Origin of the sequence: uncultured Xanthomarina sp. (assembly GCF_963971605.1) — a bacterium.
In the GTDB taxonomy this organism is placed as follows: Bacteria; Bacteroidota; Bacteroidia; order Flavobacteriales; family Flavobacteriaceae; genus Xanthomarina; species Xanthomarina gelatinilytica.
In genome coordinates, this window is sequence record NZ_CAXATZ010000024.1 from 1 (window position 1) to 42,920 (window position 42,920).

Annotated in this window: 42 protein-coding genes; 28 read left to right on the forward strand and 14 right to left on the reverse strand. The window is 36.1% G+C overall.

The window, feature by feature from the left end:
- Positions 1-336: 336 nt before the first annotated feature.
- A complete protein-coding gene (locus AACY93_RS09565; RefSeq protein WP_286854840.1) occupies positions 337-1,449 on the reverse strand; it encodes a BamA/TamA family outer membrane protein in 1,113 nt (370 codons plus the stop codon).
- Positions 1,449-2,084, reverse strand: coding sequence for a hypothetical protein (locus tag AACY93_RS09570; protein ID WP_286854841.1), 636 nt, complete (start codon positions 2,082-2,084; stop codon positions 1,449-1,451). The genes AACY93_RS09565 and AACY93_RS09570 overlap by 1 nt, the downstream gene beginning before the upstream one ends.
- Positions 2,085-2,334: 250 nt before the next feature.
- Here AACY93_RS09570 and era point away from each other — a divergent pair, with 250 nt between their 5' ends.
- Positions 2,335-3,210 (forward strand): GTPase Era, encoded by an 876-nt coding sequence (gene era / locus AACY93_RS09575; protein ID WP_286854842.1) that lies wholly within the window; start codon positions 2,335-2,337, stop codon positions 3,208-3,210.
- A gap of 76 nt (positions 3,211-3,286) precedes the next feature.
- Here era and AACY93_RS09580 read toward each other — a convergent pair whose 3' ends face one another.
- Together AACY93_RS09580 and AACY93_RS09585 are read right to left on the reverse strand one after the other, a co-directional pair.
- Positions 3,287-3,793, reverse strand: a complete 507-nt coding sequence (locus AACY93_RS09580) for a GTP-binding protein (RefSeq protein WP_286854843.1) — start codon at positions 3,791-3,793, stop codon at positions 3,287-3,289.
- 13 nt (positions 3,794-3,806) lie between these two features.
- Positions 3,807-4,538, reverse strand: a complete 732-nt coding sequence (locus tag AACY93_RS09585) for an SIMPL domain-containing protein (protein ID WP_286854844.1) — start codon at positions 4,536-4,538, stop codon at positions 3,807-3,809.
- Positions 4,539-4,620: 82 nt separating this feature from the next.
- Here AACY93_RS09585 and der point away from each other — a divergent pair, with 82 nt between their 5' ends.
- On the forward strand, positions 4,621-5,925 hold the full coding sequence (der, locus tag AACY93_RS09590; RefSeq protein ID WP_007648146.1) for a ribosome biogenesis GTPase Der: 1,305 nt from the start codon (positions 4,621-4,623) through the stop codon (positions 5,923-5,925).
- A gap of 105 nt (positions 5,926-6,030) precedes the next feature.
- Entirely contained in the window at positions 6,031-8,841 is a 2,811-nt protein-coding gene (locus tag AACY93_RS09595; protein WP_286854845.1) for a TonB-dependent receptor, read from the forward strand.
- Positions 8,842-8,906: 65 nt separating this feature from the next.
- Here the strand turns inward: AACY93_RS09595 and AACY93_RS09600 are convergent, their stop codons facing one another.
- The 5 genes from AACY93_RS09600 to AACY93_RS09620 are packed head-to-tail and all read right to left on the reverse strand — an operon-like array spanning position 8,907 to position 12,126.
- Complete coding sequence (locus AACY93_RS09600) at positions 8,907-9,692, reverse strand: TPM domain-containing protein (RefSeq protein WP_286854899.1); 786 nt, start codon at positions 9,690-9,692, stop codon at positions 8,907-8,909.
- Positions 9,693-9,721: 29 nt separating this feature from the next.
- Positions 9,722-10,162 carry a TPM domain-containing protein gene (locus AACY93_RS09605; protein WP_286854846.1) on the reverse strand — a complete coding sequence of 147 codons (441 nt, stop codon included), beginning with the start codon at positions 10,160-10,162 and terminating at the stop codon, positions 9,722-9,724.
- 7 nt (positions 10,163-10,169) lie between these two features.
- Complete coding sequence (locus AACY93_RS09610) at positions 10,170-10,769, reverse strand: LemA family protein (protein WP_286854847.1); 600 nt, start codon at positions 10,767-10,769, stop codon at positions 10,170-10,172.
- A gap of 56 nt (positions 10,770-10,825) precedes the next feature.
- Positions 10,826-11,155 (reverse strand): MerR family transcriptional regulator, encoded by a 330-nt coding sequence (locus tag AACY93_RS09615; protein ID WP_286854848.1) that lies wholly within the window; start codon positions 11,153-11,155, stop codon positions 10,826-10,828.
- Positions 11,155-12,126, reverse strand: coding sequence for a M23 family metallopeptidase (locus tag AACY93_RS09620; RefSeq protein WP_007648152.1), 972 nt, complete (start codon positions 12,124-12,126; stop codon positions 11,155-11,157). Before AACY93_RS09620 ends, AACY93_RS09615 begins: the two co-directional genes overlap by 1 nt.
- A gap of 231 nt (positions 12,127-12,357) precedes the next feature.
- On the opposite strand from AACY93_RS09620, the gene alaS reads away from it, so the two are divergent.
- The 6 genes from alaS (at position 12,358) to AACY93_RS09650 (ending at position 19,980) form a co-directional block, all read left to right on the forward strand.
- Entirely contained in the window at positions 12,358-14,973 is a 2,616-nt protein-coding gene (alaS, locus tag AACY93_RS09625; protein WP_287005907.1) for an alanine--tRNA ligase, read from the forward strand.
- Positions 14,974-15,088: 115 nt separating this feature from the next.
- The gene (locus AACY93_RS09630; RefSeq protein WP_287005906.1) at positions 15,089-16,087 is read left to right on the forward strand and encodes a GSCFA domain-containing protein; all 999 of its coding nucleotides are present in this window, start codon (positions 15,089-15,091) and stop codon (positions 16,085-16,087) included.
- A gap of 123 nt (positions 16,088-16,210) precedes the next feature.
- Positions 16,211-16,738, forward strand: a complete 528-nt coding sequence (locus AACY93_RS09635; protein WP_287005904.1) for a DUF6252 family protein — start codon at positions 16,211-16,213, stop codon at positions 16,736-16,738.
- Between the two features lie 288 nt (positions 16,739-17,026).
- Positions 17,027-17,314, forward strand: a complete 288-nt coding sequence (locus tag AACY93_RS09640; protein ID WP_286854854.1) for a hypothetical protein — start codon at positions 17,027-17,029, stop codon at positions 17,312-17,314.
- Between the two features lie 4 nt (positions 17,315-17,318).
- The gene (locus AACY93_RS09645; protein WP_286854855.1) at positions 17,319-19,274 is read left to right on the forward strand and encodes a sensor histidine kinase; all 1,956 of its coding nucleotides are present in this window, start codon (positions 17,319-17,321) and stop codon (positions 19,272-19,274) included.
- 55 nt (positions 19,275-19,329) lie between these two features.
- Positions 19,330-19,980 (forward strand): response regulator transcription factor, encoded by a 651-nt coding sequence (locus AACY93_RS09650; protein ID WP_286854856.1) that lies wholly within the window; start codon positions 19,330-19,332, stop codon positions 19,978-19,980.
- Here AACY93_RS09650 and AACY93_RS09655 read toward each other — a convergent pair.
- Positions 19,977-20,282, reverse strand: coding sequence for a rhodanese-like domain-containing protein (locus AACY93_RS09655; protein WP_286854857.1), 306 nt, complete (start codon positions 20,280-20,282; stop codon positions 19,977-19,979). The two genes, AACY93_RS09650 and AACY93_RS09655, sit on opposite strands and share 4 nt — an antisense overlap.
- Before the next feature lie 178 nt (positions 20,283-20,460).
- On the opposite strand from AACY93_RS09655, the gene AACY93_RS09660 reads away from it, so the two are divergent.
- The 18 genes from AACY93_RS09660 to AACY93_RS09745 all read left to right on the forward strand — a co-directional run bounded on the left by AACY93_RS09660 (position 20,461) and on the right by AACY93_RS09745 (position 39,126).
- A complete protein-coding gene (locus AACY93_RS09660; RefSeq protein WP_286854858.1) occupies positions 20,461-21,027 on the forward strand; it encodes a TetR/AcrR family transcriptional regulator in 567 nt (188 codons plus the stop codon).
- A 246-nt stretch (positions 21,028-21,273) separates the two neighbouring features.
- Entirely contained in the window at positions 21,274-22,347 is a 1,074-nt protein-coding gene (paaE, locus tag AACY93_RS09665; RefSeq protein WP_286854859.1) for a 1,2-phenylacetyl-CoA epoxidase subunit PaaE, read from the forward strand.
- A gap of 147 nt (positions 22,348-22,494) precedes the next feature.
- On the forward strand, positions 22,495-23,451 hold the full coding sequence (gene paaA / locus AACY93_RS09670; RefSeq protein ID WP_007646409.1) for a 1,2-phenylacetyl-CoA epoxidase subunit PaaA: 957 nt from the start codon (positions 22,495-22,497) through the stop codon (positions 23,449-23,451).
- Positions 23,452-23,530: 79 nt separating this feature from the next.
- A complete protein-coding gene (paaB, locus tag AACY93_RS09675; protein WP_040491081.1) occupies positions 23,531-23,821 on the forward strand; it encodes a 1,2-phenylacetyl-CoA epoxidase subunit PaaB in 291 nt (96 codons plus the stop codon).
- 138 nt (positions 23,822-23,959) lie between these two features.
- On the forward strand, positions 23,960-24,712 hold the full coding sequence (gene paaC / locus AACY93_RS09680; RefSeq protein WP_286854860.1) for a 1,2-phenylacetyl-CoA epoxidase subunit PaaC: 753 nt from the start codon (positions 23,960-23,962) through the stop codon (positions 24,710-24,712).
- Positions 24,713-24,781: 69 nt separating this feature from the next.
- Positions 24,782-25,282, forward strand: coding sequence for a 1,2-phenylacetyl-CoA epoxidase subunit PaaD (gene paaD, locus AACY93_RS09685; RefSeq protein WP_287005902.1), 501 nt, complete (start codon positions 24,782-24,784; stop codon positions 25,280-25,282).
- A gap of 80 nt (positions 25,283-25,362) precedes the next feature.
- Positions 25,363-26,148, forward strand: coding sequence for an enoyl-CoA hydratase-related protein (locus AACY93_RS09690; protein WP_286854862.1), 786 nt, complete (start codon positions 25,363-25,365; stop codon positions 26,146-26,148).
- A gap of 43 nt (positions 26,149-26,191) precedes the next feature.
- Positions 26,192-27,367, forward strand: coding sequence for a 3-hydroxyacyl-CoA dehydrogenase NAD-binding domain-containing protein (locus AACY93_RS09695; protein WP_286854863.1), 1,176 nt, complete (start codon positions 26,192-26,194; stop codon positions 27,365-27,367).
- Positions 27,364-27,771: a hotdog fold thioesterase gene (locus tag AACY93_RS09700; protein ID WP_286854864.1), complete on the forward strand. Its 408-nt coding sequence runs from the start codon at positions 27,364-27,366 to the stop codon at positions 27,769-27,771. The genes AACY93_RS09695 and AACY93_RS09700 overlap by 4 nt, the downstream gene beginning before the upstream one ends.
- A gap of 24 nt (positions 27,772-27,795) precedes the next feature.
- Entirely contained in the window at positions 27,796-28,656 is an 861-nt protein-coding gene (locus AACY93_RS09705) for a neutral zinc metallopeptidase (protein ID WP_286854865.1), read from the forward strand.
- 115 nt (positions 28,657-28,771) lie between these two features.
- On the forward strand, positions 28,772-29,986 hold the full coding sequence (locus AACY93_RS09710; RefSeq protein WP_286854866.1) for a 3-oxoadipyl-CoA thiolase: 1,215 nt from the start codon (positions 28,772-28,774) through the stop codon (positions 29,984-29,986).
- A 44-nt stretch (positions 29,987-30,030) separates the two neighbouring features.
- Positions 30,031-32,532 (forward strand): phenylacetic acid degradation bifunctional protein PaaZ, encoded by a 2,502-nt coding sequence (paaZ, locus tag AACY93_RS09715; RefSeq protein WP_286854867.1) that lies wholly within the window; start codon positions 30,031-30,033, stop codon positions 32,530-32,532.
- A 128-nt stretch (positions 32,533-32,660) separates the two neighbouring features.
- The gene (locus AACY93_RS09720; RefSeq protein ID WP_286854868.1) at positions 32,661-33,413 is read left to right on the forward strand and encodes an enoyl-CoA hydratase/isomerase family protein; all 753 of its coding nucleotides are present in this window, start codon (positions 32,661-32,663) and stop codon (positions 33,411-33,413) included.
- A gap of 1 nt (position 33,414) precedes the next feature.
- The gene (locus tag AACY93_RS09725) at positions 33,415-34,011 is read left to right on the forward strand and encodes a transferase hexapeptide repeat family protein (protein ID WP_286854869.1); all 597 of its coding nucleotides are present in this window, start codon (positions 33,415-33,417) and stop codon (positions 34,009-34,011) included.
- A gap of 49 nt (positions 34,012-34,060) precedes the next feature.
- Complete coding sequence (locus tag AACY93_RS09730) at positions 34,061-35,386, forward strand: dihydrolipoamide acetyltransferase family protein (RefSeq protein WP_286854871.1); 1,326 nt, start codon at positions 34,061-34,063, stop codon at positions 35,384-35,386.
- 141 nt (positions 35,387-35,527) lie between these two features.
- Positions 35,528-36,595 carry a branched-chain amino acid aminotransferase gene (locus AACY93_RS09735; protein ID WP_286854872.1) on the forward strand — a complete coding sequence of 356 codons (1,068 nt, stop codon included), beginning with the start codon at positions 35,528-35,530 and terminating at the stop codon, positions 36,593-36,595.
- A gap of 125 nt (positions 36,596-36,720) precedes the next feature.
- Positions 36,721-38,808 (forward strand): alpha-ketoacid dehydrogenase subunit alpha/beta, encoded by a 2,088-nt coding sequence (locus tag AACY93_RS09740; RefSeq protein ID WP_287005899.1) that lies wholly within the window; start codon positions 36,721-36,723, stop codon positions 38,806-38,808.
- Positions 38,809-38,868: 60 nt separating this feature from the next.
- Positions 38,869-39,126 carry a hypothetical protein gene (locus AACY93_RS09745; RefSeq protein WP_287005898.1) on the forward strand — a complete coding sequence of 86 codons (258 nt, stop codon included), beginning with the start codon at positions 38,869-38,871 and terminating at the stop codon, positions 39,124-39,126.
- A gap of 101 nt (positions 39,127-39,227) precedes the next feature.
- Here AACY93_RS09745 and AACY93_RS09750 read toward each other — a convergent pair whose 3' ends face one another.
- Entirely contained in the window at positions 39,228-39,419 is a 192-nt protein-coding gene (locus tag AACY93_RS09750) for a cold-shock protein (protein ID WP_287005897.1), read from the reverse strand.
- Between the two features lie 239 nt (positions 39,420-39,658).
- Between AACY93_RS09750 and AACY93_RS09755 the strand changes: the two genes are divergently transcribed.
- Positions 39,659-40,012 (forward strand): hypothetical protein, encoded by a 354-nt coding sequence (locus AACY93_RS09755; RefSeq protein ID WP_007646462.1) that lies wholly within the window; start codon positions 39,659-39,661, stop codon positions 40,010-40,012.
- A gap of 54 nt (positions 40,013-40,066) precedes the next feature.
- Here the strand turns inward: AACY93_RS09755 and AACY93_RS09760 are convergent, their stop codons facing one another.
- The 3 genes from AACY93_RS09760 to AACY93_RS09770 are packed head-to-tail and all read right to left on the reverse strand — an operon-like array spanning position 40,067 to position 42,838.
- Entirely contained in the window at positions 40,067-40,654 is a 588-nt protein-coding gene (locus AACY93_RS09760; RefSeq protein ID WP_287005896.1) for a DUF4136 domain-containing protein, read from the reverse strand.
- Between the two features lie 18 nt (positions 40,655-40,672).
- Positions 40,673-42,667: a urocanate hydratase gene (locus AACY93_RS09765; RefSeq protein WP_287005895.1), complete on the reverse strand. Its 1,995-nt coding sequence runs from the start codon at positions 42,665-42,667 to the stop codon at positions 40,673-40,675.
- An 18-nt stretch (positions 42,668-42,685) separates the two neighbouring features.
- Positions 42,686-42,838: a DUF5522 domain-containing protein gene (locus AACY93_RS09770; protein ID WP_286854879.1), complete on the reverse strand. Its 153-nt coding sequence runs from the start codon at positions 42,836-42,838 to the stop codon at positions 42,686-42,688.
- Between the last annotated feature and the right edge of the window lie 82 nt (positions 42,839-42,920).

The window sequence follows — 42,920 nt, forward strand, 5'->3', positions numbered from 1 at the left end:
TTAATATGCATCCAAAAAGAGATGGCAATCCATACCAAATTAGACTTTAAGGAAGATGGTTCATTATGGGTGATTTACTTAAAAACTAAATTTTAAATAAATTTCGGATGTTGTACAAGTTTCTTTATAAAGCTCAACGAGCTTTGGCTAGTTAATCCAGTTCCTGCAACTAAATTGAATCACTTCAAAAAAAATGATTTGGCTTTCGCTAAACCGTTATTTATATGCATATAAATTTTTCATTACCTTGAAAAGAACTGCAAAATGAATATGCGACCATTCTACAAAAATTTAATAGAAGGAGGTGAACATACCGAACTGTTGGAACATTCATACTTAAAACGCTTCATTAATCCCAAAGTAAACCCCATTGCTACCATCAATACCTATACCTGCATCCAGTCGAACCCAAGTGTCCTGGGTTTTTAAAAGTTTAAATCTAATGCCTCCTCCAGCACTTGGTTTTAAATCGTTTAGGCTTAAAAGTTGTTTTTGATTGTTTGCTACTTTACCCATAAGCCCAAATCCAGCCAAAGCCCAACGAGGTTTAAAACGATATCGGTATTCTGCTTGGAACAGGTACAGACTTTTGTCTATATACCTTCCTTGATAGTAGCCACGAGCTCTATTGCCACCACCATACCAGGCCAATCCCTGGAATGGAGGATTTCCGTAATTCCCTTCGTAATACAATTGTAAAGCAACTATGCTATGTTCTCCTATTTTTTGGTAAGTGCGTAAGTCTGCAATAAATTTGTTGTAATTTTCCGTAGCTCCAAAAAGTTCACTGGAAAATTGGGCATTCATTTTAAGCAAATGCCCAGAAAGAGGTGAACCCACATTGTCCCTGGAATCTAAATTAAAAATCACTCCAAACCCGCTAATAACAGCTCCATCGCTACCCGTAATGTCTCCTTGGCTTAAAAGACCTCCATCAACAACTTTGGTTACATCATGGTTTTCATAAATGTACTCAAAACCAAAATTAAGGGCTGGAGGCAATCGTTTTAAAAAACTGACCTTTAATATTTGTGAGGTCATATCGTAAGATTCCTCATTGCTATTGGGTGTGTCATTGCCAATTCCCCAAAAATTGTTTGGAAATATTTTCCACTTAAAATTCATGTCAAGAAAATAATCGCCTTTGCCAAAATAAATTTGTGGGATCACATCAATAATAAACTGTTTATTGGATGTCATTATAAAATCTACAAAAACATTGGAAACCCTATCGTTGTATATGTTTTTTTGTTTTAATAAAAATACTTGTGCTCCAGCGCCAAAGCCAAGGCTTGTTTCTGGAGTGTAAAAAATTATGGGTATGGCTACAAATTGAAATTTTTTATTCTTATTGATGGTGTCGGACTTGATCACATCGTCTTTTTGCTGACCAAATCCATCAGGAATAAAAAAGATACATATCAATATAAAGAAAAATAGTTTTTTCATTAAAGAGGTTTCGAGTCCAACAATATTTTAAATCCAAAAGAGAAGGAAAGGTTGCTAAGCTCAAAAGAGTTTTGGTTTGTACTCTCATTGATATTGTTTTCCTGCGTTAAATTCAACCAATAAACATTATAGTTAAGGCCAAGTTCAAAAGATACGCGATCTTGTATAACATACGAAAAACCAAAGGTTGAAAGAAACCCAAAACCACCACCTTTATTTACGTTTTCAACATACACTTCTTCATCCAATCCACCAATGGTTTCCCTGTATAAAACATAGCCAGGGGATAAACTGAAAAACACAGAGCCAATGCTGCTTGGAGAAAGAAAGTAAGTGCCTTTTGGACCTATAAAGAAAATCTCGGAAGTATTTTCCTCGTTTTCATTTTCTTCATTCCTTCGTTCCATATTGGCCGAAATACCAAGGTTTAAACGGTCTATTATAAATTTTCCCGTACCAATTTCAACTCTGTACCAATTGCTTATGGATTTATTATCTGTTTTTGTGTTTTCAAAAGATCCTGAGCCTATGGAACCTGTTAATCCCGTAAGCCATCTGCCTTTTCTAAAAGGGGTAACATCAGCAGTGTGAGTTGTGTCTGTTTGGGTGTCTTGTGAATAACAAATAGTAGGCATGAAACAGATGCATGCTGTAATGAAAAAGGCAAAAAGCAATTTGTTTATCACTTAAAAACGGTTCTTTATAATAGGGTTGAACTTATACTACGAAAGTATTAAAAAAAACCTACATAATGTTTAATACATTAAAAAGTTACCAAACATGAAAAAAGTAAAAAGGAATAAAATCGACAAGGTTTTTTTAACTAGACATGGGATTGTTACGTTTAAAAATTTTAAAACTATCTTTGCATATTAAATGTTTAAGATGCACAAAGCAGGTTTTGTAAATATTATAGGAAATCCAAATGTTGGGAAATCCACATTAATGAATGCGTTTGTTGGTGAAAAGTTGTCCATTATTACTTCTAAAGCACAAACCACACGTCATAGGATTTTAGGAATAGTGAATGGAGAGAATTTTCAAATGATATTGAGTGACACTCCTGGAATCATCAAACCAGCTTATCAATTACAGGAGTCCATGATGGATTTTGTAAAATCTGCTTTTGATGATGCCGATGTGCTAATTTACATGGTGGAAATTGGTGAAAAAGAGCTGAAAGACGAAACTTTTTTTAATAAGATTACCAATTCCAAAATCCCCGTTTTATTACTGCTGAATAAAATTGATAAATCAAACCAAGAACAGCTAGAAGAACAAGTGCAAAGTTGGGCAACCAAAGTGCCAAATGCGGAAATTTATGCCATTTCAGCACTGGAAGGTTTTCAAGTGCAAGAGGTGTTTAACCGTATTGTAGAATTGCTTCCAGAATCGCCACCTTTTTATCCTAAAGATCAGCTTACAGACAAACCAGAACGGTTTTTTGTAAATGAAACCATTCGAGAAAAAATATTGTTGCATTACAAAAAAGAAATTCCATACGCTGTGGAAATTGATACTGAAGAGTTTTTTGAAGAAGAAAACATCATTAGGATGCGTTCTGTAATTATGGTGGAGCGTGAAACCCAAAAAGGCATCATTATAGGACATAAAGGAGCAGCTTTAAAACGGGTAGGTATGGAAGCCAGAAAAGACCTGGAAAAATTCTTTGGTAAACAAGTGCATTTGGAACTATACGTTAAAGTGAATAAAAACTGGCGTAACGATCAAAAACAATTAAAACGATTTGGGTATAATTAGGCGCTTTCATAATCTGTAGAGTCAAGTCTCGGCTTGTCAGTAAGCGAGTTGTACGTTCAGGATTTTAAGACTCAAATTAAGCGTTTCTTAGGGTATCTCGCATAAATCCATGCAGCAAATGCATCTCCTCCATGCCTGCTTTTTTGCCCATTTGCCCAATCACATACAACGCTATCCATATAATTACCATAAAAAACATCAGGCTTATTTGCAGTGCATAACTTGTTTTTAAGGCCCAATTGGTATAAGCCCAAACTCCAAACCCAATAAATAGTCCAGCCACTATAAAATGAAAAAACATAAACATGGTCCAGACTGTTGGGTTGGGACCAAACAATCCACGAATGGTACATGAATTTTCATCAATTTCATCAATTTCTAGATGTAGTTGTGGCGACCAAAAATGTTGTTTGTTTTTGGGTAATTTCAAAAACACATGATTGTCTATTCTGGAAACTATAAAGTTGTCTTGTTCTTTTTTGGCTTTATCAAATAAACCTAATAAATATTCATTGTTTTGGTTTTTTTCAAATTTAAAACGTGGTCTTAAAACCACTTCGTTAAGAGTAGAGGAGTTAGACATATAATTTCAAAAATTATTTCACTTTATAATCCAGTTTCATGGTAATGGAGGCTGTTTTTTCTTTCGATTCCGTGTTAAAGGTGCCTCCCCAAGAATAATCTTCGTCAGAATTCTGTCCGGTTATTTGAAAAATGCCCATTTTGGCAGAAATTAATTCCCCCAATTTACCACCAGAATTTTCAGCAATCATGTCTGCTCTGTGTTTGGCATCAGCAGTAGCTTTGGAAATCATTTCAATCTTTAAATCGGCCAATTTGGTGTAATAATATCTAGGCGATTGTGAATAAAATTGAATGCCTTTATTTAATAGTTCGGTAATTTCCCTTGAAACAGATTCTACTTTTTCTACATCTTTGGAATCTATTTGTAACGATTGAGTTAAAATATACCCTAAAAATTCTTCACCTATATATTGTCCGTCGTTATTGTACTTGCCACGTGTGTTTTTTCTACTGTTAACAGCATTGAAAACCAATTCTTTTTCGGTTAACCCTTTGGAAAGTAAATAGTCCGAAATTATTTTTTTGTCTTTTTCAAGGTCACTATACGCTTGTTGTAGGTTAAAGCTCTCTTTGGAAAAAGAACCTTCCCACACAATCAAATCCGAAGTAAAATCGGCTTTCCCCAAGCCAGTTACAGAAATGGTGCCTTCGGTTTGATTTCTATTCATAAAGGCATTGCCTAACAAAAAAGCAGAAATGACTATCGCTAAGGAAAAAATTATGGCAGCAATGTTGTTTTTCATAATTAAATATATTTTTTTGAGTGACACAAAATACAACGAAATCATAAGCATATCATTATATTTGCACCAAAATTTATTTAAAATGAGTAACATAGTTGCCATAGTGGGAAGACCCAATGTAGGGAAATCGACTTTTTTTAACCGTTTAATTAAAAGAAGAGAGGCTATTGTTGATGCCGTAAGTGGTGTTACCAGAGATAGACATTACGGAAAAAGCGATTGGAATGGCGTAGAGTTTTCTTTGATTGATACAGGTGGTTACGTAAAAGGTAGCGATGATGTTTTTGAAGCAGAAATAGACAAACAAGTGGAGCTGGCAATAGATGAAGCCGATGCCATTATTTTTATGGTAGATGTAGAGTCTGGTGTTACTGGAATGGACGAAGATGTGGCCACTTTACTTAGAAAAGTTAAAAAACCCGTGTTTTTGGTGGTGAACAAAGTAGACAATGCCAAAAGAGCAGAAGATGCCGTAGAGTTTTATTCTTTAGGCTTGGGAGACTACTTTACCATTGCCAGTATCAATGGTAGTGGCACAGGAGATTTACTGGATGCCCTTGTAGAGGCTTTACCGGAAAAAGAACATGTTGAAGAAGACGAATTGCCAAGATTTGCTGTAGTTGGAAGACCCAATGCAGGAAAATCATCGTTTATAAACGCACTTATTGGTGAAGATAGGTATATAGTTACAGACATTGCTGGCACAACAAGAGATTCCATAGATACCAAATACAACCGTTTTGGTTTTGAATTCAATTTGGTGGATACTGCTGGAATAAGACGAAAATCCAAGGTCAAAGACGATCTGGAATTTTATTCGGTTATGCGCAGTGTTCGTGCCATTGAGCATTGTGATGTATGTTTGTTGGTCATGGACGCAACTCGTGGTTTTGATGGTCAAGTACAGAATATTTTTTGGTTGGCAGAACGCAACAGGAAAGGTATAGTAATATTGGTTAACAAATGGGATTTGGTTGAAAAAGACAACAAATCCACCAATCAATATGAAAAGATAATAAGAAAGGAGATCGAGCCATTTACCGATGTGCCTATAGTTTTTATTTCTGTATTGAACAAACAACGTATTTTTAAAGCTATTGAAACAGCTGTTGAAGTATATAACAACCGAACCAAAAAAATTAAAACCAGTGTTTTGAATGAGGTGTTGTTGCCAATTATTGAACACAATCCACCACCAGCATACAAAGGAAAGTTTGTGAAAATTAAATACATCATGCAATTGCCAACGCCACAGCCACAATTCGCATTTTTCTGTAATTTACCTCAATATGTAAGGGAACCTTACAAACGCTTTCTTGAAAACAAACTTCGCGAACATTTTGATTTTAAAGGGGTTCCGGTAAGTGTGTATATGCGTAAGAAGTAAAATTTATATTTTTCTTAAGAAAATTCATACGAAAAACTAAGTACATTCGTTTTTTATTGTTGAACTCCAGATGAGTTCTTTTTTAAGCTATCAATCAAAAAAACCATGAAGTATTTTTTATTTTTCATTGCTTTGTTATGCTTCACTGTTTCATTTTCCCAATCCAATACCTTTGAAATTTCAGGAACTGTGGTTTCGGCCGATGATAAAATGCCACTTGAGTCTGCAACCGTACATTTAGAACGCATAAAAGACAGTACAGTTGTTACATATACCATTACAGATAAAAATGGTAAATTCTTTTTAAAAGATAATTTAAGCGATACAACGGTTAACTTGTACGTGTCTTATGTTGGTTACAGGACCTATTTAAAAAAAGTTACATTAAACCAAAACTTCATTCATTTAAATACCTTGGAATTGGAAGTGAATTCAAGTGCTTTAAACGAAGTGCTTATTACATCTCAAGCACCAATTACCATTAAAAAAGACACCTTGGAATTTAATGTAAAATCCTTTAAAACAAAAAAGGATGCAACTGTTGAGGATTTACTGAAAGAGCTTCCAGGTGTTGAGGTGGATGAAGCCGGAAAAATAAAAGTCAACGGAAAAGAAGTGAGTAAAATACTGGTAAATGGCAAACCTTTTTTTGGAGACGACCCAACCATTACCACGAAAAATTTAACCAAGGAAATTATAGATAAGGTCCAAATTGTGGACAGCAAAACAAAATCTGAAGCCTTTACAGGAGAAGTTACAGATGGTGAAGAAAAAACCATAAACCTAACCATTAGTGAAGAAAAGAATAAAGGGGTTTTTGGACGAGTAGCTGCTGGAGGAGGTACAGACCAGCGTTATGAATTTGCAGGCATGCTCAATTACTTTAACAACGACCAACGTGTGAGTGTTTTAGCAGGTGGCAACAATATTAATTCGCCAGGATTCAGTTTTGGGGAGATTCGAAAAATGTTCGGGAATATCAACAGTATGTCTGTTTCCAGTAATGGCACCTTTACCATAGATGGTAGAACGTTTGGTGGTGGGGCAGGTATAACAAAATCTCAAAATGCAGGAGCCAATTATGCCGATGTCATTGGTGAAAAAACAGATATCTCAGCCGATTATTTTTACTCTGGCAGCAATTCGGAAAATCAAACAGCAACCCAACGGGAAAATATTTTACCAGATTCCCGTTATTATACCAATTCTACATCCAGTAGTTATAACGATAGCGGCAGCCATAGCGCCAATATAGGTTTCGATATAGAAATAGATTCTACTTTATTGATTAATGTGGATCCATCCTTTCGTTATTCCAAAAGCCAAAATACCTATACAGGTTATGAAGCGTCTTTAAACAACTCTAAAGTCTTAACCAACGAGTCGCATACAAATTCACAGGTTGAAAATGTTGCAACCAATTTCACCAATAAGCTAAACGTCACTAAAAAATTTGGAAGTAAAGGAGCTTATATAAAAGCTGGAGTTGATGTAAGGGTAAACTCAAGGGAATCTAACGATTACTTGACATCGCTAACAAATGTATATGGTGAAGATGTTAACAACCCAAACAACCCGGATTATGTTTTAATAGACCAAACCAGTCGCGATCAATTTACAGATGGAAATGGAGATACCAAAACCCTTAGGTCCAATGTAAGTTACAGATTGCCCATTATTGACAAAAAGTTATTTGTGAATTTTGATTATGAGTATTCGAATACCAAAACAGATGATACCAAAAGCACATTTGATAAAGATGCAGAAGGATATTATACCATTTTTAACCAAAGCTTGAGTACCGATTTTGAATATACTGATGAGACAAGTGCTCCAGGAATTGCTTTAAGCTATAAAACCGAAGCGTTTTCAGCAAGAATAGCAAGCTCCTACTTGTTTAGGACATTGGGCAACAAAGATTTGTTAAGACCCGAATTTAATATAGAAAGAACGTTAAAAAACATGCAACTTAACTCTTATATGAATTACAAGTTAAGTGATAAAGCATCTGTATACCTCAATTATTATCTACAGAACAATCCACCAGAATTACAACAGTTGCAAGCCTTTGCAGACGTATCGGATCCATTGAATACCATTGTTGGAAACCCTAACCTGGAACCTGAAACAAGTCATAGTTTTTATGCAGGATTCAATGCTTTCGATTTTCAGAAGAAAACAGGTATTTATGGTTATTTTGGTGGTGCTTTTACAGATAATAAAGTTGTTTCAAAATCCATTGTAACAGAAGATCTAGAGAGAATAACCACATACGAGAATGTAAACGGGAACTACAATGCTTATGGAGGTGTAGATTATAGTAAAAGCATAAAACTGGATAGTTTAAGGTCTGTTAAGGTTGGTTTTGGGGTTTATACCAACATCTATAAGAATATTAATTTTAACAATGACGTTCAATATGCCAGCCATGTAAATTCCTTTACTCCTGAATTGGATTTTACTTTTGAATGGAAAGATATTTTTGAAATCAGGCCAAGATACAGTGTTAGGTTCACTAATAATAAGTACAATTTGGACACTTTTGAGGATACCCAGTTTTTGTTTCATCAATTAAGGGTAAGGACTGTATGGTACCTACCTAAAAATTTTGAATGGCGAAATGATATAGAATATAATTACGATCCCAGCATATCAAGCAGTTTTCAACAAAGTGCCTGGTTTTGGAACAGTACCTTAGCCTATTCCTTTATGAAAGATAAAGCAATTCTTACTTTAAAGGCCTACGATTTATTGAACCAAAATACCAACGCTAGAAGAACAGCTACACAAAATTACATTCAAGATTCTCAAAGTACTGTTTTGCAACGCTATTTTATGCTTAGTTTTAGCTGGAAATTTAATAGTTTGGGCAAAAAAGGAGAAACACAAGACGATGGAATGTTCATTTTTGATTAAAGGGGTTCAATTTGAGTTTTAATTTCCCGCATTAAAAACTGGTACAGAACATTGCAGCTTGCAGTTTACCAACTACCTCCTGCGCCACCACCAGAGAAGCCTCCACCTCCAAAACCTCCACCAAAGCCACCTCCAGAAAACCCACCACCAGATGAGCCACCAAAGCCACCAGAAGAGCCACCATAGCTACCTCTTCCCATATTGCTCAAAATTATGGCGTCCAGGATACTGAAACCTCCAGATTTCCTGCCTCCAGAGCCTCCAGAACCTCCACGTCTGTTTTTGGAAATAGAAATTAAAATGATGATAAACACAATGAACATGAAAAAGATGACTCCAAAGGGGAAGCCTGAATTATTGGAAGATTTTCTGGAGCCTTGGTATTCGCCCATTAAAACTTCAAAAATGGCATCGGTTCCTTTATCCAAACCACTGTAATAATCACCTCTTTTAAATTCGGGAATAATCACGTTTCTTGTAAGTTCCCCAACAATACCAGCAGTTAATTTGTGTTCCACGCCATAACCCGGAGAAATCCATATTTTTCTGTCGTCTCTAGCCAATAATATAAAAACACCATTATCTTCTTTGGCTTGGCCTATTCCCCATTCGTGAGCCCATTTGGCCGACAAAAGACCAATGTTCTCTCCTTTGGTTGTTGGGATAATGGCTACTACAATCTGTGTGGAAGTGGTGTCGGAATATTTTATGAGTTTTTGTTCCAGACTGCTTTTTTCTGAAGCAGACAATAAAGACGCGTAATCGTAAACACTGGTTTGTTTTTTGGGTGTCTTGGGTATATCGAATTGTGCCCACACGTTTTGAGTAAGACACAAACCCAAAAACAACATGATAACTAAGCGTATGGGTCTCTGTTTCATTATTTTCCTTTAGATATGTTGTTGGGTAATTCGTTTGTGTCTGCATGATGCCAAGGAAAATACGTCTCCAAGGCTTTACCGGCTTTTAAAATACCATCAACCAAACCTTGTTTAAAATGGCCCGATTTAAATTGTGCCTGTATGGCGTCTTTGGTATCGTTCCAGAAGTTTTTTCCAACCACATCGTTAATGCCTTTGTCGCCATATATAACAAAGGTTTTGTCTTCCACGGCAACATAAATCAAAACGCCATTTTGTTCTTTGGTATTGTCCATCTTTAATACATGGAACACTTCCATGGCACGATCAAAAGGGTCAATTTTAGAGGACTTTTCAATATGTACCCGAATCTCACCAGAGGTGTTTTTTTCGGCCTCTCGAATGGCATGAACAATTTCATGTTCTTCTTCTGCAGTTAAAAAATCTTCTATTTTAGACATTTTGTTACTAATTAAAATCAAATTCTACATCAACTGGTTTTTCAGCGCCAGCTTCAGCATCAAAATAAGGTTTTCCTTCAAAATCAAACATACCAGCCAAAATGGAATTAGGGAATTTTTTCACATGGTTGTTATAAGGTTTGATAGCTTCGTTATAACGGGTTCTGGCAGTTTGAATGGTGTTTTCGGTACTGGTTAATTCGTCTTGAAGTTTCAAGAAATTCTGGTTGGCCTTTAATTCTGGATAACGCTCAACCGTAACCAATAATCTGGATAAGGCACTGCTTAATCCACCTTGTGCTTGATTAAATTGCTCTAATTGTTCTGGTGTAATGTTAGAAGGATCAATAGTAGTTTTGGTGGCTTCACTTCTGGCTTTTATAACCGCCTCCAGTGTGCTTTTTTCAAAATCTGCTGCTCCTTTAACTGTGTTTACCAAATTACCAATTAAATCGTTTCTACGTTGGTAAGAGGTTTGTACATTTCCCCAAGCTTCGCTTACGTTTTCATTAAGTTCAATAGCTGTATTATTAAATCCTACAGCCCAATTATAAATGCCAAAACCAATTACGGCAATAATAATTACAGGAATTATCCATTTTTTCATGATAAAGTATTTAAGTGTTAGTGTTTGCTTTATTAGTTGTAAAAGTGATCTAATTGTTACAACTGATTTTTAATTTTAATAAGTTGTGCTTTAATAGCTTCTAATTTACTGATAATTTCGAAGGTTTCCAGAGGTTTTTTCTTTTCTTCTTTTAGGTGTGTTTTGGCACCTTCCAAGGTAAATCCTCTTTCTTTTACCAAATGAAAAATGAATTTTAGGTTTTTTATGTCTTCTGGAGTGAATTTTCTATTCCCTTTGGCGTTTTTTTTGGGTTTCAACACATCGAATTCTTTCTCCCAAAAACGGATTAAAGATGTATTTACTTCAAAAGCTTTGGCTACTTCGCCAATACTGTAATATCGTTTTTCGGGTAAATCTATGTGCATTAATCTAAAGATTGGTTTTCTAACGATGCGTGCTCCAACAATTTATTGAACTCTTCAGCAGATAAACTGCCATAGTAGAAGTTGATAGGATTGATGCGCTGATCGTCTTTAAAAATTTCGTAATGTAAGTGTGGTGCTTCAGATCGACCTGTACTGCCAACAAACCCAATAATATCTCCTCGTTTTACTTTTTGGTTTTTTCTAACGTTGTATTTGTATAAATGTGCATACAGGCTAACATAGCCATAGCCATGATTAATTCTTACATGGTTGCCATAACCAGCAGCACCATTATCTGCACGCTCTACCACGCCATCACCAGAAGCATAAACAGGTGTGCCACGAGGTGCCGTAAAATCCATTCCCCAATGCATTTTTCTTACTTTGGTAAATGGATCTGTTCTAATTCCGTATCCAGAAGCCATTCTGGTTAAATCTTCATTGTTTACTGGTTGTATGGCTGGAATAGCTGTTAATAGTTTTTCCTTTTCTTCAGCTAGTTTAGTAATCTCGTCTAAGGATTTGGATTGCACTACAATCTGTTTTTGGATTTGGTCTAAGCGTTTATGGGTTTCAATAATTAATTTAGAATTGTCAAAGCCTTCTAAATCTTTATATCTATTAATACCGCCAAAACCGGCTTTTCTTTGCTCCTCGGGAATTGGGTTGGCTTCAAAATACAATCTGTAGATATTGTTGTCCCTTTCTGCAATATTGGCTAAAACAACTTCTGTTTCGTCCATTTTTTTATTCAGCAACTCCAGTTGCAATTGGGCATTTTGAAGTTCGTGCCTTAGCCCTTTCTCACGAGGCGATTCTATGTACTGACTGGCAATAAAAACAAATAAAAAAGCAAATAAAGCAGATGCCAACAGAAACAACGAAATGTATTTAACCGTTCTTCTTTTTTTACGCTCTATTTTTCTATAGGAAAGCGTATCTGGATCATAATAATATTTTACCTTACTCATTATCTAATTTATGCTATTTTTGCATGGAATTTATAGGTGTTTGTGTATCTATTGAATTCCAAAACGAACAAACCTACAAAATATTTTCATTGTAAATTTAGTAAAAACTAAACGATAAAATAAGAAAGTAGGGTCTCTCAATCCGAAATTTAAAATAGATTTGTAGAGAAATTGTAAAAAACGCGTCGTTTTTATATAAAATTTAACAAAACAAGCATTCAAATTAACTAGATGAAGTCTCAAGAAGTACGTTCAAAATTTTTAAGTTTTTTTAAAGAGAAAAAACACAGTATTGTACCATCTGCACCAATGGTTTTAAAAGATGATCCTACACTTATGTTTGTGAATTCTGGAATGGCACCTTTTAAGGAATATTTTTTAGGAAATGCCAAGCCAAAAAACAACCGTATTGCAGATACTCAAAAATGCTTACGTGTGTCTGGAAAACACAACGACTTGGAAGAAGTGGGTTACGATACGTACCACCACACACTTTTTGAAATGCTAGGAAACTGGAGCTTTGGCGATTATTTTAAAAAAGAGGCCATTGCTTGGGCTTGGGAACTTCTAACAGAAGTTTATAAAATAGATAAAGACATTCTCTATGTAACTGTTTTTGAGGGAAGCAATGACAGCGATAACCTGTCTATGGATCAAGAAGCCTTCGATTTGTGGAAACAGTTTGTCCCAGAAGACCGAATTTTGATGGGCAATAAAAAAGACAATTTCTGGGAAATGGGAGACCAAGGGCCTTGTGGACCTTGTAGCGAAATCCACGTGGATATTCGTTCTACTGAAGAAAAAGCCAAAGTGGATGGAAAAACCTTAATAAATAAAGACCATCCTCAAGTGGTGGAAATATGGAATTTGGTGTTTATGCAATACAACCGAAAAGCAAACGGTTCCCTGGAAGTGCTGCCAAACAAACATATAGACACAGGAATGGGCTTTGAGCGCTTGTGCATGGTGTTGCAAGGCGTTCAAAGTAATTACGATACAGATGTTTTTACACCAATTATCAGGGAAATTGAAACCATTTCCAATAAACCTTATGGCAAAGATGAAAAAATAGATATTGCCATTCGTGTTATTTCAGATCACGTTCGTGCAGTAGCATTCTCAATTGCAGATGGCCAATTGCCAAGCAACACAGGAGCAGGTTATGTGATCAGACGGATTTTACGTCGTGCCATTCGTTACAGTTTTACATTTTTGGAACAGAAAGAACCATTTATTTATAGATTGGTAGAGGTGTTAAGCCAGAAAATGGGAGAGGCCTTTCCAGAACTTAAAGCCCAAAAACAATTGATAGAGAATGTTATTAGGGAAGAAGAACAATCGTTTTTAAGAACCCTGGATCAAGGGTTGGTACTGCTAAACAGAATTGTAGAAGATGAAACATCGGAAGTGATATCTGGAGAAAAAGCATTCGAATTATACGACACCTTTGGTTTTCCTATAGATTTAACGGCTTTAATTCTTCGTGAAAAAGGCTTGAAATTGGATGAAGCTGGTTTTCATGCAGAAATGAAAAAACAAAAAGACCGTTCTCGTGCAGCCAGTGAAATGAGTACCGAAGACTGGACCATTTTAAAAGAAGATGCCGTTCAGGAATTTGTTGGTTATGATATGTTGGAAACCAAAGTAAAAATTACACGATACAGAAAGGTGATATCCAAAAAAGATGGCGCCATGTATCAGTTGGTTTTCAATTTAACACCTTTTTATCCGGAAGGAGGAGGGCAAGTAGGTGACAAAGGTTATTTGGAAGATGCTCATGGAGACATAGTTTATATCTTAGACACCAAAAAAGAGAATAATGTTATTATTCATTTTGCTAAAAACTTGCCCAAACATTTAGAAGAAACATTTACGGCAACGGTAGATGCCAAACAACGTTACAGGACAGAGTGCAACCATACGGCAACACACTTGTTGCATCAAGCTTTAAGGGAAATTTTAGGAGACCATGTCGAGCAAAAAGGCTCAGCAGTGCATTCAAAATACTTGCGTTTTGATTTTTCACATTTCTCTAAGCTAACTTCTGAAGAATTACGGGATGTGGAAAGTTTTGTAAATGCCAGGATTGCAGGAAAACTACCTCTACAGGAAAAACGTAATATTCCTATGGAACAAGCTTTGGAAGAAGGTGCCATAGCTCTTTTTGGTGAAAAATATGGCGATACGGTTCGTGCCATTCGTTTTGGGCAATCCATGGAGCTTTGTGGCGGAACACACGTAAAGAACACAGGCGATATTTGGTATTTTAAAATTGTTTCTGAAGGAGCTGTGGCTGCAGGAATCCGAAGGATAGAAGCCATAACAAACGATGCTGTTAAAGACTATTTTGAAGATGCCAATAAAGCATTTACAGATATAAAAAGCCTGCTGAACAATCCTAAAGAACCTATAAAAGCTTTAGAGAGCCTTCAAGCAGAAAATGCCGATTTAAAAAAGCAAATTGAAAGTTTGCTTAAAGACAAGGCAAAAAACATAAAAAGTGATCTTAAAGCAGAATTGACTGAAAAGAATGGCATTCTATTTTTAGCAAAGAAATTGGACTTGGATGCTGCTGGAATAAAAGATGTTTGTTTTGAAATGGGAAGCCAGTATTCTAATTTGTTCTTGATATTTGGTGCCGAAAACGATGGTAAAGCCTTATTATCCTGTTACATTTCCAAAGAATTGGTTTCAGAAAAAGGATTGAATGCAGGACAAATAGTTAGGGAATTGGGAAAATATATCCAAGGAGGTGGAGGAGGACAGCCTTTCTTTGCAACAGCAGGAGGGAAACATCCAGAAGGTATAGATGAAGCTTTAAAAGCCAGTGAGAACTATATAAAATAATATTCGTAGTTTTTGTCCAGAAAAACGCAGGGCAAAACCTAAGAGATTCACAGAGACTTTAAAAAAAAAGTCTCTGTGAATCTCTGTGTAATAAGTGGTTTTATAAAATACTTTAATGAATCTTCAAACAAAAATCCAAGTAAAAAAGCAACCACATAATCAAATAGATTATCAATCTAAGCTATTTTTAATTGGATCGTGTTTTGTTGAGAATATAGGGTCGAAATTTGAGTATTATAAATTTCAAACCCTTCAAAATCCGTTTGGTATTTTGTTTCACCCTTTAGCCATAGAAAACTTAATAACCCATGCCATTAATGAAAAAGTGTATACTGAAGAGGATCTCTTTTTTCAAAACGAACAATGGCATTGTTTTGAGGCGCATTCCAAATTAAGTTCCACATCCAAAAACGATTTGTTAAATGGTTTAAACCAGCAAATTCAAGCTGCAAATCATCAAATAAAAGATACAACACATATAATTCTTACTCTAGGAACTGCTTGTGTCTATAGGTTTATAGATACAGATGCCATTGTGGCCAATTGCCATAAAGTTCCACAAAAGAGGTTTTTAAAGGAATTACTTTCAGTAGACGACATTTTGCAATCCCTTCAAGCTATTGTAAGTTTAATTAAAAGTGTGAATAAAAAAGCAACCATAGTTTTTACAGTGTCTCCAGTAAGACATTTAAAAGATGGGTTTGTGGAAAACACCCAAAGTAAGGCACATTTAATTTCAGCCATACATGAATTTTTAAGTCAACAACCTGTCCTTACCGAAATGAGACTTTCGGGCAGCCCGACAATCTGCAATCAGCAAACTTTTTATTTCCCAGCTTACGAACTTATGATGGATGAACTTCGGGATTATCGTTTTTATGCAGAAGACATGGTTCATCCCAATCAAACAGCCATTAATTATATTTGGGAAATATTTAAAGACGTTTGGATTTCAAACAACGCGTTTAAAACCATGGACGAAGTTGAGACTATCCAAAAAGGGCTTCAGCACAAACCATTCAATCCAAATTCCGAAGCACATCAATTGTTTCTTCAAAAATTATCAGAGAGAATAGACAGGCTGCAATTGCGATTCCCACATATTTTGTTTTAAACTCTCCAGCCTATTTTGTCAAGTATCCATACCTTGTTTTAAAAATACGTAATTCTTCGTATTGATTGCCAAGCCGTTAATTCGCAATTTTGGAATATTATTAACCTCAAAAATATTTCAACAATGAGAACTTTAAAACATGTCACATTACTATTAATGTGTTTTTCGCTAATGACTTTTACTTCTTGCTCCAACGATGATGATGGAGGAGATGGAGGAGGTGGTGGAGGAGCTGCTTCAGGTACTATTACAGCCAAGATTAACGGAAGCTCTTTTACTTCTTTAGAAATGACTTCTTTTGCAAATACCACAACAGGTGGAGGGCAAACCACATTGGTCATGCAAGGGAACACACAATCTCAAGCTATTAATATGATTATTAATGGTTATGATGGTGTAGGTACTTATCAGCTAAGTGATGATAATGTATTTCGCTCTGCTTCTTATATAGAGCCTAATATTAGTGATCCAATGGCAACACAAACATGGAATGCGCCTTTCCAAGATTCTGGAGTGGTTGGGGAAATTAAAATTTCGGAAGAAACCGATACCAATATTAAAGGAACTTTCAATTTTACTTGTAAAAACAGTAATGATGGAACGACCAAAAACGTTACGGAAGGTTCTTTTAACTTGAATAAGCAACAGTAAATACGCTTGTACAACTTCTTAAAGTCTTGACAATTAAATCTTGTTGTTGAGATTAAACCCGATTAGGCGCAATACAGGTAGGTTGTTGCGCTTAATCTTTTTAAAACATCGTTTTATCGAAAAATTATTTAGTATCTACCATTAAATCGTATTTTCATCATGCTATTAATCAATTTTTATAAACAAACATCAGGCAACATCTACTTTTGAGGGATCGCGTTTGATGTTTTTTTATATCTATAATGTAAACAATAGCATGCTTTAAATATCTTAATAAAGCATTGGGTTATGGATTTCAATTTTCTATTTTCTTTAGTTCTGTTCATGCTTATAAGTATCTTGTTGCTTTTGAGCTTAAAAACCATTAGGGCAACCAAATGGCAGGTCAAAAACGCTCAAGAAAATTACTTAAAGTTGCATAAAAAGCTGGTTGATAGCAGGTTGATGCAAGAACAGAATGTGGAAAAAAATGCTTATTTGGAACGTTATAATAAATCTTTGATGGATGCCTTATTCGAAATTACAAAAGAGCTGCTATTAACAAAAAAGAGTATATTAGAAGCGTCATTTAATTAAGTTTATGAAGAACAAATTGCTGCTATTTTTGGCTTTATTGATACACGTTTGCGTTTTTTCACAAAGTCCTAAAGAAATTATAGATAGTTTAAAAACGGAACTAACTAAAAATCCATCCGATTCCATAAAAGTTAAATCATTCAGCGATTTGTGCTGGTTTTATAGAACCGTTTCTATGGATTCTGCATTTTTTTATGGAAATAAAGCTCTTGAATTATCAAAAAACACTAAAAATGAAAATGGCATTGCCCAAGCCTATAACGATATTGGAATTCTTCATTACACATTAGCAGAATATAACGAAGCGATGGGTAATTATCGAAATTCTTTAAACATTAGAAAAAGAATTAAAGATACCTTAGGCCAAGCCAGCTTGTATAATAAAATGGGTTTATGTTTTCAAAATACATTTAAGCTTGATTCCGCTATATACTACAATACAAGGGCATTAGAGATTTATGAACAACAGAACAAACTAAAGAACGCAAGTGCTTTAAAAGGTAATATTGCTAATATTTATAGAGGCTTAAAACAATACGATAAAGCTCTTAAAACGCATTTAGAAATATTGGAAACTGCAAAAACAATTGAAGATTACCCTATGATGACGCGTTCTTATAACAATATTGCCAACGCATATCTACATTTGCAAGACACTTTAAATAGCAAGAGATATTTTAAACAAGGCATTGAAGTTGCAAAAACCCATAATTTGTATAATGAGCTTGGAGCTTTATACAATAATTATGGCTCTTTATTGGCGAGCACAGGGCAAATGCAAGATGGTATAGATAATATATTGAAATCTTTATCAATACGAAAAAAAATAACCGATAACCAAGGTATTGCAAGCTCTTCTTTAAATTTAGGCGATTTGTACTTAAGAATGGGAGAATATAAAACAGCAAAGGGTTATTTGGATGAAGGAATAAAATTAGCTGAACAGTACAACGCGAATGAACTTCGAGTGAATGGCTATAGTAATCTTTCGTACTATTTTGCTTTTAATAAAAATATAGATAGTGTTCAATACTATCAACGGAAATATAAACTGGTTGAAGATTCTCTTTTTAATAATCGTATTACTAGAGAAGTGGCAGAAGTTCAAGAGAAATATAACGCTAACGAAAGAGAAAATCAAATCCTTTTGCAACGTGCGGAACTTGCCGAAAAAGAAAGAGACATAAGTTATAAGAACAATTTTATTTTAGGCTTGGTGGCCTTGGCAGTTGTTATATCTTTATTCGGATTTCTGGTTTACAACCAACAAAAATTAAAACACAACCAACTTAAAAAAGAAACCGAATTAAAAGAAGCTCTAATTAAAATCGAAACCCAAAACAAACTGCAAGACCAACGTTTAAGAATCAGTAGGGACTTGCATGATAATATAGGTGCACAACTAACCTTTATTATTTCGTCTCTGGATAATTTAAAATACGGCTTTAAACTTCCAGACAATTTAAGCGAAAAACTTAAGCATATTAGTGAGTTTACTTCTTCAACCATATATGAGTTAAGAGATACCATTTGGGCCATGAATAAAACGGAAATTTCTTTTGAAGACTTACAAGCCAGAATCTCTAATTTTATTGAAAAAGCAAATAAATCATCTCATGCCGTAACCTTTAATTTTAACGTGGACAAAGAATTGAAAAACCATAAAATGTTCACATCTGTTCAAGGTATGAACATCTATAGGATTATTCAGGAAGCCATAAACAACGCATTAAAATATGCCAATGCCACTCAAATTGATGTCGACTTTTCATCAAAGAATACTGTTTACGAACTAAAAATTACAGATAACGGAATAGGTTTCGACCTCAATAACATTGAATTTGGCAATGGTATAAACAACATGAAAAAACGCGCACATGAACTGGAAGCAGAGTTTGAAATAACATCTCAATTGAATAAGGGAACAACCATAAGGGTCTATAAAACAAGGAATACGTAATTCTTCGTATTATTTTATATCATTTATATGGTTATTTTAGTAAAAATTACTTCGCATGAACATTAAAATAGCCATCGTGGACGACAATTCGTTTCTTATAAATGCCGTTAAGGAAAAACTCTCCTTTTTTGAAGATTTAAATTTTAAATTTTCTGCCTTAAATGGTTCCGATTTATTGGTTAAACTGGAAGACAACCACAACATAGATTTGATTTTAATGGATATAGAAATGCCAATTTTAAATGGTATAGAAACCACAGAAATCGTTAAACAAAAATATCCTCACATTAAAATAATCATGCTCACGGTTTTTGATAACGACGAAAATATTTTCAAGTCCATTAAGGCAGGAGCAGACGGTTATTTGCTAAAAGAGATCAATGCCCAGGATTTGCACGATGGCATTTTGGAAACCTTAAATGGAGGTGCAGCCATGAATCCGTCCATTGCATTAAAAACGTTAAAGCTGCTCCGAAACCCTTTAAACATAGAAAACCAACAGGAACAGGAAGACATCAAACTAACCGCAAGAGAAATCGAGGTCTTGGAACAATTAAGTAAGGGCTTAAGTTATAATGCCATAGCACAGAATTTGATACTCTCTACAGGAACTGTTAGAAAACACATAGAAAACATATACAACAAACTTCAGGTACACAATAAAATAGAAGCCTTACAAAAGGCTAAAAAAAACAACCTGATTTAAAGTTTTTTTTGCAAACTGCTCCAGCCTCCACCATTAACGGCTTCAATACCATGCTTGTTTAAAACAGAAGCTGCACTGGCAGAACGCATGCCACTGGCACAACAGGCAATAACAGGTTTGTTCATTTTTTTAATGTCTTCAATTTTACCATGAAGCATTTGCAACGGAATATTCTTAGAACCCGGAATGGCGCCTTGGCTAAATTCAGCTTTGGTTCTTACATCTATAATAATGGCTTTTCTAGATTGAAAATCCTTAATTTTATCAGTTTTGTTACCTGTTAAAAAATCCAATAATCCCATAATTTATTTTTTTACAAAGTACTTTAATTTATTTCAAAATAAATGTAACAAGAGTTACAACTTATTTTTTAAGTATCTTCAGCCTCTATTTTGAAACATCCTTGATCAAAGCTTTTATCGTTAAGTTGTCTGAAAGTAGGATGTTCCAAAATTGTTAAAAGACAATAGTTGTAAGCACATGAAAGAGATTACACGTAAAGACGAAATTATTAAAACGGCAGCCAAACTTTTTAAAGAAAAGGGTTATAGCGCTGTAACCATGAGAGATTTGGCAACAGCCATGGGAATAAAAGCTGCAAGTTTGTATAACCATATCAGTTCCAAACAGGAAATCCTGAAAGAGATTATTATTTCTTTGGCTGAAGCATTTACGCAAGGCATGGAACAAATTAAGACGTCCAATAATACCTGTGTGGAAAAATTAAACAAAATTGTAGAACTGCACGTATCCATTACGAGCCAAAATACCTTTGGTATGGCGTCCCTAAATAACGACTGGATGCATCTGGAAGAACAATTGGATTATTATCTTGAATTACGCTTGAATTATGAAGAAAATTTTAGAATTATTTTAAAATCTGGCATACAAAATGGTGAAATTTCAAACAAAAACGTTGAGGTTATGTTGTTTTCCATGTTGTCCACATTACGTTCCTTATATATTTGGATCCCGAACAAAGATGCTATCAACGTAAAAAAACTTAGTGCCCAATTAAGCAATGTGCTTATTGAAGGTATTCGCTAGTAGTACAACCTATGGTTGTAATGTTTATTTTCATAAAAGACCAACCCATTCCTTAACTTAAGACTAAGGGGCGGAAATAGGCAAAAAAGATTCAAATTTATTTTGTAAATTTGTAAACCTAACTAACAAGCGTTAGTTGGTTTTCCCTTAAGGAAGATGGCGCAAGGCGTCGGAAAGTGTTTTATTAAACTTAAAAAGATGTCTGTAGCAAGCTAATTTGCGCAGAGTCTTAAGTCAGACATAATTATGGCAGATTTTTTTAAATTAAAAGTTGCAGACATATATAAGGAAACAAAAGATACAGTTGTTATATCTTTTGAGGTTCCAGACCATTTAAAAGAAAAATTCAGATTCAAACAAGGTCAACATCTTACACTACGAAAAAACATTAACGGTCAGGACATACGCAGAAACTATTCTCTGTGTACCAGCCCTTTTGACAACCAATGGAAGGTAGCGGTAAAAACCATTCGTCAAGGTGTTTTTTCAAATTATGCCTTCAATGAATTAAAAAAAGGGGACGAGTTGGAGGTGATGCCGCCACATGGAGAGTTTTATGTGGAGTGCGAACCCGAAAGTTCAAAAAATTACATAGCCTTTGCAGCTGGTAGTGGAATAACACCCATGATATCCATTATAAAAACACATCTGCATTTGGAACCAAATAGTACATTCAAGCTGTTTTACTTGAATCGCACTGTAAAATCCATTATCTTTAAAGAAGAAATTGAGCAGCTTAAAAATGAATTTTTCGATCGCTTTCAGGTTTTCTATTTTTTAACCAAAGAGCAACGAGATATCCCGTTTTTAAATGGACGCTTTGATGAGGAAAAACTGGCTATATTAACAAAAACCTTCATAGATATTCCAGATACGGCTCATGCGTTTATTTGTGGTCCTCAAAACATGATATTCTTGATTCGCGACGAACTTGAAAAAGCAGGACTGTCTAAAGAAAAAATACATTATGAGTTGTTTTTCTCTGGAAGCAGCGAAGAAGAGAATAAACATATAGCTGAAATTTTAGAAGAAAAAACAGATGGAACCGAAGTGACCATAATAGATGGAGGAAAAGAATTCCATTTTGTTATGGACGATGATTTCGACAACATCTTGGATGGCGCACTTGCTGCTGGAGCCGATTTGCCTTTTGCCTGTAAAGGTGGCGTTTGCAGTACTTGTAAATGTCAAGTGAAGGAAGGCTCAGTAAAAATGAAAATAAATTATGCGCTAGAGGAAAAAGAAGTGGCACAGAATTTTGTGTTAAGTTGTCAAGCTGTGCCAACCAGTAAAAAAGTAGTGGTAGATTTTGACGTATAAATGAAATTGTAGCTGTTGATGGAAAGCAGCATAATAGAAAGTTCCTGCAAGATTTTCAATCCCGAAGCGTTGGGACTTGTAGGTTTAAAATACTAATTTAAAAACAAATCCTAGTAAACTCTTTAAGAAAGAGTTGAGGTGAGTCTTATGGGAGAAGAACAAATAAAGAATTTAGAAGCTCAATTTGAGGCACGTATTGCGCGTGACGAGAAAATTGAACCAAAAGATTGGATGCCAGAAAAATATCGTCAAACACATATCAGGCAGATATCCCAGCACGCACATTCTGAAGTGGTTGGAATGCTTCCAGAAGGAAATTGGATCACCAGAGCACCTTCATTAAGAAGAAAAGTAGCCTTATTGGCTAAAATTCAAGACGAAGCTGGTCATGGTTTGTACCTGTACTCTGCTTGCGAAACCCTAGGGGTTTCCAGAGACGAACTCTACGAGCAATTACATTCAGGAAAAGCAAAATACTCTTCAATTTTCAATTATCCTACCATCACATGGGCAGATATGGGAGCCATTGGTTGGTTGGTAGATGGAGCAGCCATTATCAATCAAGTACCATTGTGCAATACCTCCTATGGTCCATATGCTAGAGCCATGGTTCGTGTTTGCAAGGAAGAAAGTTTTCACCAACGTCAAGGGTATGAAATCATGCTTAAGTTGGCTAATGGAACACCAGAACAAAAAGCTATGGCACAAGATGCCCTTAACCGTTGGTGGTGGCCTAGTTTAATGATGCTGGGACCTACTGATGCAGAATCAGTTCATACAGAGCAGTCCATGAAATGGAAATTAAAACGAAAATCCAATGACGAATTGCGTCAGCAATTTATAGATCAAACGGTTCCTCAAGCAGATATTTTAGGTTTAACCATACCAGATCCAGATTTAAAATGGAATGAAGAAAAAGGAAGTTATGATTTTGGCGAAATTGATTGGGATGAATTCTGGCAGGTTGTTAAAGGCCATGGGCCATGCAATAAAGAGCGTATGAAAGCAAGGGTTGGAGCTTGGGAGCGTGGCGAATGGGTTCGTGATGCAGCCATGGCGTATGCCGAAAAACAACAAAAAAGAAAAGAAAAACAAGTCGTATAATAATTTATGATTGAAGATTATCGATTTGAGATTTTAAAATCAACAATCAACAGTCAACAATCAGCAATCAACAATAATCATGTCAACAACAAAAAATTGGCCACTTTGGGAAGTCTTCGTAAGAAGTAAAAACGGATTAGAACATCGCCATTTTGGAAGTCTACATGCTGCCGATGCTGAAATGGCATTAGAAAACGCAAGGGATGTATATACTAGAAGAAATGAAGGTGTAAGTATTTGGGTTGTAGAGTCCAAACATATTACAGCCTCAAATCCAGAGCATAATGGTGAAATGTTTGAACCAGCTCAAGATAAAGTGTATCGTCATCCAACATTTTATGAATTGCCTGATGAGGTAAAATATATGTAAAATTCCTCAGAAAGCAGGAATCTTAAACTTAATGGTTTGTGTTACATGTGGTATTCCTGTTTTTTTAAAAACTAGGGATAACAAGAATTAAAAATATAAATTGAAGTTTTTCAAGTTCAACTTCAAATTCAAGTTCAAATGAAAGAAAACTTATATAAATATATCTTGGGTATTGCAGATAATTCCTTAATTCTTGGGCAAAGGTTAGGAGAATTAACTGGTCATGGGCCAAGTCTTGAAACAGACATAGCTTGCACTAATTTATCATTGGATTTGTTAGGGCAAGTAAGAAGCTATTATCAGTATGCAGCAAAAATATTGGGGAATGGAAAAACTGAAGATGATATAGCCATGCTTCGATTGGAACATGAGTATTTAAATGTATTATTGGTGGAACAACCAAATACAGACTTTGCTTATAGTATGGGACGTCAGTTTTTATTCGATGTGTATCACTTCCTCTTTTTAAATGAACTTCAAAAAAGTACAGATATTACTTTATCTGCCATTGCCATAAAATCTATAAAAGAAGTAAGCTATCACCAACGTTTTTCTTCAGATTGGATAAAACGTTTGGGAGATGGTACAGAAGAAAGCCATCAAAAAATGCAAACAGCTATAGATGATTTATGGACATATACAGACGAATTGTTTCATCAAACAGAAGCAGATATCGCAATGGTTACTGAAGGAGTTGGGGTAGATGTTACCAAACTTAAGGACACATATTATAAAAAAGTAGCTGAAGTTTTGGAAGAAGCAACCCTAAAAATCCCTGAATCCAAATATTTTCAAAAAGGAGGAAAACACGGAATTCATACAGAACACATGGGTTATTTATTGGCAGATCTGCAATATATGCAACGTACCTATCCTAATATGGAATGGTAAGGAATTCATGCACAGACAGAAATCCCTTAAAAAAAAACATCATGCTGAACTTGTAGAAGCATCTCAATAATGGTAACAGAAAAACAACATATCGACCAAATTCTAATTCCAATTCTAGAACAGGTTTCAGATCCTGAAATTCCGGTTCTTTCAATTATGGATATGGGAGTGGTTCGTTCTGCTGTCATTCAAAACAACGTTGTAAAGGTTCAAATAACACCAACCTATAGTGGCTGTCCAGCTATGGATGTCATTGGGGACGATATAAAAGCTGCTTTAAAAAAAGCAGGATACCATTCTGAAATTGAATTGATTTTGGCTCCAGCCTGGACAACCGATTGGATTACTCCAAGAGGTAGAAAAGCTTTGGAAGAATACGGTATTGCAGCTCCTTTAAGTCCAGAGGCTGATAAAGAAGCTCTTTTGGGAAATAAAAAAATAGTGGCATGTCCACAATGTGGATCTACAAACACAAGATTAGTTAGTCAGTTTGGTTCAACAGCTTGTAAAGCACAGTTTCAATGTGAAGACTGTCAGGAACCTTTTGACTATTTTAAATGTTTAAAGTAAATGTCATTCAGAACGAAGCGAAGAATCTTATTTTGAGATTGCCACGTCCTTCGTCCTCGCAATGACAAATAAAATAAGGTATGAGCAATAATTCAATACTACTAAAAATTGAAAACAATATAGCGTTCATTACGCTTAACAGACCAGAAGTATTTAATAGTTTCAATCGGGATATGGCTTTAAGTTTACAAAGCATATTAGATGATTGTGAATCTAATAACACTGTTAGAGCCATTGTTTTAACTGGAAATGGTAAAGCTTTTTGTGCAGGTCAAGATTTAAAAGAAGTAACATCTCCAGAATTAAACCCAGGATTTAAAAAAATTCTGGAAGAACATTATAATCCCATAATAACTCGAATCAGAAACATTGAAAAACCAATCATAGGAGCTATCAATGGTGTGGCAGCAGGAGCTGGAGCAAACATAGCCTTGGCTTGTGATGTGGTTGTGGCTCATGAAAAAGTGAGCTTTATTCAAGCATTTAGTTTAATAGGCTTGATACCGGATAGTGCTGGAACCTTTTTTTTGCCTAGACTCATAGGTTTTCAAAAGGCATCGGCTTTAGCCATGTTGGGAGATAAAATCCCTGCAGATGAAGCTGAGCGCTTGGGCATGATTTACAAAGTGATCCCTTTAGAAACTTTCGAAGACGAAGTAAATAAATTGGCTTATAAAATGGGGAATATGCCAACCAAAGCCTTGGGATTAATCAAAAAAAGTTTAAACCAGTCTCTTACCAATAACCTAGAACAGCAATTGGCTGTAGAATCAAAATATCAAATAGAGGCAGCAGGAACAGAAGATTATGCCGAAGGTGTCGCTGCTTTTATAGAAAAAAGAAAACCAAATTTTATCGGTAAATAAATTTATTGTCCAACCTGCAAGGTTTTTTAAGAAAAGAAAAGATATGAACATAGGAATAATCGGAAGTGGAACCATGGGAAGTGGCATTGCTCAAGTGGCTGCAACTTCTGGATGCAAAGTAAAGTTATTCGATACCAACCAAGCAGCTTTGGATAAAGCCAGAGTTGCCTTGGAAAAAATATTGACAAGATTAGTTGAAAAAGGTAGAATTGTCACCTCTGAAAAAGATAGAATCCAAGCAAACATTTCTTATGTAGAAACTTTAAAAGATTTGTCAGATTCCAATCTTACAATAGAGGCCATAGTTGAAAATCTTGAAATAAAGAAAAACTTATTTTCAGAACTGGAAAGTTATGTGTCTGATGCTTGTATTATAGCATCAAACACTTCTAGCTTGTCCATAGCGTCCATAGCCTCTTCATTGCAAAAACCAGAGCGTTGTATTGGAATTCATTTTTTCAATCCTGCGCCATTAATGAAATTGGTGGAGGTGGTTCCTGCTATTCAAACCTCGCAGGAAGTCCTTGAAACATCAGTGAAAATCATTAAGGATTGGAAAAAAACCGTTGCTGTGGCTAAAGACACACCTGGTTTTATAGTCAACCGGGTGGCCAGGCCATTTTATGGTGAAGCCTTACGTATTTATGAAGAAGGGATAGCGAGTTTTGAAACTATAGATTCAGCCATGAAAAATATAGGAGGTTTCAGAATGGGACCTTTTGAACTTATGGATTTTATTGGAAACGATGTCAATTATACTGTAACTGAAACCGTTTTTACAGCCTTTTATTTCGATCCAAGATATAAACCAGCGTTCACACAAAAACGCTTTGCAGAAGCTGGCTATCTAGGGAGAAAATCAGGTAAAGGCTATTATGATTATGATAAAAACGGACATCTCATTCAGCGTGATTCTGTCATTCAGCCAGAAAACGAAGAACCTCTTAAACAACTTATATTCAATCGTATTTTGGTCATGCTCATCAACGAAGCAGCCGATGCTTTGTTTTTAAATATCGCATCGGCTGAAGATATTGATAATGCCATGACCAAAGGGGTCAATTACCCAAAAGGACTGTTGGCTTGGGCAGACGAAAAAGGCATGGATTGGTGTGTTTCAAAAATGGATGAATTATACAATGAATATCATGAAGATAGGTATCGTTGTAGTCCGTTGCTACGAAAAATGAACAACGAAAATAAAACTTTTTTTAAATGAAAGGCAAACTCATCCCATACAAAATGTTATCACAAGATGCTTTTAGCCAATGGCTAGGTATCGAAATCCTGGAATGTGAAATAGGACGTTGTAAAGTTGGAATGACCATTAGAAAAGAGATGCTAAACAGTATGTATAAAGCCCATGGAGGTATTAGCTATGCCTTAGCAGATACAGCTTTCGGGTTTGCTGCAAACACACATGGGAAATATGCCGTTTCAATTGAAACAAGTATCAATCATATCGAAGCATTGAACGAAGGCGATTATATTGTGGCAGAATCTGTTATAGAAAATGTTAAAAACAAATTAGGTTTCAACATTATTGAAGTTAAAAGAGGAGAGGAGCTTGTCGCTTTATTTAAAGGCGTTGTTTATAGAACAAGTAAAGACTGGCAAGAATAAAAGCAATCATTAAATAGTGTAATTATGAAATGGCAAGGAAGAAGACAAAGTAAAAATTTAGACGATCGTCGTGGCATGGGACCCAAAGGTAAACTAGCTGCAGGTGGAGGCATTGTTGCAGTAATTGTGATACTCTTGCAACTTTTTGGTGGCGAAACAGGTCAGCAAATAGCTCCTATTATAGAACAAATTAACCAAGGACAAACCACACAACAGGTTCAAGAAAGAGAACTCACAGCCCAAGAAAAGGAAGTAGGGGATTTTGTGGCAACTGTTTTGGCAGATACTGAAGACGTATGGAATCAAATTTTTAGAGACAATAATCTAGGAGATTACAAAGAACCAACCATGGTACTTTTTTCTGATGCTGTAAGAAGTGGCTGTGGAAATGCAAGCTCTGCCTCTGGGCCTTTTTACTGTCCTGCAGATCAAAAATTATATATGGATTTAACTTTTTTCGATGAACTTAAAACACGTTTTGGCGCTCAAGGTGGCGATTTTGCCATTGCTTACGTTACAGCTCACGAGATTGGACATCATATTCAAACCCTACTTGGAACCTCACAAAAAGTAAGACAATTGCAACAACAAACCAATAAAGTTGAAGCCAATAAACTTTCGGTCGCTCAAGAACTTCAAGCAGATTTTTATGCTGGTGTTTGGGCACATCACAACCAAGAATATCTAGAAGCTGGAGATATTGACGAAGCACTAAGTGCGGCCAATGCTGTTGGAGACGATGCCATACAAAAAAGAGTTCAAGGAGATGTTGTGCCAGACAGTTTTACTCATGGAACATCGCAACAACGTATGGAGTGGTTTATGAAAGGTTATCATACTGGAGATATAAGATTGGGAGATACGTTTTCAGTAATATTAAACTAACTGAAATCTAAAAATCAACAAATCTTGCAAGGTTTTATCCCGAAGCGTTGGGACTTGTAGGGTTAAAATAGAATACATTTTAATAAGATTCCCATTTTAGGGGAATAAAAAACTTATGAAAGAAGCATATATTATAGATGGAGTTCGTACTCCAATAGGAAGTTATCAAGGCACATTATCAGCTGTTCGTACAGACGATCTAGCTGCCTTGGTCATTGAAGAAATAGTAAAAAGAAACCCAAACATTCCCAAAGAAGCCTACAACGATGTGATATTGGGTTGTGCCAATCAAGCTGGGGAAGACAATCGGAATGTGGCTAGAATGGCATCACTCTTAGCAGGATTGCCATATACAGTTCCTGGAGAAACAGTTAACAGATTGTGCAGTTCTGGACTTTCCGCTATCATACATGCCAATAGAGCCATAAAAGCTGGAGATGGCGATGTGTTTATCTCTGGAGGTGTAGAAAACATGACACGTGGTCCTTACGTTATAGCAAAACCTTCTAAAGGTTTTGGAACCGATGCCAAAATGTACGATTCCAGTTTTGGCTGGCGCTTTGTCAATCCGAAAATGCAAAAAATGTATGGAACAGATGGCATGGGAAATACTGCTGAAAATCTGGTGGAAAAATATAATATCTCTCGCGAAGATCAAGATAAATTTGCTTATTGGAGCCAAATGAAAGCTTCAAAAGCACAAGAAAACGGTCGTTTAGCCAAAGAAATTGTAACAGTTGAAATTCCACAAAGAAAAAAAGATCCAATCCTGTTTTCAAAAGATGAATTTGTGAAACCAGGAACAACTTTAGAGGTTTTGGCCAAATTAAGAGGAGCTTTTAAAGCTGAAGGAGGAAGCGTCACAGCTGGAAATTCTTCAGGATTGAATGATGGAGCTGCTGCAACAATCATTGCTTCAGAAGCAGCTGTAAAAAAATACAATTTAAAACCATTGGCAAGAATTGTCAGTTCAGCAGTAGTTGGTGTAGAACCCAGGATTATGGGAATTGGACCAGTAGAGGCTTCAAATAAAGCATTGGAAAAAGCAGGATTGACCATGGACAACATGGACGTTATAGAATTAAACGAAGCCTTTGCTGCTCAAGCATTGGCTTGTACAAGAGCTTGGGGACTTGCCGACAATGATCCAAGATTAAACCCTAATGGTGGTTCCATTGCGATAGGTCATCCTCTTGGTGTAACTGGTACAAGAATCGCATATTCAGCAGCTTTGGAATTGCATGAACAACAAAAACGTTATGCATTAATTACCATGTGTATTGGTGTTGGCCAAGGCTATGCTGCTATAATTGAAAATGTAACTTTATAATAGATGTCATCTCGATCATGGTCGAGAGATCTCAATTGAATACTATGAAAAAAATACAGAATTACGTCACAGGGCAATGGATGGAAGGTAAAGGACAAGGGGTCCCAATGTTTGATGCTATCACTGGTGAAGTTGTAGGGCTTTCAGATACAGAAGGTTTGGATTTTGCTGAAATTTTGCATTACGGAAGAACCATAGGAAGTGAAAAATTACGCAAAATGACCTTTCAAGAACGTGGTAACATGCTTAAAAAATTAGCACTGTACCTGGTTAAAAAGAAAGCCGATTTTTATGAGATAAGTTATAGAACAGGAGCAACAAAAATAGATAGCTGGATTGATATTGAAGGAGGATTTGGGAACTTGTTTGCCAACGCATCCTTAAGAAAATTATTTCCTAACCAAGCCTATCACGTAGAAGGAGATCCTATCGATTTATCTCGTGGTGGACGTTTTATGGCACATCATATTATGGTGCCAAAACGTGGTGTAGCCATACATATCAACGCCTTTAATTTCCCGGTTTGGGGCATGCTTGAAAAATGCGCTGTAAACTGGATGGCAGGTGTGCCAGCAGTTGTAAAACCAGCAACAAACACCTCGTTTTTAACAGAAGCTGTGGTACGTGAGATTATTACTTCTGGTATTCTTCCTGAAGGCGCCTTACAGTTAATAACAGGGTCTGCAAGGACCATTTTGGATACCGTGGAATCCCAGGATGTCGTAACCTTTACAGGTTCGGCAAGCACAGGTAGATTATTAAAATCACATAAGCGTATTATCGAGGAATCTGTGCCATTTAATATGGAAGCCGATTCTTTAAATGCATCTGTTTTAGGCGAAGACGCTATTCCTGGAACACCTGAATTCGATTTATTCATAAAAGAGGTAAGAAATGAAATGACCGTAAAATGCGGACAAAAATGTACGGCAATCCGTAGAATTATTGTGCCACAGGATCTTGTGGAAGATGTTCAAATAGCATTAGGAAAGGCCTTGGAAAAAATCACTATAGGAGATCCACGTCTCAAAGAGGTGAGGATGGGAGCCTTGGTGAGTAAAGACCAAGTAACAGAAGTTAAAGATCGTGTTCAGGAACTGGCTAAGACTGCCAGTATCGTTTATGGCGATTTAGATAAAATTGAAACTATTGGAGCCGATGCTAAAAAAGGCGCATTTTTAAGTCCTATTTTGCTTCGTGAAGACCATCCTTTTAAAAATTTATCTGTTCACGAAACAGAAGCATTTGGTCCAGTAAGTACCATCATGCCTTATAAAAACCTTGACGAAGCCATTACTTTGGCACAAATGGGGAAAGGCTCCTTGGTATCATCCATTGCAACCAACAATGATAGAATTGCCAAAGAATATGTGATCAATGCAGCAAGTCATCATGGACGTATTTTAGTTATTAATCGTGATATGGCAAAAGAAAGTACAGGTCATGGTTCCCCATTGCCCAATCTGGTACATGGAGGTCCTGGTCGTGCTGGAGGAGGAGAAGAAATGGGAGGTATGCGAGGCATCAAACATTATTTACAACGAACAGCCATCCAAGGTACACCAACTACTTTAACTGAAATCACGGGAATTTATCAACAAAATGCAACATATAAAGAGGCAGAACAACATCCATTTAAATACCATTGGGAAGACATTCAGCCAGGGATGTCGCTTAAAACGCATAACCGAACTTTTACGGATACAGATATCATCAATTTTGCCAATCTAACCTGGGATCATTTTTATGCTCATACAGATATCACGTCGTTAGACGGAAGTATTTTCGAAAAAAGGACAGCTCATGGCTATTTAATTATTTCTGCAGCTGCAGGATTGTTTGTTTATCCAAATAAAGGGCCAGTAGCAGCAAATTATGGACTGGAAGAGTGTCGTTTCTTACGTCCTTTGTACCATAATGATACCGTTTACGTGCGTTTAACTTGTAAACAAAAGGTGGATAGAGATGTCGCTTCTGCTGAACACCCAAGTGGTATTGTAAAATGGTATGTAGAGGTATTTGATGCGTTAAACGACGAATTGGTTGCTTTTGCTACCATTCTAACCATGGTACAGAAAAAACAACAGGTTTTTGTTGAAATGACAGAAGATAAAATCAATGACTGTTTATCAAAATTAACCGATAATGTTAAGCCAAAATGGGGCATTATGACACCACAGCATATGATAGAGCATTTGGAATTTACCTATAAAATTGCTTCAGGCGAGATTCAGGATTTTGAAGTGGCTACACCTGAAAAGATTTTAGAAAAAGTACATGCCAGTTTATATAACTATGAAAAATTTCCAAAAAACACCAATTTTCCTCTTTTGGAAAAAGATAAACTAGAGGATTTAAAACATCCTGATTTAGCTACAGCCATTGAAAAATTCAAGGCTCAAAGAGAAAAATATTTGGAGTATTTTAAGGATCGTCCAGATGCTAAATTAAACAATATGGTTTTTGGAGAGTTGAATAGATACGAGTGGTATTTATTGGAAAGAAAACATTTAAATCATCATTTTGAACAGTTTGGGTTAATATAAAAACGAAACAAACCTTTCAGTCCCAACGGTTCAGGATTCAAAAAAACCGGAAGGCCTAAATTAAAATATGAGATTAACAACCTGCAAAGTTTATAAAGCCTAGTAGGTTCAATAAAAAAAGCAAAATTATGACTAACCCTTATGTTAAATTAGATATAATAAACCAAGTAGGATACATAGAGTTTTTTCATCCTGCCCACAACTCCTTACCAGGAGATTTATTGACAAAACTAGCTCAAACCATTACCGAAGCAGGAAACAATAAAGACATTAAAGTTTTGGTGCTGAAGAGTGGTGGCGAGCGCACGTTTTGTGCTGGAGCCAGTTTTAAGGAACTTATTAACATTAACGATGACGCTACTGGAAAAATTTTCTTTTCAGGTTTTGCCAACGTTATAAACGCCATGCGTAAATGTCCAAAATTCATTATTGGACGCATACAAGGTAAAACCGTTGGAGGAGGCGTTGGATTGGCAGCTTCAACCGATTATTGTATGGCCACACAATATGCAGCCATAAAGTTAAGTGAATTGAACATTGGGATTGGTCCATTTGTGGTTGGTCCAGCCATAGAACGAAAAATGGGTTTAAGTGCCATGTCGCAAATTGCTATAGACGCTAACTCATTTTATCCGGCAGAATGGGCTAAACAAAAAGGCTTGTTTACTCAAGTTTACGATAGCACAGAAGAATTAGATGAAGCTGTAAAAGAGTTTACTGAAAATTTGTGCACCTATAATGTTGAAGCCATGAAAGAGATGAAAAGTATTTTTTGGCAGGGAACAGAAGATTGGGATTCTTTATTAGCCGATCGCGCAGCTATCAGTGGACGTTTAGTATTAAGTGAGTTTACAAGGGAAAAACTAAAAGGGTTTAAATAAAATGATTTACAGCTTCAAAGGTTACACACCAGTTGTTCACGAATCCAGTTTCGTGCATCCATTGGCTGCCGTAACTGGAAATGTTATTATAGGTAAAAACTGTTACATAGGTCCTGGTGCTGCCATTCGTGGTGACTGGGGACAAATTATTTTGGAAGATGGCGTAAATGTGCAGGAAAACTGCACAGTACACATGTTTCCAGGAAAATCCATCACACTTAAAGAAAGTGCACATGTTGGTCATGGAGCTATTATCCATGGAGCAAATCTGGGTAGGAATTGTTTAATAGGAATGAATTCCGTAATTATGGATGATGCCGAAATTGGCGACGAAAGTATTGTTGGAGCCATGGCCTTTGTGAAAGCCGAAACCATGATCCCAAAACGAAGTTTGGTGGTTGGCAATCCAGCAAAAGTGATAAAAGAAGTTTCAAATGACATGATAGCATGGAAAACCAAAGGCACACAATTATATCAACAATTACCAGCAGATTGCCATGAGACTCTAAAAGAAGTAGAGCCTTTAAGAGAGGTTCCGGAAAATATGAAAATGCAAGAATCATTTTATGATACTTTGCGAGATTTTATGAAGAAATAATAATGTCATTTAGAAGATAGCGAGCTCACAATGACAGAATAAAATATGTATGTCCAAGTTTGAATTAAAAATGCCCAAAATGGGCGAGAGTATTACAGAAGGAACTATCATTAACTGGTTGGTCTCCGAAGGCGATTCATTTGAAGAAGGCGATATCATTCTAGAGGTTGCAACCGATAAAGTGGATAATGAGGTGCCAGCTCCAACATCTGGAACCTTGGTAAAAACCATGTATCAAGCCAAAGATGTAGTGCCTGTTGGAGAAGTGATTGCAATGTTGGAAGTTTCAGATGAAGTAAAACCTTCAAAAAAACAGCCTGCCCTAGAGAGTCCCGATAACTATAGGGACGAAGAACGCCTTAAAGTAAAAAAAGAAATTAAAAAGAAACCTGCTGTCATTCCAAGTGCAGTCAAGGATTCTCATGCAAAGTCCTTTTCGGTATCGAACAAAAACATCTTTTTTTCACCCTTAGTTATAAAAATTGCTAAAGAACATCATATCAGTTTTGAAGAGTTGGCCCGAATTCCTGCAACAGGACATGAGGGCAGATTGCGTAAAAGCGATGTGTTTAATTATATAGAAGATGGGAGGCCATACAAATTTGCACAAACTGTAACCCAAGATCCTACGGCTTATAGAATTCCACAGTTAACTTTCGATAAAGGCAAAGGGAAAGTTGTGGAAATGGATAGAATGCGCCAAATGATAGCAGATCATATGGTGTATTCCAAACACACGTCGCCACATGTAACAGCTTATGTGGAAGCAGATTTAACCAATATGGTCAATTGGCGAAACACCAATAAAAAAGCATTTCAGGAAACATATGGCGAACGCCTAACCTTTACACCTTTATTTGTTGAAGCAATTGCCAAAGCCGTAAAAGATTTTCCCAACATCAATGCTTCGGTCGATGGCAATAACATCATTGTAAAGGAAGATATAAACATAGGTATGGCCACGGCCTTGCCAAGTGGCAATTTAATTGTTCCAGTGGTAAAAAACGCAGATACCAAAAATTTAAAGGAGCTTGCAGAAACTGTCAATAAACTTGCCGAAAAAGCTAGGGAAAATAAATTGGGAGCCGATGATATTAAAGGAAGCACCTTTACCATTTCCAATGTAGGAACCTTTGGAAGTGTGATGGGAACACCCATAATCAATCAACCAGAAGTGGCTATACTTGCTTTAGGAATTATTAAAAAACGACCAGAAGTGATAGAAACCGAAAAAGGTGATGAAATAGCCATTAGAAGTATGATGTACTTATCCTTGTCTTTTGACCATAGAGTGGTAGACGGCTTTTTGGGAGGAAGCTTTGTGCGTCGTGTAGCCGATTATTTTGAACAGTTTGACATCAATAGAAAAATATAACTTATTTCTGTAACACCAGGAATCTTTTATAACGAGAGAAAGAACATGAGATTATCAATAATCAAAGTATAAGTTCTGATTTAATAATATTTTGTCATTCCAAGTTTGTCTAGGAATCTCAAATCAAAAAAATATAAAAAAATGTCTAACAACATTTCAATTACCAAAGTAAAAAAATCAAAAGTGGATGCTTTAGATTTCAACAACATTCCACTAGGAACCACCTTTACAGACCATATGTTTGTTTGTGATTATGAACAGGGTCAATGGATTAACCCAAGAATAGAGCCATTGCAACCCATTGCAACCCATCCTGCTGCTATGGCTTTGCATTATGGACAAGCTATTTTTGAAGGCATGAAAGCCACTGTAGACCAACATGGAACCCCTATGTTGTTCAGACCTCAAAAAAATGCTGAACGCTTAAACTTTAGTGCAGATAGAATGGGCATGCCAGATTTTCCAGAAAAGCTTTTTGTGGAAGGTTTAAAACAATTGGTAGCCTTGGAGAAAAATTGGATTCCACCCCAGGATGGAAGTGCTTTGTATCTACGCCCTTTTATGTATGCCGATGAACCATTTATTGGTATGCGGGCAGCCACACACTATAAATTTATCATTATAGCCTCACCAGCTGGACCCTTTTTTAGTAAAAGAATTAAATTATGGGCAGAAAAAAAATACATAAGGGCAGTTGCAGGAGGGACTGGAGAGGCTAAGGCAGCAGGAAATTATGCAGCAGCCATTCGGCCTACAGAATTGGCAAAAGCCAAAGGTTACGACCAAGTATTGTGGTTGGATGCCATCGAGCACAAATACATTCAAGAAGTTGGGACCATGAATATTTTTTTCAAAATAAACGGTAAAATAATCACTCCAGGAAGAGATGGAGCTATTTTAGACGGGATTACACGTATTAGTGTCATGGAACTATTAAAGTCCAAAGGCTTTGAGGTAATAGAACGCCCAATCTCCATAGACGAAATAAAAGAAGCCTCAAAAAACGGTACTCTGGAAGAAGCCTTTGGTACTGGAACAGCAGTAGGAATTGCCTATATTCAAGAAATTGGTTTAAATGGACACGTAATCCATGTTTCCAACGAAAGTCCAGTGGGCTTGGACATAAACAATACCTTAAATGCTATAAAAACAGGAAAAATTAAGGACACCTTCCATTGGATGGTGAAAGTAAACGAGGTTTTGGTTTAGGGCTTTCCCCTAAAGGGTCAGGCTTTCGGCAGTCGCTCTTTTCAAGGAGCTCCAACAATGCCTCAATCCTTAAAGCAAAGTAACTGAATCAAATTAGTGTAAAAACATCAATAAAAACACAACCCATGGCAAAAAAAATAAGTAAAAATACACTCAAAAAAGGGTTTTTAAATATGTATACTGCCAAAACCATGGCAGAACTATATGAGGATAACTTTAAACAGGTTTCCAAATATGTACATGCTACTTCCAGAGGGCATGAAGCAGTGCAAACAGCGTTAGGCATGCTATTGCTACCTCAAGATTATGCATTTCCATATTATCGGGACGACGCCATGCTGCTGTCTTTTGGTTTACAGCCTTATGATTTAATGTTGCAACTTTTAGCTAAAAAAGAGGACCCTTTTTCAGGAGGAAGAACCTATTATTCACATCCCAGTTTAAAAGACCGAGATAAACCAAAAATCCCTCACCAATCTTCGGCAACAGGAATGCAAGCCATTCCAGCAACAGGAGTGGCCATGGGAATACAATACCTTGAAAAACAAAATTTAAGCAATCCCAATATCACCTTAAGCACAGTCCAAGACTCACAGGAAAAACCAATAACCGTTTGCTCATTAGGCGATGCCTCTGTTACAGAAGGTGAAGTTGCTGAAGCCTTCCAAATGGCAGCTTTAAAACAAATGCCCATTTTATATTTAGTGCAGGATAACGGTTGGGATATTTCGGCAAATGCAGCTGAAACCAGAGCACAAAATGCCTTTGAGTACGCTAAGGGATTTAAAGGTTTGGAAGCTATTTCCATAGATGGAGCCAATTTTACGGAAAGTTACCTCGTACTGGAAAAAGTTATTAAAACCATACGCGAAGAACGTCGTCCATTTTTGGTACATGCAAAAGTACCGTTGTTAAATCACCACACATCTGGTGTTAGGATGGAATGGTATCGAGACGATTTAGAAGAAGCTCGCTCTAGGGATCCTTACCCAGTAATCAAACAACAGTTGTTGGATAGCGGATTCACTTCAGAAGAAATAGATCAATTGGAACAATCAGTAAAAGCAAAGGTACAATCGGATTTTGAAAAAGCATTAAAAGCAGAAGAACCCAAACCAGAAGACTTGTTTACTAACGATTTTGCACCAACACCCATAACAGAAGAAACAGGGGAACGTTCGCCAAAAGGAGCCGAAAAAGTAGTGATGGTAGATTGTGCCTTGTTCGCAGTTGAAGAACTTATGAAAAAGCATAAAGAGTGCTTGCTTTATGGACAAGATGTGGGAGGAAGACTTGGAGGTGTCTTTAGGGAAGCTGCCACTTTAGCTCAAAAATTTGGAGACGATAGGGTTTTTAATACACCTATTCAAGAAGCATTCATAGTAGGTTCAACTGTTGGGATGAGCGCTGTTGGCCTAAAACCCATAGTTGAGGTTCAGTTTGCCGATTATATTTGGCCAGGATTAAATCAGTTGTTTACAGAAGTCAGCAGAAGTTGTTATTTAAGCAACGGAAAATGGCCTGTAAGCATGATTTTACGTGTGCCTATTGGTGCCTATGGAAGTGGAGGCCCTTATCATTCGTCTTCCGTTGAAAGTGTAATTACAAATATTCGAGGGATAAAAATAGCCTATCCAAGCAATGGTGCCGATTTAAAAGGTTTGATGAAGGCTGCGTATTACGATCCAAATCCAGTGGTTATTCTTGAGCATAAAGGCTTGTATTGGTCTAAAGTCCCAGGAACACAAGGTGCTACTTCTGTAGAGCCAGCAGAAGATTATGTGCTGCCTTTTGGCAAAGCATGGGTGTTACAGGAAATATGGAAACAGGAACAGGAAGAAACCCTAACCATTGTCTCTTATGGAATGGGAGTGCATTGGGCCATGAATGCTTCTAAAGAGCTGGATATGAAAACTCAAATTGAGATCATAGATTTGCGTACCTTATTCCCATTGGATGAAGATACCATAATGAAATCGGTTAAAAAAACAGGCAAGTGTTTGGTAGTGACAGAAGAACCTAGCAATAACAGTTTTGCGAGAGCTTTGGCTGGTAAGATACAAGAAAAATGTTTCAAATTCCTAGATGCTCCAGTCATGACCATTGGAAGCGAAAACATGCCTGCCATTCCATTAAATGCCACTTTGGAACAGACCATGATCCCTTCCACAGAAAAAGTGATGTTAGCAATAAATGAGTTATTAAATTATTGAATTGAGTTAAATTTTAAGGAGCATGATGGTTACATTTAACCAACACTAAAATTTAATATTATGAAAAAAGTAATTTTTATGGCATTTATGGCATTGTTTATGGCCATTTCTTTAACATCCTGTAGAGATGAGAATAAAACCCAAAAAGAGGAATTAATTGAAGAGATGCAAGAAAAAGATGCAGATATTGAAGTAAAAGATCGTGCCAATGATACTAAAATCAAAATGGAAACCGAAGACAAAAAGGTGAAAATTAAAGAAGGCGACGATGGCGATACCAAAATAAAGGTCAAAGAAGATAATCCTGATGAAAAGTAGAAATAGGAATTATACGTGATTTTTATACAACTATATGTTAAAACAAAGAGCCTATCACATTGTGATAGGCTCTTTTTAATAAAGTCTTAAAAAGTATATAATTAGATAACTTTTACGTTAATCGCGTTTAATCCTTTTCTACCTTCTGTTAAATCGAATTCAACTTGGTCGCCTTCTCTTACTTCGTCGATTAAGCCAGAAATGTGAACAAAATGCTCTTTATTGTTTCCTTCTTCTGTTATGAATCCAAAACCTTTAGAGTCATTAAAAAATTTTACTGTACCAGTACTCATAATAATAATTTATTTAATTAAGCGACAAAGGTAGTCTAATATTCTGATAATTAATGCTTTTTTGGTTTTTGTTTTGATTTTTTCTTGAATTGTCATTAAAAAGTCCATGCAGACTAGGTAAATTCTAAGTGAAATAATTAAACACTTCAGTTTTATTATGAGATAATGAAGAAGGAATGAATGTATATTGATAATTTTTGTATATTTATTTTTTAAAACAATTTTAACTAAAAACTATCATGAAAAAATATTTTTCTTTACTTAGCTTTATAGCTATTTTTTTTATCGGCATGCAGTTTTCATTAGCTCAAGAAGCAGATAGACAGGATAATCCTGAAGTTGTTGCAAAACAAAAAACATATGAATTGCATCAGCTTTTAAAATTAACAGGAAAACAGCAAGGTGCTATGTTTGATGTATTGGTAGACGCTGAAAAAAATATCATTGAGTTGAATAAAAATAAAGTTTCAGAATCTGTTGAGCATGAACGTATGAAGGCCATTAACGAAAAGGTTCAGGCAAATTTCAAAAAAATATTAACTCCAGAACAATTCCAAATGTATCAAGCATCTCTGGTCACAGATAAAAAATAGATGTTTTATATATCATAAAAAAAAGGACTCAAAAATATTTGAGTCCTTTTTTTGTTAGTTTTGTTCAGCTCCAGGAGGATATTTTTCCATAATGGAGGCTACAAATTCATTAATGCGTTCTTCTTTTTTGCTGGTGTTCTGACTTAAATAACCTGTGCCTACGCCTTGCCAAACAAGTTCTTTTTTGTTGGCATCAATTAAATCTATGTATAAAACACCTTCGGTTGAAGTTGTAACGGTATTGTAACTACCCCAATAATAAGGGCTCCAGCCCCAACCATAACCATATGGATAATAACCTGAACTTTGTACATTTACTTTCTCTCTTGATTTGGTAAAAATACTCACCAATAAATCTGGGGTTTCAGATTTTGTAAATCCTTTTGCTAACATTTCAGACTCTATGGCACGAAGCATTCTTCGTTTGTCTAAATCGTTTATTTCTGCTTTATCAATTCCGGGTTTATAAAAAGCAAAAGTTTTGTATTTTGTAAAATCAGCTTCTTTATCGTAATCAGATGCCACTCTTACCGAAGAACAAGAAGAGAGTAATAAAAGTGAGGCAAAAAGTACAAATAAAAAATGTTTGTTTAAAAGACTTGAAACGCTCAATTCTTTTGGAGTTTCACATAGGGTTTTCATAGCTTTAATGTTTTTAAGTTATAACGAGTTTAGTAACTTTTCATCAACTAAGTTTGGAAGTGTGATTTTTAAATTAGGTTCTACTTCCATAGCTCTTTTAATGGCAAAAATAGCTTCGTTGTTTCTTGCCCAACTACGTCTGGAAATCCCATTGTTGACATCCCAGAAAAGCATTGATTTTAAGCGTCTTTCTGCATCTTTACTACCATCAAGAACCATACCAAATCCGCCATTGATAACTTCTCCCCAACCTACACCACCACCATTATGGATACTTACCCAAGTGGCTCCTCTAAAGCTGTCTCCAATTACATTATGTATGGCCATGTCTGCAGTAAAGCGTGAACCATCGTATATATTACTTGTTTCTCTATAAGGCGAATCTGTTCCAGAAACATCATGATGGTCCCGACCCAAAACCACATAACCAATGTCTCCTTTCGCAATTGCGTTATTGAAAGCTTCTGCAATTTTCATTCGTCCTTCAGCATCAGCATATAAAATTCTTGCTTGAGAACCAACTACCAATTTGTTTTCTTGAGCTCCTTTGATCCACTGGATATTGTCTGCCATTTGTTGCTGGATTTCTTTAGGGGAATTCATCTTAATCTCTTCCAGAACTTGACAGGCAATAGCATCTGTTTTTTCTAAATCTTCAGGTTTTCCGGAGGCACAAACCCAACGGAACGGTCCAAAACCATAATCGAAACACATAGGTCCCATGATGTCCTGTACATAGCTAGGGTATTTAAATTCACGACCTATACTTGGGTTTGTTGCCATGACATCTGCTCCTGCCCGAGAAGCTTCCAATAGAAAAGCATTTCCATAATCGAAAAAGTAAGTTCCTTTTTCTGTGTGCTTGTTAATGGCTTTGGCATGTCTGCGTAACGTCTCCTGAACTTTTTCTTTAAAAAGTTCTGGGTTGTTTGCCATCATATGGTTGGATTCTTCAAATGATAGACCAACAGGGTAATAGCCTCCAGCCCAAGGGTTGTGAAGTGAAGTTTGGTCGCTACCTAAATCTATGCTAATATTTGCTTCATCGAATTTTTCCCATACATCCACAACATTTCCTAAATAGGCGATGGAAACTGTTTCTTGTTCATCTTTTGCTTTTTTAACTCTATTAACCAAAGTGTTTAAATCTGTTATTTTTTCGTCTATCCATCCTTGATCCAAGCGCACTTGGGTTATTTTAGGATTTACTTCGGCACAAACCGTTATACAACCAGCAATATTACCAGCTTTTGGTTGTGCACCACTCATACCACCTAAACCAGAAGTTACAAACAAATGTCCTTTAGGAGGTTTGTTAATTTTTCTAAACCCATTTAAAACGGTTATGGTTGTTCCATGAACAATGCCTTGAGGACCAATATACATATAGCTTCCAGCTGTCATTTGTCCATATTGTGTGACGCCCAAAGCATTGAATTTTTCCCAATCATCTGGTTTGGAATAATTAGGGATCATCATGCCATTGGTAACCACAACCCTTGGAGCGTCTTTATGGCTTGGAAACAATCCCATTGGGTGACCAGAGTACATAACAAGAGTTTGTTCATCTGTCATTTCCGCTAGATACTTCATGGTAAGCCTGTATTGGGCCCAATTTGAAAAAACAGCTCCATTCCCTCCATAGGTAATCAACTCATGAGGATGTTGTGCTACGGCATGATCCAAATTGTTTTGAATCATGAGCATGATGGCTGCTGCTTGTTTGGATTTTGCAGGATATTGGTCTAATGGTCTAGCGTAGATTTCGTAATCAGGACGAAACCGATACATATAAATTCTACCGTAAGTTTCCAATTCGTTTTTGAATTCAGGAAGTAATGTTTCATGGTGTTTTTTATCGAAATAACGAAGGGCATTGCTAAGCGCCAATTTTTTTTCCTCAACCGTTAGAATGTTCTTTCTATTAGGTGCATGGTTGATATTTGGATTGTATGCTTTTTCTTTTGGTAAGTTTTCTGGGATACCTTCAAGTATTTGGTCTTTAAATGTCATAGGTTCAGTATTCAGTAATCAATGTTTTTTATTGTTAAATCCATAAGGACAGTGTCTGCAGCCACTCTCGCAACAATAGCCTCTTTTTAGGTGATATTGTTCTGTAAAACAGCGATACCCTTCAGGAGTTAGGTAATAATCGCCTTCTTCGATTGGGATTATTTTTTTCATATAGCAAAGATATGAAAATAGATTATTGAATTGTTTTGCCAGTCCATAGCTTTTCTTTTATTTAAACTTAGCAATTGATATA

What these genes read in the sequence shown, in the direction of transcription:
- AACY93_RS09565 (WP_286854840.1), bottom strand. Translation starts at nt 1,449, where the DNA reads ATGAAAAAACTATTTTTCTTTATATTGATATGTATCTTTTTTATTCCT.
- AACY93_RS09570 (WP_286854841.1), bottom strand. Translation starts at nt 2,084, where the DNA reads ATGCCTACTATTTGTTATTCACAAGACACCCAAACAGACACAACTCAC.
- era (WP_286854842.1), top strand. Translation starts at nt 2,335, where the DNA reads ATGCACAAAGCAGGTTTTGTAAATATTATAGGAAATCCAAATGTTGGG.
- AACY93_RS09580 (WP_286854843.1), bottom strand. Translation starts at nt 3,793, where the DNA reads ATGTCTAACTCCTCTACTCTTAACGAAGTGGTTTTAAGACCACGTTTT.
- AACY93_RS09585 (WP_286854844.1), bottom strand. Translation starts at nt 4,538, where the DNA reads ATGAAAAACAACATTGCTGCCATAATTTTTTCCTTAGCGATAGTCATT.
- der (WP_007648146.1), top strand. Translation starts at nt 4,621, where the DNA reads ATGAGTAACATAGTTGCCATAGTGGGAAGACCCAATGTAGGGAAATCG.
- AACY93_RS09595 (WP_286854845.1), top strand. Translation starts at nt 6,031, where the DNA reads ATGAAGTATTTTTTATTTTTCATTGCTTTGTTATGCTTCACTGTTTCA.
- AACY93_RS09600 (WP_286854899.1), bottom strand. Translation starts at nt 9,692, where the DNA reads ATGTTGTTTTTGGGTTTGTGTCTTACTCAAAACGTGTGGGCACAATTC.
- AACY93_RS09605 (WP_286854846.1), bottom strand. Translation starts at nt 10,162, where the DNA reads ATGTCTAAAATAGAAGATTTTTTAACTGCAGAAGAAGAACATGAAATT.
- AACY93_RS09610 (WP_286854847.1), bottom strand. Translation starts at nt 10,769, where the DNA reads ATGAAAAAATGGATAATTCCTGTAATTATTATTGCCGTAATTGGTTTT.
- AACY93_RS09615 (WP_286854848.1), bottom strand. Translation starts at nt 11,155, where the DNA reads ATGCACATAGATTTACCCGAAAAACGATATTACAGTATTGGCGAAGTA.
- AACY93_RS09620 (WP_007648152.1), bottom strand. Translation starts at nt 12,126, where the DNA reads ATGAGTAAGGTAAAATATTATTATGATCCAGATACGCTTTCCTATAGA.
- alaS (WP_287005907.1), top strand. Translation starts at nt 12,358, where the DNA reads ATGAAGTCTCAAGAAGTACGTTCAAAATTTTTAAGTTTTTTTAAAGAG.
- AACY93_RS09630 (WP_287005906.1), top strand. Translation starts at nt 15,089, where the DNA reads ATGAATCTTCAAACAAAAATCCAAGTAAAAAAGCAACCACATAATCAA.
- AACY93_RS09635 (WP_287005904.1), top strand. Translation starts at nt 16,211, where the DNA reads ATGAGAACTTTAAAACATGTCACATTACTATTAATGTGTTTTTCGCTA.
- AACY93_RS09640 (WP_286854854.1), top strand. Translation starts at nt 17,027, where the DNA reads ATGGATTTCAATTTTCTATTTTCTTTAGTTCTGTTCATGCTTATAAGT.
- AACY93_RS09645 (WP_286854855.1), top strand. Translation starts at nt 17,319, where the DNA reads ATGAAGAACAAATTGCTGCTATTTTTGGCTTTATTGATACACGTTTGC.
- AACY93_RS09650 (WP_286854856.1), top strand. Translation starts at nt 19,330, where the DNA reads ATGAACATTAAAATAGCCATCGTGGACGACAATTCGTTTCTTATAAAT.
- AACY93_RS09655 (WP_286854857.1), bottom strand. Translation starts at nt 20,282, where the DNA reads ATGGGATTATTGGATTTTTTAACAGGTAACAAAACTGATAAAATTAAG.
- AACY93_RS09660 (WP_286854858.1), top strand. Translation starts at nt 20,461, where the DNA reads ATGAAAGAGATTACACGTAAAGACGAAATTATTAAAACGGCAGCCAAA.
- paaE (WP_286854859.1), top strand. Translation starts at nt 21,274, where the DNA reads ATGGCAGATTTTTTTAAATTAAAAGTTGCAGACATATATAAGGAAACA.
- paaA (WP_007646409.1), top strand. Translation starts at nt 22,495, where the DNA reads ATGGGAGAAGAACAAATAAAGAATTTAGAAGCTCAATTTGAGGCACGT.
- paaB (WP_040491081.1), top strand. Translation starts at nt 23,531, where the DNA reads ATGTCAACAACAAAAAATTGGCCACTTTGGGAAGTCTTCGTAAGAAGT.
- paaC (WP_286854860.1), top strand. Translation starts at nt 23,960, where the DNA reads ATGAAAGAAAACTTATATAAATATATCTTGGGTATTGCAGATAATTCC.
- paaD (WP_287005902.1), top strand. Translation starts at nt 24,782, where the DNA reads ATGGTAACAGAAAAACAACATATCGACCAAATTCTAATTCCAATTCTA.
- AACY93_RS09690 (WP_286854862.1), top strand. Translation starts at nt 25,363, where the DNA reads ATGAGCAATAATTCAATACTACTAAAAATTGAAAACAATATAGCGTTC.
- AACY93_RS09695 (WP_286854863.1), top strand. Translation starts at nt 26,192, where the DNA reads ATGAACATAGGAATAATCGGAAGTGGAACCATGGGAAGTGGCATTGCT.
- AACY93_RS09700 (WP_286854864.1), top strand. Translation starts at nt 27,364, where the DNA reads ATGAAAGGCAAACTCATCCCATACAAAATGTTATCACAAGATGCTTTT.
- AACY93_RS09705 (WP_286854865.1), top strand. Translation starts at nt 27,796, where the DNA reads ATGAAATGGCAAGGAAGAAGACAAAGTAAAAATTTAGACGATCGTCGT.
- AACY93_RS09710 (WP_286854866.1), top strand. Translation starts at nt 28,772, where the DNA reads ATGAAAGAAGCATATATTATAGATGGAGTTCGTACTCCAATAGGAAGT.
- paaZ (WP_286854867.1), top strand. Translation starts at nt 30,031, where the DNA reads ATGAAAAAAATACAGAATTACGTCACAGGGCAATGGATGGAAGGTAAA.
- AACY93_RS09720 (WP_286854868.1), top strand. Translation starts at nt 32,661, where the DNA reads ATGACTAACCCTTATGTTAAATTAGATATAATAAACCAAGTAGGATAC.
- AACY93_RS09725 (WP_286854869.1), top strand. Translation starts at nt 33,415, where the DNA reads ATGATTTACAGCTTCAAAGGTTACACACCAGTTGTTCACGAATCCAGT.
- AACY93_RS09730 (WP_286854871.1), top strand. Translation starts at nt 34,061, where the DNA reads ATGTCCAAGTTTGAATTAAAAATGCCCAAAATGGGCGAGAGTATTACA.
- AACY93_RS09735 (WP_286854872.1), top strand. Translation starts at nt 35,528, where the DNA reads ATGTCTAACAACATTTCAATTACCAAAGTAAAAAAATCAAAAGTGGAT.
- AACY93_RS09740 (WP_287005899.1), top strand. Translation starts at nt 36,721, where the DNA reads ATGGCAAAAAAAATAAGTAAAAATACACTCAAAAAAGGGTTTTTAAAT.
- AACY93_RS09745 (WP_287005898.1), top strand. Translation starts at nt 38,869, where the DNA reads ATGAAAAAAGTAATTTTTATGGCATTTATGGCATTGTTTATGGCCATT.
- AACY93_RS09750 (WP_287005897.1), bottom strand. Translation starts at nt 39,419, where the DNA reads ATGAGTACTGGTACAGTAAAATTTTTTAATGACTCTAAAGGTTTTGGA.
- AACY93_RS09755 (WP_007646462.1), top strand. Translation starts at nt 39,659, where the DNA reads ATGAAAAAATATTTTTCTTTACTTAGCTTTATAGCTATTTTTTTTATC.
- AACY93_RS09760 (WP_287005896.1), bottom strand. Translation starts at nt 40,654, where the DNA reads ATGAAAACCCTATGTGAAACTCCAAAAGAATTGAGCGTTTCAAGTCTT.
- AACY93_RS09765 (WP_287005895.1), bottom strand. Translation starts at nt 42,667, where the DNA reads ATGACATTTAAAGACCAAATACTTGAAGGTATCCCAGAAAACTTACCA.
- AACY93_RS09770 (WP_286854879.1), bottom strand. Translation starts at nt 42,838, where the DNA reads ATGAAAAAAATAATCCCAATCGAAGAAGGCGATTATTACCTAACTCCT.